The 57,671-nt window shown below is 49.6% G+C and carries 44 protein-coding genes, 1 tRNA gene and 3 pseudogenes (1 of these 48 running past the window's edge); 27 read left to right on the plus strand and 21 right to left on the minus strand.

What is annotated here, in order from left to right:
* The 8 genes from ACP3TC_RS02965 to ACP3TC_RS03000 all read left to right on the plus strand — a co-directional run.
* On the plus strand, window positions 1–3,807 hold the 3' end of the coding sequence (locus tag ACP3TC_RS02965) for an Ig-like domain-containing protein (protein ID WP_426817490.1). 15,378 nt of this gene lie to the left of the window's left edge; only the last 3,807 of its 19,185 coding nucleotides appear in the window; its start codon lies off the left edge, out of view; the stop codon is at window positions 3,805–3,807.
* 183 nt (window positions 3,808–3,990) lie between these two features.
* Window positions 3,991–4,902 (plus strand): OmpA family protein, encoded by a 912-nt coding sequence (locus ACP3TC_RS02970; protein WP_313853699.1) that lies wholly within the window; start codon window positions 3,991–3,993, stop codon window positions 4,900–4,902.
* Window positions 4,903–5,300: 398 nt separating this feature from the next.
* Window positions 5,301–7,523 carry a type I secretion system permease/ATPase gene (locus ACP3TC_RS02975; RefSeq protein ID WP_426817491.1) on the plus strand — a complete coding sequence of 741 codons (2,223 nt, stop codon included), beginning with the start codon at window positions 5,301–5,303 and terminating at the stop codon, window positions 7,521–7,523.
* Window positions 7,524–7,755: 232 nt separating this feature from the next.
* Window positions 7,756–8,940, plus strand: coding sequence for an HlyD family type I secretion periplasmic adaptor subunit (locus ACP3TC_RS02980; protein ID WP_313857800.1), 1,185 nt, complete (start codon window positions 7,756–7,758; stop codon window positions 8,938–8,940).
* 4 nt (window positions 8,941–8,944) lie between these two features.
* Complete coding sequence (locus ACP3TC_RS02985) at window positions 8,945–10,636, plus strand: TolC family protein (RefSeq protein WP_426817492.1); 1,692 nt, start codon at window positions 8,945–8,947, stop codon at window positions 10,634–10,636.
* A gap of 428 nt (window positions 10,637–11,064) precedes the next feature.
* The gene (locus tag ACP3TC_RS02990) at window positions 11,065–11,652 is read left to right on the plus strand and encodes a hypothetical protein (RefSeq protein WP_313853695.1); all 588 of its coding nucleotides are present in this window, start codon (window positions 11,065–11,067) and stop codon (window positions 11,650–11,652) included.
* 10 nt (window positions 11,653–11,662) lie between these two features.
* Window positions 11,663–11,869, plus strand: a complete 207-nt coding sequence (locus tag ACP3TC_RS02995) for a helix-turn-helix domain-containing protein (RefSeq protein ID WP_313853692.1) — start codon at window positions 11,663–11,665, stop codon at window positions 11,867–11,869.
* A gap of 116 nt (window positions 11,870–11,985) precedes the next feature.
* Window positions 11,986–12,270, plus strand: coding sequence for a hypothetical protein (locus ACP3TC_RS03000; protein WP_313853690.1), 285 nt, complete (start codon window positions 11,986–11,988; stop codon window positions 12,268–12,270).
* 202 nt (window positions 12,271–12,472) lie between these two features.
* Here the strand turns inward: ACP3TC_RS03000 and ACP3TC_RS03005 are convergent, their stop codons facing one another.
* Window positions 12,473–13,312: a DUF1460 domain-containing protein gene (locus ACP3TC_RS03005; protein WP_426817493.1), complete on the minus strand. Its 840-nt coding sequence runs from the start codon at window positions 13,310–13,312 to the stop codon at window positions 12,473–12,475.
* Between the two features lie 147 nt (window positions 13,313–13,459).
* On the minus strand, window positions 13,460–14,230 hold the full coding sequence (locus tag ACP3TC_RS03010; protein ID WP_313853687.1) for an N-acetylmuramoyl-L-alanine amidase: 771 nt from the start codon (window positions 14,228–14,230) through the stop codon (window positions 13,460–13,462).
* A 451-nt stretch (window positions 14,231–14,681) separates the two neighbouring features.
* Between ACP3TC_RS03010 and ACP3TC_RS03015 the strand changes: the two genes are divergently transcribed.
* The 6 genes and pseudogenes from ACP3TC_RS03015 (at window position 14,682) to ACP3TC_RS03040 (ending at window position 20,965) form a co-directional block, all read left to right on the plus strand.
* A complete protein-coding gene (locus ACP3TC_RS03015) occupies window positions 14,682–16,475 on the plus strand; it encodes a glycoside hydrolase family 3 N-terminal domain-containing protein (RefSeq protein ID WP_426817494.1) in 1,794 nt (597 codons plus the stop codon).
* Window positions 16,476–16,592: 117 nt separating this feature from the next.
* Window positions 16,593–17,465 (plus strand): N-acetylmuramoyl-L-alanine amidase, encoded by an 873-nt coding sequence (locus tag ACP3TC_RS03020; RefSeq protein ID WP_426818230.1) that lies wholly within the window; start codon window positions 16,593–16,595, stop codon window positions 17,463–17,465.
* The gene (locus tag ACP3TC_RS03025; RefSeq protein WP_426817495.1) at window positions 17,465–18,751 is read left to right on the plus strand and encodes a glycoside hydrolase family 10 protein; all 1,287 of its coding nucleotides are present in this window, start codon (window positions 17,465–17,467) and stop codon (window positions 18,749–18,751) included. Before ACP3TC_RS03020 ends, ACP3TC_RS03025 begins: the two co-directional genes overlap by 1 nt.
* Before the next feature lie 368 nt (window positions 18,752–19,119).
* Window positions 19,120–19,415: pseudogene (locus ACP3TC_RS03030) on the plus strand (hypothetical protein); the annotation flags it as partial.
* Window positions 19,416–19,515: 100 nt separating this feature from the next.
* Entirely contained in the window at window positions 19,516–20,130 is a 615-nt protein-coding gene (locus ACP3TC_RS03035) for a helix-turn-helix domain-containing protein (protein ID WP_426817496.1), read from the plus strand.
* A gap of 64 nt (window positions 20,131–20,194) precedes the next feature.
* Window positions 20,195–20,965 carry a queuosine precursor transporter gene (locus ACP3TC_RS03040; protein WP_426817497.1) on the plus strand — a complete coding sequence of 257 codons (771 nt, stop codon included), beginning with the start codon at window positions 20,195–20,197 and terminating at the stop codon, window positions 20,963–20,965.
* Between the two features lie 35 nt (window positions 20,966–21,000).
* Here ACP3TC_RS03040 and queC read toward each other — a convergent pair whose 3' ends face one another.
* Complete coding sequence (gene queC, locus ACP3TC_RS03045) at window positions 21,001–21,696, minus strand: 7-cyano-7-deazaguanine synthase QueC (RefSeq protein ID WP_426817498.1); 696 nt, start codon at window positions 21,694–21,696, stop codon at window positions 21,001–21,003.
* A 247-nt stretch (window positions 21,697–21,943) separates the two neighbouring features.
* On the opposite strand from queC, the gene ACP3TC_RS03050 reads away from it, so the two are divergent.
* The 3 genes and pseudogenes from ACP3TC_RS03050 to ACP3TC_RS03060 all read left to right on the plus strand — a co-directional run bounded on the left by ACP3TC_RS03050 (window position 21,944) and on the right by ACP3TC_RS03060 (window position 24,293).
* Window positions 21,944–22,180, plus strand: a complete 237-nt coding sequence (locus ACP3TC_RS03050; RefSeq protein WP_313853678.1) for a helix-turn-helix domain-containing protein — start codon at window positions 21,944–21,946, stop codon at window positions 22,178–22,180.
* A 585-nt stretch (window positions 22,181–22,765) separates the two neighbouring features.
* Window positions 22,766–23,643 (plus strand): annotated as a pseudogene (locus ACP3TC_RS03055) (IS3 family transposase); the annotation flags it as partial.
* 140 nt (window positions 23,644–23,783) lie between these two features.
* Entirely contained in the window at window positions 23,784–24,293 is a 510-nt protein-coding gene (locus ACP3TC_RS03060; RefSeq protein WP_426817499.1) for a GNAT family N-acetyltransferase, read from the plus strand.
* 525 nt (window positions 24,294–24,818) lie between these two features.
* Here the strand turns inward: ACP3TC_RS03060 and ACP3TC_RS03065 are convergent.
* Window positions 24,819–24,894 (minus strand) — tRNA-Phe (locus ACP3TC_RS03065).
* Window positions 24,895–25,588: 694 nt separating this feature from the next.
* Between ACP3TC_RS03065 and ACP3TC_RS03070 the strand changes: the two are divergent.
* Window positions 25,589–27,730, plus strand: a pseudogene (locus tag ACP3TC_RS03070) (ornithine decarboxylase).
* A 35-nt stretch (window positions 27,731–27,765) separates the two neighbouring features.
* Here the strand turns inward: ACP3TC_RS03070 and ACP3TC_RS03075 are convergent.
* Window positions 27,766–28,383 carry a TetR/AcrR family transcriptional regulator gene (locus ACP3TC_RS03075; protein WP_313853667.1) on the minus strand — a complete coding sequence of 206 codons (618 nt, stop codon included), beginning with the start codon at window positions 28,381–28,383 and terminating at the stop codon, window positions 27,766–27,768.
* A gap of 312 nt (window positions 28,384–28,695) precedes the next feature.
* Here ACP3TC_RS03075 and ACP3TC_RS03080 point away from each other — a divergent pair, with 312 nt between their 5' ends.
* Window positions 28,696–29,916 (plus strand): Tm-1-like ATP-binding domain-containing protein, encoded by a 1,221-nt coding sequence (locus tag ACP3TC_RS03080; RefSeq protein WP_426817500.1) that lies wholly within the window; start codon window positions 28,696–28,698, stop codon window positions 29,914–29,916.
* Window positions 29,917–29,918: 2 nt separating this feature from the next.
* On the plus strand, window positions 29,919–30,749 hold the full coding sequence (locus ACP3TC_RS03085; RefSeq protein WP_313853663.1) for a phosphoenolpyruvate hydrolase family protein: 831 nt from the start codon (window positions 29,919–29,921) through the stop codon (window positions 30,747–30,749).
* A 96-nt stretch (window positions 30,750–30,845) separates the two neighbouring features.
* Here ACP3TC_RS03085 and mltC read toward each other — a convergent pair whose 3' ends face one another.
* From mltC to mutY, 3 genes are read right to left on the minus strand one after another with little or no spacing between them, the layout of a single operon-like run.
* Window positions 30,846–31,922, minus strand: a complete 1,077-nt coding sequence (gene mltC, locus ACP3TC_RS03090) for a membrane-bound lytic murein transglycosylase MltC (protein ID WP_313853661.1) — start codon at window positions 31,920–31,922, stop codon at window positions 30,846–30,848.
* Between the two features lie 49 nt (window positions 31,923–31,971).
* Window positions 31,972–32,244 carry an oxidative damage protection protein gene (locus ACP3TC_RS03095; protein ID WP_313853659.1) on the minus strand — a complete coding sequence of 91 codons (273 nt, stop codon included), beginning with the start codon at window positions 32,242–32,244 and terminating at the stop codon, window positions 31,972–31,974.
* Complete coding sequence (gene mutY / locus ACP3TC_RS03100) at window positions 32,244–33,332, minus strand: A/G-specific adenine glycosylase (protein ID WP_426817501.1); 1,089 nt, start codon at window positions 33,330–33,332, stop codon at window positions 32,244–32,246. The genes ACP3TC_RS03095 and mutY overlap by 1 nt, the downstream gene beginning before the upstream one ends.
* 155 nt (window positions 33,333–33,487) lie before the next feature.
* Here mutY and trmB point away from each other — a divergent pair, with 155 nt between their 5' ends.
* The 4 genes from trmB (at window position 33,488) to ACP3TC_RS03120 (ending at window position 41,758) form a co-directional block, all read left to right on the plus strand.
* A complete protein-coding gene (trmB, locus tag ACP3TC_RS03105) occupies window positions 33,488–34,207 on the plus strand; it encodes a tRNA (guanosine(46)-N7)-methyltransferase TrmB (protein ID WP_426817502.1) in 720 nt (239 codons plus the stop codon).
* A complete protein-coding gene (locus tag ACP3TC_RS03110; protein WP_313853652.1) occupies window positions 34,207–34,533 on the plus strand; it encodes a YggL family protein in 327 nt (108 codons plus the stop codon). Before trmB ends, ACP3TC_RS03110 begins: the two co-directional genes overlap by 1 nt.
* Window positions 34,534–34,589: 56 nt before the next feature.
* Window positions 34,590–35,306: a DUF2884 domain-containing protein gene (locus tag ACP3TC_RS03115; protein WP_313853650.1), complete on the plus strand. Its 717-nt coding sequence runs from the start codon at window positions 34,590–34,592 to the stop codon at window positions 35,304–35,306.
* 752 nt (window positions 35,307–36,058) lie between these two features.
* Window positions 36,059–41,758, plus strand: a complete 5,700-nt coding sequence (locus ACP3TC_RS03120; RefSeq protein ID WP_426817503.1) for a hypothetical protein — start codon at window positions 36,059–36,061, stop codon at window positions 41,756–41,758.
* A gap of 76 nt (window positions 41,759–41,834) precedes the next feature.
* Here ACP3TC_RS03120 and hemW read toward each other — a convergent pair whose 3' ends face one another.
* From hemW to ACP3TC_RS03140, 4 genes are read right to left on the minus strand one after another with little or no spacing between them, the layout of a single operon-like run.
* Window positions 41,835–42,971, minus strand: coding sequence for a radical SAM family heme chaperone HemW (gene hemW / locus ACP3TC_RS03125; RefSeq protein WP_313853646.1), 1,137 nt, complete (start codon window positions 42,969–42,971; stop codon window positions 41,835–41,837).
* Complete coding sequence (locus tag ACP3TC_RS03130; RefSeq protein ID WP_313853643.1) at window positions 42,964–43,557, minus strand: XTP/dITP diphosphatase; 594 nt, start codon at window positions 43,555–43,557, stop codon at window positions 42,964–42,966. Before ACP3TC_RS03130 ends, hemW begins: the two co-directional genes overlap by 8 nt.
* Before the next feature lie 28 nt (window positions 43,558–43,585).
* Window positions 43,586–44,140, minus strand: a complete 555-nt coding sequence (locus tag ACP3TC_RS03135) for a YggT family protein (protein WP_313853640.1) — start codon at window positions 44,138–44,140, stop codon at window positions 43,586–43,588.
* 8 nt (window positions 44,141–44,148) lie between these two features.
* Window positions 44,149–44,862 carry a YggS family pyridoxal phosphate-dependent enzyme gene (locus tag ACP3TC_RS03140; protein WP_313853637.1) on the minus strand — a complete coding sequence of 238 codons (714 nt, stop codon included), beginning with the start codon at window positions 44,860–44,862 and terminating at the stop codon, window positions 44,149–44,151.
* Between the two features lie 15 nt (window positions 44,863–44,877).
* Between ACP3TC_RS03140 and ACP3TC_RS03145 the strand changes: the two genes are divergently transcribed.
* The gene (locus ACP3TC_RS03145; protein ID WP_426817504.1) at window positions 44,878–45,927 is read left to right on the plus strand and encodes a type IV pilus twitching motility protein PilT; all 1,050 of its coding nucleotides are present in this window, start codon (window positions 44,878–44,880) and stop codon (window positions 45,925–45,927) included.
* Here the strand turns inward: ACP3TC_RS03145 and ruvX are convergent.
* The 9 genes from ruvX to ACP3TC_RS03190 form a co-directional block, all read right to left on the minus strand.
* The gene (ruvX, locus tag ACP3TC_RS03150; protein WP_313853633.1) at window positions 45,896–46,312 is read right to left on the minus strand and encodes a Holliday junction resolvase RuvX; all 417 of its coding nucleotides are present in this window, start codon (window positions 46,310–46,312) and stop codon (window positions 45,896–45,898) included. The two genes, ACP3TC_RS03145 and ruvX, sit on opposite strands and share 32 nt — an antisense overlap.
* Entirely contained in the window at window positions 46,312–46,875 is a 564-nt protein-coding gene (locus tag ACP3TC_RS03155) for a YqgE/AlgH family protein (protein ID WP_426817505.1), read from the minus strand. The genes ruvX and ACP3TC_RS03155 overlap by 1 nt, the downstream gene beginning before the upstream one ends.
* 94 nt (window positions 46,876–46,969) lie before the next feature.
* On the minus strand, window positions 46,970–47,914 hold the full coding sequence (gene gshB, locus ACP3TC_RS03160) for a glutathione synthase (RefSeq protein WP_426817506.1): 945 nt from the start codon (window positions 47,912–47,914) through the stop codon (window positions 46,970–46,972).
* Between the two features lie 142 nt (window positions 47,915–48,056).
* Window positions 48,057–48,788, minus strand: coding sequence for a 16S rRNA (uracil(1498)-N(3))-methyltransferase (gene rsmE, locus ACP3TC_RS03165; protein ID WP_426817507.1), 732 nt, complete (start codon window positions 48,786–48,788; stop codon window positions 48,057–48,059).
* 78 nt (window positions 48,789–48,866) lie between these two features.
* A complete protein-coding gene (endA, locus tag ACP3TC_RS03170; RefSeq protein ID WP_313853625.1) occupies window positions 48,867–49,580 on the minus strand; it encodes a deoxyribonuclease I in 714 nt (237 codons plus the stop codon).
* Window positions 49,581–49,699: 119 nt separating this feature from the next.
* Entirely contained in the window at window positions 49,700–50,212 is a 513-nt protein-coding gene (locus ACP3TC_RS03175) for a SprT family zinc-dependent metalloprotease (RefSeq protein WP_313853623.1), read from the minus strand.
* 84 nt (window positions 50,213–50,296) lie between these two features.
* A complete protein-coding gene (locus ACP3TC_RS03180) occupies window positions 50,297–51,694 on the minus strand; it encodes a sugar porter family MFS transporter (protein WP_426817508.1) in 1,398 nt (465 codons plus the stop codon).
* Between the two features lie 484 nt (window positions 51,695–52,178).
* Complete coding sequence (metK, locus tag ACP3TC_RS03185; RefSeq protein WP_313853620.1) at window positions 52,179–53,330, minus strand: methionine adenosyltransferase; 1,152 nt, start codon at window positions 53,328–53,330, stop codon at window positions 52,179–52,181.
* 214 nt (window positions 53,331–53,544) lie between these two features.
* A complete protein-coding gene (locus tag ACP3TC_RS03190) occupies window positions 53,545–53,763 on the minus strand; it encodes a hypothetical protein (protein ID WP_426817509.1) in 219 nt (72 codons plus the stop codon).
* A 430-nt stretch (window positions 53,764–54,193) separates the two neighbouring features.
* Between ACP3TC_RS03190 and speA the strand changes: the two genes are divergently transcribed.
* Together speA and speB are read left to right on the plus strand one after the other, a co-directional pair.
* Window positions 54,194–56,170: a biosynthetic arginine decarboxylase gene (gene speA, locus ACP3TC_RS03195; RefSeq protein ID WP_313853618.1), complete on the plus strand. Its 1,977-nt coding sequence runs from the start codon at window positions 54,194–54,196 to the stop codon at window positions 56,168–56,170.
* A gap of 144 nt (window positions 56,171–56,314) precedes the next feature.
* Entirely contained in the window at window positions 56,315–57,238 is a 924-nt protein-coding gene (gene speB, locus ACP3TC_RS03200) for an agmatinase (RefSeq protein WP_313853616.1), read from the plus strand.
* The last annotated feature ends 433 nt before the right edge of the window (window positions 57,239–57,671 follow it).

Consider the following 57,671-nt stretch of genomic DNA (forward strand, 5'->3'; position numbering starts at 1 on the left):
CAAACCGTCACCATCAACAGTTATACTGATGATGTGGGTCTGGAAACTGGTGAATTCGGCTCTGGCACCAGCACTGACGATCGTAACCCGACGTTAAATGGGCAGGTCAATGGTAATGCGCTGGATGCTGGCGATGAGGTTCGCATTTACGATGCCGACTCTAATCAACTCCTGGGAACTGCAACGGTAGCCAATGACGGATCATGGACTTTCGTATTGCCTCCGCTGAACGATGATACTACTTACACCTTCCGTGCGGTGGTGTCCGATCAAGCGGGTAACGAAGGGACGATTTCCAATAACTTCACCATGACCATTGATCTGGCCATGATGATCAACGTGCAGAATACGCTGGATACTACGCCGATCGTTTCCGGTTATACCGGCTTTGATATTCAGCCTGGTGAATACGTTGAGGTAACAATTGACGGTAAGACATACAGCTCTCAAGACGGGCAAGTTGTGGTCGATCCGCTCAACAACACTTGGTATGTACAAATTCCAGATACCAATGCTTTGAGCATCGGGACCTATGACGTACAGGCAGTGCTCTATTCTGCGGATGGCAGCCAGATCACTACTGACGACAGTGCCAATGAACTGGTAGTTGCGCCAACGCCGGTCGTGACTGTGGGCGCAGGCGGTGGTGATGCCAACCAGAAGGCAACGGCAGTCACAATTGGTGAAGATGGCGTATGGCGTATCCATACTAACCAGACCATGCTCGATGCTACTGGGACCTCGTCTTCCTCTTTAGGTGATTTCTCGGCAACGAGTCTGGTGAGTAACTCTGGTACAGGCTATAGCGGTATCAGCTATGTGCAGAATGCCACATTTATTGACTACAACCGTGACGGTCTGATGGATCTGTTTGCAGTTGACAGCCAATTCGATGATGGCCAACAGATGTTCTATTACAATGGCTCGACGTATACAGCTTATCAGGTAGGGGCGTTTACCTACTCACCGCAAACCGGTGACTTTGCGGGTGATGCGAATACAGCGGGCAGTGCGAACACCTGGAGCTGGTATGGCGGTATCATCGCTATCGATAAAGACGGTGATGGTTATGTGGATATGGTTATCGGTGATCAGACGCCGAACGACAGTGGTATCCGGGGGGGTTATGGTTCACAAATAGTGTTGAACCACGATGGCACAGTAGTTGGTATGGACAAGGATGGTACGTTCGCAACAGATTATGCGACCGATGCCAGCCATCGACCGATCGGCCTGGATCAATCGCAGCCGGATATGGAACTGTCCGGTGTTGACCTCAACAACGATGGTATCGTTGACTTTGTAATGCACAGTCAAAACATCGTTGCCGACGGTTCGCGCATTGATGCCGACGGCGCAACCAACTCCACTGCGGCGATCAGTAATAACCAATCTCGTCTGGTGGTGGTCAATGGTACCAACAACAACGACTGGAAAGTGACGCAGGTTGTTAATAACGTCTTCCAACGCGGTACGGATGATGACCCGTCCATTGGTAACGGTGTTGCCATGACCTGGGCTGACTTCAACGGCGATGGCTACATGGACTTGTTCCTGGGTCGTGGTAGTGAAAGCACCACCACTGCCAGCGGTGCTGGTAACAATGCTGGGGAATACGCCAGCCGGATCTACTTCAACGATGGTACCGGTAAACTGGTCTTTGATGATCCGAATAATGACGGCATTGGTAATCCAACAGCAGCTGGTATGTACACCTTTACCGACAACTTGGCGGGCGGAGCGTCAATCGGCCTGGACTGGAACCACGATGGTAAGATGGACGTTATCGAGCTTCCTGGGATGTCTGCGGGGGTTGGTGGTATCAACGCTGCCAATGCCAGTGGGCCGATTAACCTGTATACCAATACTTCTTCAGCAGGGACGACAAGCTTTACTACCACCAATTTGCTCACACAGGTAGGTCAAACGACGATTGGCGGCACAGCGACAGGTAGTCAGGTAACGGGTGCGATTGCAATTGATGTTGACTGGGACGGCGATCGCGATCTGTTGGCCTTTACCAGCAATGGTGTCACGACCTACATTGAAAACCAAAACAATGTGGAATATGGCACCGCGATCCATCTGCGTATTCTGGATGAAGGTGGAATCAACTCCCTTTACGGCAACACGGTACAGTTGATTGACGAGGCAACCGGGCAGGTGGTTTCTACCCAGATGATCAACGCCCAGTCTGGTAACCAGACCAACGACAGTACCGCGATTGTGGACTTCTACGGATTGGATGCCAGCAAGACCTACAGTGCCGTGATTCTGCGTTCCAGCAATGGGGCCTTCGCGGATGTAGGTGGCGTGGCGACGGTGGGCAGTAACACCGTTGAGATTGTCAATAAGGCTTGGGCCGGGTTGAAGGCGACGGAGGCCAACAGTGCCTATGTATTGACCACCGAGTCCGAAACCAATGTTGCCAACGCCAGCGCTAACGGCGGTACCAACGCGACAGGAATTGTCGGCACCGGCTATAACGATACATTCTTCGCCACCTTGGGCAACGACTTGTATAACGGTGGTGGGGGTACTCAAACCGTCTCAGGGGTGAAATCCTGGAGCGATACTGGTGGTCTGGACATTGTTGACTATAAACTGGCTGGCAGCGCGCCATTAACCATCGATCTTAGCAATACGAGTATGCAGAGCACTGGCTTTGGCAATGCACAGTTTGTGAATATCGAAGGTCTGGCGGGGGGAAGTGGCAACGATACCTTCACTGGTAACGCGGCTAACAACTACTTCGACGGACGTGGTGGCGATGACACCTTCAATCTGATTCACGGTGGTCAGGATACGCTGATGTATCGTGCACTGGATGCGGCTTCGGCCAATGGTGGCAACGGTCACGATACGGTTAACAACTTCTTCGTGGGTACCGTAGAGGCAACGTCGGATGCTGACATTATTGATGTCAGTGAACTGCTGGTTGGCTACCGGGCGGATGCAGATGGCGCGGCACATTACATTAACGGTGTGGCAACCATCGATGCAGGGGATACCATCAGACAGTATCTCTCCATTACCTACAGCGGCAATGACAGTATATTGAGCATTGACCGAGATGGTATTGGTTCGACCTATGGTTCAACGCAACTGTTGACGTTCAGCAATACCCAAGTGAATCTGGAAACCTTGCTGGCTAACCACCAGTTGGTGATCAGTAACGGTAGCCTGACGGCTGATAGCGTCAGTACGTTGGCAGCTGATTATGTCATTAACACTGTTGATTACAGCGCTTCGAGCGAAGCGGTAACGGCTAACCTGTGGACGGGAACAACAACGGCGGGCACTGACCAGTTGGTCAATGTCGATGCATTGGTGGGATCGGCCCAGGGGGATTCGTTTACCGATAACTCGGCGAACAACCTGTTCGAAGGAGGTGGTGGCAATGACACCTTCTACCTGGTCAACGGGGGTAACGACACGTTGATGTACCATGTGCTGGCAGGTATGGAAAATGATGTGACCGGTGGTAATGGTCACGACACGGTTCATGGCTTCCATGTGGGTAATGTGGCTACAGACAGTGATGCGGACCTGATCGATCTCAGCGACATGCTGGATTACAACGGTTCCATTACCTTCTTCCAGAACGAAAATGGTCAGTCTGAACTGGATGATGCTTCCAGGGGAATCAATGATTACCTGAAAGTTGAAACCGTCGGCAATGATACTGTTATCAGTATCGACCGTGATGGTCTGGGTGGGCAATATACTTCTGGTAGCGTGCTGACGTTAGCCGATGTGCAGACCGATCTGCAGACGTTATTGCAGAATAACCAAATCTTAATTTAATCCTTAATACGACCCGCGGTTGATACCGCGGGTCCTGTTATCTCGTTGGAACTACGATTGGGTTTTGGCGAAAAGGATGAATTTAAAGGTAAGGTTATTAATGTCATTGCAATGACGTAAAAATGATCAGGCAAGTGATTGCCATTTATGGATGAATAAATCGGGTAAGCCCGGAGTAATATAATGAAATTAGTTTGTCATAGCGTTAAGAAGGTTGTCGTTAGCGTATTAGCTGTAGTACTTAGTGCATTATCGTTAAATGTGTTGGCTGAATCGGGGAGTATTAATGAGAATAATGCTTCTGCTCAGAGTCGTATTGTTCAGGGTTATCGTCCGGTTGCCAGAGTAGTGCCGGAACTGGCGCAAATTGTGTTTTTCTATCCTAAGGGTGAAATTCCGGCGACCATCTACGTTGACCGTGAGTTGCAGTCTGCATTAATGCCGGGTGAGTTTACGGTGTTCTGTGTGGCCCCTGGCCCACATGCAATAGAATCCTACTTTAACGATAAACCATTGTACGAAGGTAAAAAAAATCCGGCGCGTCAGATTAATGCCCGGGGAGGAGAGACCTATTTTCTGCATGTTAATCCTGGAACCCGTGGTTCAACAACGGCTCTGGAAGAACGTGCAACGGCTGAAGAAGCGCTGCGAACGATGCGTAAACAAACGCGTATCATTAATCGTGCATCACAGGTCAAGCCCTGCGAGTATGTTAACGGTAATGATGTGGTGTTGATTCAGGAAAGCATTTTATTCCGCTTTGCCAAAGGCAATTATGCTGGCATCGTGCCGGAATCCGTCGCTAAGCTAAATAATATTGTGCGCTTCCTCAGGCAAGGAAACGGCATCAAAGAGATCCAGCTGGTAGGCTATACCGACGCGATTGGAAATCGTGATGCTAACCTGCGCTTATCTGAAGAACGTGCGCAAACCGTGCTCGAGGCATTGGTTCGTTCAGGAGTTAGTCCTAATATTATCCGTAATATCAGTGGTATGGGTGTGGCGCAGGCAGCGGAAGGCTGTGGAGTCAGTGCCAGCCAGCAAAATTCAGGCTGTAACAGTAACAGCCGCCGGGTAGATATTATTGTCAAATAATATGGCTGGTAACGTTACAAATAAGTAACCAGATAACGGGCGGCCACAGGCAGCCCGTTATTTTTTATTGTGGGAGTGTTCTGTAAAAGTACTGGTCGTTCACCCATTTCCAGGTTTAGTACTCCTGGTATGTATTTTTACAACGTTTTTTATTTATTTTAATCTTTGACTTACTTAATCCTAACGTTATGAGAGTAAAAGGAATTTAACATTCCAACAATAAATAGTCTTAGATAATCAGGATTAATCTAAGTATTTGCCTATATTTTATCTTCTGTTTAAGTAAGTGCCTGTTATCTTTATCGGGAAGGTTAATATATTCTACGCGCTGAAAAATCTATCTATATAGCCTGAATATTGCATTGCAGGTTTAAAAAATAAAAACCCAGGAATAGGTTATGAGCGAACAATTGTCGGGAACTCCGGTGATTTCATCACAGGCGTTTGACAATATTGAGGATCATGGTGCTGATTCTCTGTTGTGGGCTGTGGAATGGTTGTGCCAGCATCACAATAAGCTTGCCAGCAGGGAAGTGTTATACGCGGGTTTACCGCGCAGCAAACAATTAGATCCTGAACTGGCTTTGCGGATGCTCGACCAGGTGGGTATCGCAGCCGGATGGATAAAACGCGATCTCTCCAGTATTTCAACCTACCTGTTCCCGCTGGCGATTGCCCGTAACGATGGAACCTACTGCATTATCACCGCCCGCAAAGGTGGACGTGGAAACTATCAATATCAGATGGTAGTACCAGAAAGCGGTGGAAGTCTGACGTTAAGTGAGGCCGAGGTCGCTAAGCATTACAGTGGTTACGCCATGGTGGCGAACGCCAAACCTCAGCTTGATAAACGCGGTGATGATGAAATCCTGCCGCAGGCAAATCGCGAAGGTCACTGGTTATTCAGCACTCTGTGGCGCTATCGCCATTACTTTTACAGCGCGGCTCTGGCGGCGCTGTTAGCCAACCTTCTGACGCTGGCTACCACCTTCTTCACCATGAACGTTTATGACCGAGTGATCCCCACCCAGGCCTACGTCACGCTATGGTCGATGGCTATTGGGGTATTAATAGCCATTGTGTTTGAGTTTATCTCAAGGCAAGTCCGTACCTATTTAATCGACGTCGCGGGTAAGAAAGCCGATTTGGTGCTGGGAGCTAAACTGTTCCGCCAGGTGATGGCGATGCGGATGGAGAGTAAACCGCAATCCACCGGCTCATTCGCTAACCAGTTACGCGATTTTGAAGCAGTGCGTGATTTTGTTACCTCGGCAACGCTTTCAACGCTGTCAGATTTGCCGTTCTGTATTCTGTTCATGTTTGTCATTTATATGATTGGCGGGCCACTGGCGGTTGTGCCGCTGGCGGCGATTCCGATTATTTTAATTGTTAGCGTGCTTATCCAGTGGCCATTAAGCCGTTATATGAGTGAAAACATTCGTGAAATCTCGCTGAAACAAGGCTTATTGATCGAGACGGTGGAAGGGCTGGAAGCGCTAAAAGCGGCCCGCGGTGAAGGCGTGATGCAAAAACGCTGGGATGATTTCAGTGCCCTGGCGGCGGCGTCATCGATGAAAACGCGCTATCTGTCGGCTCTGACTTCTAACTTTGTCACCTTTATGCAGCAGGTCACAACGGTAGTGATCGTGCTGTACGGTGTTTACTTGATCCACGCCGGAGATTTGACCATGGGATCAATGATCGGCGTAGTGATTTTATCTGGACGTTCGTTGGGGCCGTTGGCAGCCGTCGTGGCGCTTGCTCTACGCTATCAGCATGCCAAAACCGCGCTGAAATCGCTTAACCAGTTAATGGCTTTGCCAACAGAGCGTGATGCGGCAATCAACTATTTACCGACGCCAAAATTTACCGGCAATTTAAGCCTGAAGAAAGTGGGCTTCGCCTATCCGGTACCTGGAGTGATGGTTCCGCCACCGGTGCTGGATAACATTAATATCAATATTAAGGCCGGTGAACGCGTTGCCATTATCGGCAGTATTGGTAGCGGTAAATCAACGCTGCTGCGCGTGATGGGGCGTCTGTATCAGCCACGCAGCGGACAGATTTCTATTGATGGTGTTGATGCAACGCAGGTTGATCCAGCCGACTGGCGTGCAGCAATCGGCTATGTCAGTCAGGATTGCCGGTTATTTTACGGCACACTTCGTTACAACGTGACCATCGGTAATCCTGGAGCCAGTACCGAAGAGTTTCTTCGCGTCGCAAGGATGACTGGCCTCGACCATATTGCGGCTAAGCATCCGCTGGGCTTTGATATGCCGGTAGGCGAAATGGGCAGTGCTTTATCCGGTGGTCAGAAACAACTGGTAGCTCTGGCACGTTGCCTGCTATTACGGCCGAAAATCCTGCTAATGGATGAGCCGACCAGCTCAATGGATGCGCTGACCGAAAGCGCCTTTATTCGTCAATTACAAAAGGCCATCGAAGGCCAAACCCTGATTATTGTCACTCACCGGATGTCCGTGCTGAATATTTTTGATCGGTTAATCGTACTGGACGAAGGGCGGGTAAAGATTGATGGACCTAAAGAAGAAGTAATTGCGATGCTGAACGCTAACAGCCAGAAAAACAGCCAAAAAAAAGCTCAGCTTAATCAATAAAAATATCTGAATTCAGGCGGAAGAAATTCGCTGCAAGTGAAAGGAATGAATAATGCGTAAGGATGACTTGACGTCACCGCCGGCAGACGACGCGAATAAAAAAAACAGTAGCGAAATCGTCAATGATGAAAATAGCCTGAAAAGAATTGCTATCAGTCCTGCCGACCAAAGCAAAACCAAGAGAAAAGCTGGCAACGCGAATGCCAGGGAAAAGGTTGAATCTGAAGATGTGATGTTTATTAACGATCTTCAGGCGGCAATGATTTCGCAAAAAACGCCATTCAGTATGATTATGTTGTATATCATTGGCTTAATTCTGTTGGTTGCCGTGGTGTGGGCGCACTTTGCCCGCGTTGAGGAAATAACCCGTGGTGAGGGAAAAATTATTCCTGCCAGCCGCGAGCAGGTTATTCAAAGTCTGGAAGGGGGGATCCTCGAGGAGCTGTACGTCCATGAAGGGGATGTGGTGGAAAAAAACCAGGTCCTGCTCAAGATGGATCCAACGCGTGCCAGCTCAAGTTACGGCGAATCCTCTTCAAAGGTATTAGGGCTTAAGGCTTCGATTGCCCGCCTGCGCGCACAATCCTACGATACACCTTTGGTGTTTCCTGCAGAGGTACTGCGAGTTCAAAGTATCGTCAATGACCAAACCCAGGCCTATAACGCGCAATTAAGGACGCTGAATGAGAGCGTCGATGCGCTACAGAAAAGCCTGTCTCTGGCCGAAGATGAGGTGCGGCTTTCTGCACCGCTGGCTAAAAGAGGATTAGTTTCGGATGTGGAAATCTTGCGTCTGAAGCGCCAGGCAAATGAATTCCGTTTGCAGATTGCAGAACGAACTAACCGCTTTCGTTCAGATGCCAACAGCGAACTGAATAAGCAGGAGTCAGAGCTGGCACAGGCTGAGGAAATTCTGCGCGGGCGCGAGGATATTATGACCCGAACCACTATTCTTGCGCCAGTTAGAGGAACGGTAAATAACATTCGCACCACCACCCGCGGTGGCGTAATTCAGCAGGGCGCGGAGATTATGACCATTATTCCACTGGAAGATAACTTGTTGGTTGAGGCTAAAATAAAGCCTGCAGACGTGGCATTTATTCACCCAGGCCTACCCGCGACGGTAAAAATTACCGCCTATGACTACTCCATTTATGGTGGATTAAGTGGTGTGGTCGAACATCTGAGTTCTGACACCTTAGTTGATGAAGAGAAAGCCCGTGCGGGACGTGAAGACTCCAGCTATTACCGGGTCTATATTCGCACTAATCAGGCGGCGCTCCACGTTCAGGATAAAACGTTTCCTATTATTCCTGGCATGGTGGCTGATGTGGAAATCAGAACAGGTGAGAAAACTATCCTGTCTTATCTGTTAAAGCCGGTTTTAAAAGCACGAGAAGCTTTCAGGGAGCGATAAGCCAGTGGTCAATAATAAACAACGTTTAAAATTAGCAATGGCAATGGCGGTGACTTTACCCTGTACTTCCCTGTCTGCACAGGCTGAAGCTGCGGCTTCGACAGGGCTGACTCAACAGGATATAGCCTCTTTACCCCCGATGGTGATGCAAAAAGATTATGCCAGCCAGCATGCTCAGCAGGCCGCAGATATTGCGCCGGTTCAGCAGAGTCAGGCAGTGGTGAAGGCTGACGTAAAACCTGAAATTAAGCCTGAAGTTAAGGCTGAAATTAAACCTGCCAGTAAAGTAGATGCTGAGGTTGCCAGCCAGCAGGTATTTGCTGACAGTGCGTACGATCTCTTCCCACCGGTGAGGAAATATTATCAACCCGATCCGGCATACAAGAATGTGCGCTGGGATGGCGAGATACAAGGTGAGAGCGACAAGCGGACGCCTGATAACTCTTCTTCCACGACGGAATCCGGCAATCGTAATAGCACGTCGCGTGCTTTCCTGCGCAAGATGGTGGCGATGGCTTTGGCGCACAGTCCGGAAATTCGCTCTTCGCAGGCCGATGTGCTGGCTGCCGGTTATGCTATCGATCAGACCAAAGGGCAACGCTGGCCGCAGGTACAGGTAGGATTGTCAACGCCACTGGCAAATCAGGGCAGCGAAGCCACTACCCGAAATAATACTAAAATCAGCGATAGCAGTGCTTCAGTGGCGGTAACGACGCCGATTTTTGACTGGGGAAAAATCAGTAATCAGGTAGGCAGCGCCGAGGAAAGTATGAATGCGGCAATCAAAACGCAGGATTACACCAAAGAGCAGTTGGCCTACAGTACGGTTTCAGAGTTAATCAACCTGGCACGCTATCAGCAGAATCGCCTGGTGGCTCTGGCCTATGTCAAACGTATGAAGCAACTGGCGGATATGCTTGAACAGATTACTGCGGCCGATAAAGGCCGTGCCAGTGAATATGTGCAGGCTAAAGCCAAACTGCTGTCAGCGCGCGCCAGCCTCGATGACATTCAGCATCAGCTCAGTACCAGTCGTATAAAACTGGTTCGCCTGCTGGGTGTTGAACCGAATTTACCGGAAGGCATTTCATGGCAGGATGCTGAGCTGCCACCCTCCAAAGCTCTGGCGGCACTGAATAAAAACCCCAGTCTGTTAAGTTTACAGGCCCAGGTGAAAGCCGCTGAATATGAAGCAGAAAGTATTCAGTCAGCCAGCTTGCCGCAGATTAACTGGACGGTATCAAAGGATACGGCGAAAGATGTAAATGGCGATGAAAACGGCTGGTACACCGGGGTAAACGTTCAGTGGAATGTTTTCAGCGGTGGTTCACAAAAGGCGGCGCAAATGGCGGCACGAGCCAAAGCCAATGGTGCACAGCAGCAATATGAAGTGGCTTATCGTGATCTGGAATATCAGATTAACAATATGGTCCAGACCCGTGATTCATCGTTTATTCGTGCTGATGACTTTGACCGCTTATCAGTGGAAACCGCGCGAGTAAGCCAAATGTTTTACGATCAGTGGTATAACCTCGGTCAGCGAACGTTACTGGATGTTCTGACGGCAGAGAACGACCATTACAATAACCAGCTATCTGCCATTAATAATCGTTACGATGGCTATATGTCTAATATGAGTATTATGGCGAGTGCGGCGATGCTGTTGAACTGGCTGGATGTTAAGGAAAACAACTAGTGTAATATTCAGTGGTTTTAAGGCGCTCTCCAACACAATATATTCCCTTTTTGATCCCCTTGGCCTTCGTCGCGAAGGCCTTTTTTTATCTGAATAATTGGTTTAATCCGGTTATTCAACTCTTCTTGAACACAATAACTTAATAAAAAAGAGCTAAGTCCTGGAGGATTTCCGAACTAACTGATGGATTTCTGTTCTCATGTCAGTCAGCCGGGTGTAACTCGAAAAAGGTTAAAGCGACGAAAATCTCTGAGATAGCATCGATATTTTCAGGAAAATAGCAGTCCAGTGACAGTTTATTTCTCTAAATATCAATGATATGAGTCTTTTTTTTACCGTGAAGTCTCTCCTCCCAGAAAACAAAAAAACATCTTGATCTAATAAAAAATTATCGTAATATGATAATCTCTTGAATCGGAGAGATGAAAATGAAAGGGAACCCACTACACAATCTGAGCCCGGCTAAGGCCAGATTAGTTTTTTTTGCCTTGTTTACCGTGGTGCTCACTTGGGGAATGGCAGCAGGTCATGTGGTGCTGGAGTCGTATGCCTGGCTGTCACCGCAGAGCCAATACCTCAATAATATATTAGCTAATTTCGCAGCGTATCAGCCTTTGCTGCTGGATCAGGGGTTTACGCTAAGCAATTTGAGCTACACACTTATCGTAATTCTGTCTTGCTTACCGGTACTGCTGTCGGCATTAGAGCTATTTATGATAGGGCTATTCTTTTTGCGGTTATCCAAAGGCGAAATCTGGAGCAACAGAAATACTGACGTATTATTGATTGCCGGTATTTTAAGCGCGATTTCTCCGATGGCCTATTCTGTCGTTGAAACATTACAAAGCTTAGCAATATCAGTCAGTTTACCTAAAGGAGAAAGAATCTTTGTCTATTATGTTGGCATGTCTTTTGATGCCGCTTACGATATCATAAAAGGTGTGATTCTTATCTCACTTTCACTGATCATCAAAGAATCAAAAAATATTAAGGATGAACAGGATCTTTATATTTAAGGTAATATAAATGCCTATTATTATAAATCTGGATGTCGCGATGGCGAAGAAAAAGATAAAATCAAAAGAGCTGGCTGCAATGATGGGAATGACTGAAGCAAATCTTTCGATGCTTAAAAATGGAAAGATAAAAGGGGTTAAACTGGCAACCATAGAAAAGCTGTGTGACATTCTTGACTGTCAGCCTGGTGATCTCTTTGAATACCAGCGAAGTTAATCGAGATATTAATCAATGCCTTACCTTATAACGGGTAAGGTGTTGACTATAAATGCTATTATTTCATCGATTAACGACGGTCGAGTACACTAATCATAATCTAATCAGGATGTAAAATGCGCCTAAAATTTATTTTGTCTACCCTGCTGATAACGGTGTGCAGTAATTTTTCTGCACAAGCAATTAGCAAAGAAATGCCGTTGCAGTGGTCATTAGATAAAAATACTGACAGACACTTTTGTATTAAAGGTGTCTGTATGATGCCCGGGCATCAATCGCCTGGTATGTTTGATAAACTGAGCAAATCTGAACGGCAACAAAAAAGTAGCAATTATTTGCCTTATGATCGCGATAGTTATAACTCTGAAAGAATGACCGTACATCTCTCATTCGGTGATTAAATTAACAATAAATACTTCATTTCCATTGTCGGAAGACAACCAGGGGAGCCTGACGTTAAATTTTTCAGTGCCGAATTTTCAGTTGGCTTAGCATATTGTTTGAGAAAATTTTTGGATCATTACTGTGGAAAATGAGAGTTACCGGTTTCGATATGAATTTCATTCAATCCATAAGGTAACTCTCTTTTTCATTTTGCTATAGCTAACTGAGAGGCCTTAAAACGATAATTCCCGGTTTCTCCTTCACATAATCGATAAAAGGCGAATCGACTACTTTCTCATTCTCTTTGCGTGAGGAGGCATTTCGCAGTACCGGGCCATTGTCGGTCATAATGAAGAAACCGACATGGGTCACATCGAGTCCAGCAAGGTGGGTATAGATGCCAATCAAATCGCCGGTCCGTAAACGATTGACTACATTTTCATTGATAAATTTAGCCGGAATATAGGTGATATTGCGTTCTACAATGGCTAAGCCTGGCAGGTAGTTCCCGCCATCAGCCTTTTTATTAAGATATTTTACACTGGTCACAGCATTGGGGCTTATCTGGGCGGTGATATCGTCAGCGAGCTTATGTTCTCTGTAAGCCCAGTCGGTGAAAAAATGTTTTCGATCGAAAAAGCTGATATGACCGTCAATATAGCGGGTCTGGATAAGATTATTAACGAACTCAGCTGCAGAAGTTGATTTGCGTAATGCTTCCACGTAGTCGAGGTAAGTGAAGCAATCCAGACCTCTGAAGTCGATCACCAGCTCTTCGGGACTATTTGCTGAACCCTTTAGCATGTTTCCCCGATACGGTGTACCGAGAAAGTCCGCCGAGATTGCGTCTGTCATCCTGCCTGTTGCATCATGGGCAATCTTTGGACGTTGCTTTAAAATAGCGTTTAGCTTATCGGAAGTGTAGGGATCAAGATTTACTCTGGTCGACGCTTGAGTGTGTGTCCTGTTTTCTGACGTCTCTTTTTTAATGCTATCCGCCTGAAAGCTACATCCGCTTGATATCAGCGAGATTAAAATTAATTGGGATATCCTTAGCATTCCACTCTCCATGATTCATTAGTGGTTAATCGACTAATTATCACGATAGTTACTTTCTTCCGTGATGTTTTCAAAAAGCTGGATATTTTTAACTGTCCAGCTCGGAAACCGCCTATAGGTGGCGGCTTCCCGGTTAAATGCATTGAGCTATTTTGATGGGAAATATTTTTCTACCAGGGCATAGAGTATCGCAGCAGTTTCGGCATCCAGAATTCCACTGTAATTTTGTTGACGAAAATGTAGCTGAAGTGCACGGATCACATTTTTGTATCCGCTGTCAGTAACAGTGGTTGAGGTGTCATAACCGTATCGACTTAATTTAGCAATAACGTCTTGTCTGGCGGGCAGGGTTTTACAAAACTGAGCCTCGTAGTGTTGTTTTACTTTATCGTCATACCATGCACCTACGCCAACATCATAAAGCGCTTTCCAGGGAAAAGCTGCGCCGGGATCGCTTTTTCGTCCTGGCGCAATATCACTGTGTCCGACAACGTTGGTCGGCGTAATATCCGGATAGCGTTGCAGGATATTTACTGCAAGTTGTTTAATCGCATCAATTTGCGTGGGGTTATAGGGAGGAAAGGTAAATATGCCATTTTTATCGCTGGCTAAATTGACAGTTTCAATCCCGATGGCGGTGTCATTCAGATTGCTGCGTCCGGCCCATGAGCTGACTCCGGCATGCCATGCACGTTCATTTTCATCAACCAAATTAAAAATGCGCATGTCTTTAAAACCCGCATCGATATAGGTTGAATCAGAAGGGTCAGGAACAAGGTAGTGAGCGCTGACTGATTGACCGGTCAGTGCGGTGATCGATGCTTTAAAATCAATGGCGGTGTAATGCATTACCAGAAAACGAACCCGGCGATTGAAACCTTTTACAGAGCGATAGCTATTGTAATCAATGCTGTACATATGAATCTCCTTCCTTTGGGTTGAACTCACTTGTATCATCAGGTTTTACAACCAATCGTATACGAAATCGTAACGGAGATATTATTTACTTTAATTTGCGAAGCAGTTCAATATTACTCTTTTAGGATTTTTCGACCTCACAAATTATGATGCTATTACCCGGGTTTGATATGAGCCCAGGTATTGTCTTAGGCTAATTTGTAAGGAAATATCTGAATTATCATTGTCAGCAATAATCCGAAAAACAGCAGTAATCTTAACGATATGGCAGGCTGAAAGCATTTTTATTGAGCATAATAAATGTGATGTTATTTTTTCATTTATGATTTGTTTAATAAATTATCCATCGATTTTTGCCTGATAGCTGTTATAAAAATAGCCGATGCTATCGAATTTGATGATAGTCTGCCTGTGGCTATTAAAGTCTGTATTTCAGAAAGGGAGAATTCCTGTGAATATAGTAGAGAAAATAGATGCGATGACGCTGGAGGAGAAGATCGGGCAAAAAATCATGCTTGATTTTCGTTACTGGGGTACTGACGGACAAAATAGTCAAGATATGATTGCTCCCGATGAGACGGTTGGCAGGCTGATTAAGGATAATCATATCGGTGGAGTGATACTTTTTGCCAACAATCTGAAAGATAGAATTCAAATTAAGACGCTGACGGCCTGGTATGCCGCGATGAAAACGGGTGGTATGCGATTATTTATCGGCACGGACAATGAAGGCGGCAATGTTTTCCGATTACCCCGCGGTGATTACGCTTCATTTCCCGGCAATATGGCATTGTCGGCAGCGATTGAGGGGGGCGCTGATGCTTCACTTGCCAGAAATCAGGGAAGCGTTATGGCACAGGATATGCTCTCGCTATACATCAATACTAACTTTGCGCCGGTCGTTGATGTTAATACCAATCCTTTCAATCCGGTAATTAACGTACGTGCATTTGGCGACGACGTGAACACAGTTTCCCGCCTTGCGAAAAAAATGACGGCCGGGATGAAACTGCAGGGGCTGATCACCGCATATAAACATTTTCCAGGTCATGGCAGTACATCCACTGATTCGCATACCGGTCTGCCGCGTGTTGATCGCTCGCGGAAAGATGCGTTCGCCATAGATATCGCACCTTATAAACAGGCCATCGACAATCAAACCGCCCCGGATATGATTATGACTGCCCATATTCAGTATCCTGCGCTGGATGACAGTCAGCTTATTACCCGCAATGGTGAGAAAATTACGGTGCCTGCGACGATGTCTCGTGAAATACAGAGTTGTATCCTGCGTGATGAACTGGGGTACAGCGGCGTGACGATCTCGGATGCGCTGGATATGGGCGCCATCGCTGACCATTTCGAACAGGGTGATGCCGCAGTGAAAGTATTTGCCGCTGGAGTGGATATTGCACTGATGCCCGTCAGTATTTCAGCCCCTTCACAGGCCAGACGGTTACCAAAATTGATCCAGTATATTGTCGAGGAAGTTAAAAAAGGCAGTATTAACGAAGTCGATATTAACGCCTCGGTTGAGCGCATTTTAAAGCTCAAAGAACGCTACAACCTGCTGGGGCAGGAATCCGGCAGGGTAACGAGGCATTCAGCTTCGGCCAGTCGCGGGCTGGAAAAACAAATTGCCGATCGTTCCATCACCGTGGTGATTAATCAGCAATCATTGCTGCCGTTAAGGGACAAGGGTTTGCGTTATTTTATACTGACGCCATGGGGCGAGCAGGCCAAAGGCATGGCGAAGGTGATGACACAGGATGGATATCTGAGGGTGGTTGCCGCGAAGGAAACAGATCTGACGGATAGCCAGATAAAGGAACATATCGCCAGTTGTGACGTTTTTCTACTCGGGACACTGTCAACCCGTTTTACGCCGGTTGAACGCGATGGCCTTGCCGCCGCAGAAGCACAAGCGCGTGCCGACGCGACTCCTTATTCTGGCTGGCTGCGCTATGCCGCCGGGCTGGGAAAAAAACGTGTTCATCTTTCATTGCGTGCGCCGTATGACATCGTCAGCTATGCCGAAGACGTCGAAGCGGCGGTAGCCACTTACTCTTATTACGGTTTTGACAACGGTATCTGGCGTGGTCACTCGATGACATCGCTGGCTGAGGTGCTGACCGGAAAGCGTGCGCCAACAGGGAAGCTACCGGTTAACACCTGGTATGACTACGACGAGAAGACCAATACCGGAACTTTGGCGTTTCCCAAAGGGACCGGACTGAGCTGGTAGTTAAACCGGGAGAAGTGACCCGCAGTAGCGGCTTCTTTGACTGGTAATTGGCCCTCAGGTTTTTACAGGGAGTTAAATTTTATGCAGCAGTTTGCTTTTATATCTCATGCATCAGCGCTGAAAAAAATGATGGCGACAGCCATTCTGGCAGTGATGGTGTCAGGTTGCGCGACGTCGCCAACAGAGACTGAAGAACGTGACGGCTATTTTGCCAGTCATACCTTTACAGCTGTCGGGCAAAATGAAAGGGTGCGATATCTTGTTATGCACTATACGGCTCTGGACGATGCTCAGTCGTTAGACACGCTGACCAAAGAGCAGGTCAGCGCCCATTATCTGATTCCGCACCTGCCGGAGTCCAGACGTGGAAAACCGGTGGTATTACAGCTGGTTGATGAAAACAAACGGGCCTGGCATGCCGGTGTCAGCAACTGGAATGGCAGGAGCAATCTTAATGATACCTCCATCGGAATTGAAATCGTCAATCCGGGCTTTACCGACGATATGCTGGGGCATCGTACCTGGTATCCCTACAATGAAAAACAGATTGTGGCCATTGCTGCACTGGCAAAAGATATCATTCATCGCTATCAGATCATGCCTGATAACGTGCTCGGGCACAGCGATATCGCCCCTCTTCGGAAGCAGGACCCAGGAAAACTGTTTCCATGGGAACGGCTGGCGGCCATGGGCATTGGTACCTGGCCTGACAGGGCACAGGTCAGCAAATATCTTGCCAACCGTTCGCCTTACGAGCCTGCAGACATAAGAAGCCTTCAGGCATTACTGAAGCATTATGGTTATGGTGAAATGCCTCAGAATGGCATTCTGGATGATAAAACACGGAAAATTATCGCTGCATTCCAGATGCATTTCAGACCGAATGATATTGGCGGCAACGCCGATGCTGAAACTGAAGCCATTGCCCGTGCGCTGATCGAAAAATATCGTGAACCCATGACGCCGGTCCCGATTGAAAGGAGTCTCTGATGCTGTCAGAAATAAAATTATTATGTTGGGGGTTAATCATGATTAGCTTAATGACAATGGTCAGCTGCTCGCAAAAAGCCGGGCCGGAAAAACGCCAGGAACCGGCATTAACGACAGAACCGATGCGGGGTATTTGGCTTGCCACGGTCGCGGGGCTTGACTGGCCGCCAGCGGAATCACTTAAAGTGACAACGGATGCCGACAGGATCCGACTGCAAAAGAGGGCGCTCACCGACGCGCTGGATCAAATGGTAAAAACTGGAATTAATACGGTTTTTTTCCAGGTTAAGCCGGACGGCACGGCTCTCTGGCATTCGGATATATTGCCGTGGTCAGATGTGATGACGGGCAGTGTGGGCAAGGAGCCCGGTTATGATCCACTGGCCTTCATGTTGAAAGAGGCCCACAGCAGAGGAATTAAGCTTCATGCCTGGCTTAACCCTTACCGTGTATCGATGAATACCCGGCCAGAAACCGTTGCTGCACTTAACGATACGCTGCAGTCATCGCCTTCAAGCGTCTATGCACTTCACCCTGAATGGATACGCACGGCCAGTGGACGTTTTGTTCTCGATCCGGGGCTGCCTGAGGTGCGCAACTGGATTACCGGCGTAGTCGCGGAACTGGTGAAAAAATATGATGTTGACGGTATCCAGTTTGACGATTACTTCTATTATGAAACGCCTCAGTCTCCCCTGGAGGATGAAACCACTTACCGCGAATATGGAAAAGATTTTCCTGACAAGGCCAGCTGGAGAAGAAACAACACTTTGCTGTTGATCAAAGAGGTCTCTTCGACCATCAGAGCGCTGAAACCGGATATTGAATTTGGCGTCAGCCCGGCTGGCGTCTGGCGAAACAAAGCTGATGATCCGCTGGGATCGGACACTCAGGCGGGCGCCCCGTCGTATGATACGGCTTATGCAGACACCCGCCAGTGGGTAAAACTGGGATTACTGGACTACATTGCGCCACAACTGTACTGGCCTGTTGGTCGTAAAATTGTCAGATACGATGTGCTGGCCGGGTGGTGGTCTGATGTCGTCAGAGGTACTGATACCCGTTTATATATCGGAATGGCGTTATATAAAATTGGCACCTCTTCCGCTATCGAGCCAGATTGGACGATCGAAGGGGGAGTACCTGAACTGAAAAGGCAGCTGGATGTGAACGATGCCCTGCCGGAAGTGGATGGCGCGATACTTTTCAGGCAGGCTTTTCTGAACCAGCCCCAGACTGATAAGGCTTTGAAATATCTGCAAAATCGGTGGTATAAAGCGCAGTGATGTTATAAACGAACTGTCACGGCTGTAGTTATTTTTAGCCGTGACAGCTCTGCGCGCCGTGTGTTTATTGTTCATTTTTGTGATGGGGTTAATAAAGTATTAATGCTCTTTATTCAATGAAGTTTGGTCACTTTATTATCCATCTTATTTGAATGTTTTGATAAAAATAGTTATATCTATCCTTTACTTTAGAATGAAACTGCATGAGCTCGTGTTCTGCTCCCCGATGTTAATAACGTATTCATAAGCTATATAAGGGCTGTAGTGGTTTACTGAATTCGGCCACCTGAATGCAGGTGATTTGCTCACTTCAGAACAACACCGGTGCTCCATTGAAAAGAAGAAATTTTAGTCATGAATTCAAATGCGAACCCGCCTGCGGTGCTGGTTGCAGGGTGCTGGCCGTCGCGGACGCCCTCAACCGGGCGGGCTATGCATCACATCGTCATCTATGATTTTCAGCGACTGACGTCGATCCGCGTGCTGCGGAATGGCCTACATACAACTGTCACTGTGCGGTGTGGCAGGTGAAGTGATGATTAGCAACTCGCTTTGCTACGAAAGCCGGCGAATACTTTATACACCCACTCATTATCCTGGAAACTGGTCGTATAGTCTCATGGGGTGTTATCAGAAAAAAATGGCATTGTCGCCAGATTTTTGACACGATGCACTCTTTCCGGGGTGCCATCTTCTTTGATTTACAGTAATACTAAAAGGTAAAAGTTGGGTCGTATTTCTTCAGACAGGAAAAGGAATTGCGGATGCACCGTAAGCAAAAGATGGAATTTATACGTAAAAATCTACAGTATTTACTTTCTTCCAGGGGCGAAACCAGAGTGTCCCTTTGTGACAGAACCGGTCTTAATCGGACGACAATTTATAATATTCTTGATGGTCGTGTCTGTAATATCCATAAAACTACTGTGCAAAAGGTTTCTGATTTTTTCGGTATTTCATATGACGAAATTGAAAGCTCTGATATTGCTGAAAAGGAACATACTGACAAAATTGTCTCCTTTGAGGGAAACATGAATCCTTGCGCAGTTCCCATTCTGTCGGAATCAGATTGTATGTCCCTGGATTTTTATAATGAGAAAATAGGGGCGTTGGTTTTTGCGAAGTCGCTAACTTTCTACTATGGAAACGGGCCTAATGTCGTGGCCGTCTTGCTTGAACACGACATTGAAGGAAAATATAATTCCGGAGACTTGCTTATCTTTCGACGAGGTTCAAACATAAAAGGACATCAAAAATTATGCTATAACAAAAGTGAACGGATTTTTTGCATAAGGGATCTTCACGATAACCGTGATGATGAAATTGTAATTATTGGCGATATTATGGAAGAGCGCTACAATTATGGGATGCAAATATAAATTACTGGGGTTCAATAGTCCTGATAAATCAGCTAACATTCTCATCATGACAACAGGGAAGGTTATGAAGATAGATGTTAAGGAACTGGAAAAAAGTGAGCTTATTGATGACTTTAGCGTTCATGAGATAAAATCCATTTACAGGAAGATATATTCAACTGAAAAAAATCAAACAACAGCTTATGATTTTAAAGACAGACATGAAAACTCATGGCTTATTTACTCCTTCCTGATTTTACTACTAAGCGTTTTTTATATATTTAGCAATTTGGCTGCCGCAAAGCCAGTTTATATTGAATCACTGGACCTCATCGTTACTCCGGGTACGTTTATTTACCCTTTGTCCTTTCTTGCCATTGATTTGCTCAGCGAGTTTTACGGTTTCAGGCTGGCCAGAAGAGCAATATACATGTCTCTCATCGCTAATCTGGTTATAGTCTTTCTCTTGAGTGTCTCAACTGTCCTGCCTGCTATTCCATCCTGGGGATTGAATGAGCATTATAATTCATTGATTGCACATGTTCTTTCCGCAGTAATAGCTTCTTCGTTATCTTTTTTTCTTTCTGAGTATGTGAATTCATGGGTTCTTTGTAAGATTAAAAAGATAACAAACTCGCGATTTCTCTTCGTTCGGATATTTTTCAGCACACTCATTGCGGCAATTATCGATAGCTTTGTTTTCTGCTTTATAGCATTTTATGGAAAAATGAGTATCAATACCATCATAACAATGGCATTGATACAAATAGTTATAAAGATTTTCTTCGCATTTTTTAATATACTACCTGCTTACATATCTCGTTATTTTTTTTCGCGCTATGTGATAAGAAATTAGAAAGTTATCTGGGGGCATTTGTCCCCAGATAGGTTTTACAGGAATTTGGCTTTCTCCCTGAACGATTTCATAACGAGACATTTCTCATTATTGTATTCGTCCAGTCCTCTTTTGCGTAAAAAGCAGGATGGGCAATTACCACAGCCTGCCCCCTTGATGCCATTGTAGCAGGTAAGTGTTTGGTCTTTAATTAACTCAAATGAATTATAATGATCTGCCATTGCCCAGGTTTCAGCTTTATTCAGATTCATAAGTGGGGTTTCAATATCAATAGTTCTACCCAGACCGAGACTTAAGGCATTATTCAGCGCAAGCACAAATTCATTTCGGCAATCCGGATATCCAGAAAAATCGGTCTCACATACACCCGTTATGATGGTTCTGGCATCTATTTGATAAGCATAGATTGATGCGAGGGTTAGAAACAGGATGTTTCTTCCCGGCACAAAAGTATTAGGAACATCACTATCCTCATCACTAATTTGCTCCGGAACAGGGATGTCACTACGAGTTAAACTACTTACTGTAAGTTCATTCAGTAGTCCCACATCCATGACTTTATGAATGACACCTAACTTTAACGTCAGCTCGCGTGCAATGGCAATTTCTTCACGGTGACGTTGCCCGTAATCAAAAGTTATGCAATGGACTTGTTTGTATTTACGCAATGCATAAATAAGACAAGTTGTTGAATCCTGCCCACCACTAAAAACAACAACGGCCTTGTTCATTATCGATCCCTCATTGCTATTAAAATCATATAGTTAAATTTTTTTTGCCGTTTTTTTGGTCAAAAAAAGGCATTTTATCATGCTTGATAGGTAAAATAATCATCATTTTTAAACGTGGATGTTGATTATTTTATTAGGCGAGGGTATTAATACTGCAGCTTTGTTAAAGAGTAATGGCCAAGTGTTACTGAGCTTCCACATCAGGAAGGTTGCCATTTTAGATGATTCTCATATTGGAGATTTATGAATGGAATCGAATCAGCTTTCATCAGACTGGCACAGGGAAGATATCCTTGCCGCAGTAAGAAAAAAGAAGAAATCACTCTCTGCTCTGTCAAGAGAGAATGGTCTTTCGTCAGGAACGCTGGGTAATGCACTTACGAGGCCCTGGCCACGTGGAGAAGAGATTATTGCCAGTGCTATCGGCCTGCCACCTGAAGAAATATGGCCGAGTCGATATCAGTCAAAAAATCAACGTCCGTAAACGAAAAAAAACCAATTCAGGCCTGCACGCGGTTTAAGGTCTGATACGTCATCAACAACAGTGAAAACTGCACGCAATATGGCAACACCAGGGAATTACCAAAATAATAAAGTTATAATTTTATATAATGAGACTCTGCTATTTTTTGTTTATGACACACTGACTAATAATTAGAGATACATCTGATTTCATAGTTTCATGATGGTGCCAGTTCAATGTTGAATGTAAGGCCTCTCACCAGCTGGCCTGGCCCAATTCTGGTCGCCATTACCATCGTCGGCAGACGTTTAACCCGCGGATCAGCGACGTTGCACGCCAACTCAATACCCCTACTGGCCATTGGCATGCGTGGCCATTACCACGCTCAGTGCTTTTCTCTGCAGCGCAGACAGTGAACTGGGACATCAGCACCTGCTGGCTGACGATGATCGCAGTGGTCTGGCAGCAGAGAGGATCCTGGCGGCCACGCAGTAGCTGTAGCATGAGTCGGCCCGGCAGGGTGGGGCTGTAAACATCCCGCATAATCGTGCCATTCACATTTAGAGATCTTCCTGCATACTCAATCTGCCAACGAAGGAGATCGCTATGCGTAAAGCCCGTTTTACTGAGCATCAGATCATCGCCGTGATTAAGTCGGTTGAAGCCGGACGAACTGTTAAGGATATCTGCCGGGAGGCCGGTATCTCTGAAGCCACCTACTACAACTGGAAGTCCAGATATGGCGGCATGGAGGCTTCTGATATTAAAAAGATCAAGGATCTTGAGGACGAGAACCGACGTCTCAAACAGATGTTTGCCGACCTGGGCCTTGAGAACCGGGCGCTTAAAGATGTTATCGAAAAAAAGCTTTAAAACCAGCCTTTAAGCGTGAGCTGGTCACTCATCTGATAACGACGTTCGGACTCAGTATCCGTCAGGCCTGCCGGAGTCTGAACCTGAGCAGAACGGTTTATCATTACCGCCCGGATACCACGCGTGACGAACCCGTCATTGTCGCGTTGCAGGCAGTGGCAGAGCGATACCCACAATACGGTTTTCCGAAACTCTTCCAGGTTCTGCGGCGGCAGGGATACACGTGGAATCACAAAAGGATCCACCGTATTTACTGTCTGCTGAAGCTGAACTTTCGCCGTAAGGGCAAACAACGGTTGCCGGTACGTAATCCCTCGCCACTGGCCACGCCTGAAGCGCTGAACCAGAGCTGGTCTGTCGATTTTATGCATGATGCCCTGGTCTGTGGCCGTCGTTTTCGCACGTTCAATGTTGTTGATGACTTTAACCGTGAGGCATTGTCGATTGAAATCGATCTGAATCTGCCAGCTCTGCGAGTGGTCCGTGTGCTCGACATGATCGCGGCAAATCGCGGCTATCCGGTCATGCTGCGCATGGATAATGGTCCGGAGTTTATCTCTCTGGCCCTGGCTGAATGGGCAGAGAAACATGCCGTAAAGCTGGAGTTGTTAGCTTGTCCGCTTAGTGCCAGAAGCGGACGTAGCATGCATCATGTTATGATTCATTCAGTGAGAAGGGTTCACTCCTGTTTCAAGCTCATAGACAACTAAAGACCCTAAAAATTATGACATCATTCATGGAGAACCAAGTCATGGATTTCACTATAAGTCCCACTCATCCTGAGCACTTTGACAAGCTTCGCGCTATTGAACTGGCTGCTTTTGAAACATTGCGTAATGCAGGTGCGGTTACAGGCGAGGCGGGCGCATGTAGCCTTGAGGAATTGAGCAATTTCAGTCGTAACGGTCTGTTGCTAACGGCCTATACGCCTGATTCAGTTCCTGTGGGATTTGTAGCAGGAAAAGTTGAAGACACATGGCTGCACATTGCTGAAATTGATGTGCATCCGGAATGGCAGCGCCACGGGATCGGCAGACTGCTTATGCAGAGAATTCTCCATATTGGGCAACACCGCGGCCTGGCTGGTGCCACGCTGACAACAGACAAGATGGTCGCTTTTAATGCCAGATTTTACGGTATATTAGGATTTAATATTGTGGAAGGCCACGCACGACCTCCGCATCTGGTAAGCCTAATCGCCGAAGAGATCTCTAAAGGTTTCATTCCGGCGCGACGTGTTGCAATGTGGGTTACCTTTTAGCACTCAGGTCCGCTCCTCGCTCACAGCGGACACTCAGGTTTAACAGTCCAGTACGTTTAGCTTACGGATAAATCATTTTATGATGGCGTGGAGAACGGGGGGATTCTGAAAACGGTAAGAAGTGAAAGGGCAAGAAGAGCTTGTTGCAGGTGGACGAACTGGTGAAGATCCCCATGTGGAGGGTGTATGCTGCCAGGTTTCCCAGCTTGCTATTGGGGATTTCCCCACCTTATTCCCCGCGACAAAATCACGTTAATACCAGCGGATTAAGGCGAAATGATAATTCCCCCGTTTTCCCCGTATTTTCTACTTCATTATGAATGATCTGAGAGAAAGGAACCGTAGAGGACCGTAGCAGTAACGTTAGGAAAAGGTACATCAGAGGATGTTGAGGTGTCTAAACGTAACGAACATCTGCGAAAATGGCAAGAAATCCAGCAAACAAATAACGTGTTGCAACGACCAGAAATCTACCGTAGCCAGAAAAGGAAAAAGCCCCGCTTTGCAGCGAGGCCTTATGAATAGTGGTGCCCGAACTCGGAATCGAACCAAGGACACGGGGATTTTCAATCCCCTGCTCTACCGACTGAGCTATTCGGGCAACGGGGCGCATTAAACCGTAAAGGGAGAAATGCGTCAAATGCTTTTGTTGTGAATGCTGACTGATTGCACTCTTTTCCATCAGTTTGTGGTGAAAAAAGCCAGTTGTCGGGTAATAATTGGTCGGCTGGGGCTGGTTTTGCCCTCGGCCTTTGTTCGGGAAAAAATGGCACTCAATATGATGTCGGCAAAACTTACAATATTGCATAAATCCGCATAACTATCGGATAATAAAACAGTTTTTAATTATTCGCGCTACGATATTTCTATAGTTATCAATATGTTATAAATGACACTTCAGTTGCAATTAATTCAGTATGTGGGTTGTAGCGAAAATTAAAAAATGCGATTATTGCGCAAATTTTGATGCCCCATCATTTCACTTAACTGAGGTCGCCGCTATGAACGGTTCAATGCTGAATCAGAGCACTTGTTCCCGCCATCTTTTGATGTCGCAGCATGCGCGAACGATCCTCTGTCAGACCCCATCGATACACGCTCTCATCATGCGGTGAGGCTTTCTGATGCTTGCTTTCAGGCATGAGTAAAAAACAGACGCGATCTGGTTTTACTGATGTCTGGCGGTTAAAGCTGAATCCAATGCTTTTTCGATTTAAGACACTTACGCCGGGAAGCCATTTCCCATTGCCGTGCCTTTGGCACCCACTCATCCTGTTTAATCTGGGATTTGTGCTATGACAACACTAAAAATTGCTGCCAGCGCCTGCGCTGCGCCAAACCTCCATACCCAGCGTGATATTGTGACGCTGGACAGTACTGATTTTACCGATGTGGCGGCGGTGGTCGTCTCTGTTGCTGATTCGCGCAGTGGCGTGCTGGCGTTATTACGTCATACCGGTTTTAATCTGCCGGTGTTTATCGCACTGGAAGGCGCTGAACCGGCGCAGCCACTACCTGAAGTGACCGGATTGCTGAACGGCGATGCCGAGTCGGATCGCCAGCTGGAAGAGGCGGCTGCGCAGTATGAAGCGACTCTGCTGCCGCCATTTTTTGACACTCTGACCAAATATGTGGCGATGGGCAACAGCACCTTTGCCTGTCCTGGGCATCAGGGCGGAGCTTTCTTTAAAAAGCATCCGGCCGGCCGTCAGTTCTTTGATTTCTTCGGCGAAAATGTATTTCGTGCCGATATGTGCAATGCCGACGTTAAGCTCGGTGATTTGCTGATCCACGAAGGTTCGGCGAAGGATGCGCAAAAGTTTGCGGCAAAAGTGTTTAATGCGGATAAAACCTACTTTGTGCTGAATGGCACTTCCAGCGCCAATAAAGTGGTGACCAACGCGCTGCTGACGCGCGGAGACCTGGTGCTGTTTGACCGCAACAACCATAAATCCAATCATCACGGCGCACTGATTCAGGCGGGTGCCACCCCGGTTTATCTGGAAACTGCGCGCAATCCGTTTGGCTTTATTGGCGGCATTGATGCTCACTGTTTCGACGAGCGCTATTTACGTAAGCAGATTAAACAGGTTGCACCGGAACGCGCCAGCGAAGCGCGTCCGTTTCGTCTGGCGGTGATCCAGCTCGGTACCTATGACGGCACGGTGTATAACGCGCGTCAGGTGGTTGACCGAATCGGTCATCTCTGCGATTACATTCTGTTTGATTCCGCCTGGGTTGGTTACGAGCAGTTTATTCCGGTGATGGAGGCCTGTTCTCCGCTGTTACTCGATCTCAATGAGAACGATCCGGGTATTTTTGTCACCCAGTCGGTGCATAAACAGCAGGCTGGCTTCTCGCAGACTTCGCAGATCCACAAGAAAGATAACCATATTCGCGGCCAGCATCGCTTTTGTAGCCATAAACGGCTTAATAATGCTTTTATGCTGCATGCTTCAACCAGCCCGTTTTATCCGCTGTTTGCCGCGCTGGACGTTAACGCCAAAATGCATCAGGGCGCAGCAGGGCGTCGCCTGTGGCATGAGTGCGTGACGCTGGGGATTGATGCGCGTAAGGCAATTCTGGCGAAGTGCGAGATGATTAAGCCATTCCTGCCGGACAGCGTTGACGGTAAACCGTGACAGGATGCGCCAACCGAAAGTATCGCTGCTGATGCGCGCTATTTCAGCTTTGCGCCGGGTGCGCAGTGGCACGGCTTCGACGGTTATGCACGCGATCAGTACATTATCGATCCTTGCAAGCTGCTGCTGACCACGCCGGGTATTGATGCCGCCACTGGGGAGTATGCTGCATTCGGTATTCCGGCGACCATTCTGGCAAACTATCTGCGTGAAAATGGCGTGGTGCCGGAGAAATGCGACCTTAACTCGATCCTGTTCCTGCTGACGCCAGCGGAGAGCGCGGAGAAGATGGCGCATCTGGTGGCAATGCTGGCGCAGTTTGAGCAGCATGTAAAACAGGATGCGCTGCTGTGTGAGGTATTGCCGACGGTTTATCGGAAGAATGCCGCGCGTTATCAGGGCTATACCCTGCGCCGTCTGTGTCAGGAGATGCACGATCTGTATGTCAGCTATGGCGTGAAAGATCTGCAGAAGGCGATGTTCCGTCAGCAGAGCCTGCCGAAAGTGGCGATGAACCCACAGGATGCCAATATTGAATTTATTCGCGGCAATGTGGAGTTGGTGCCGATCGCACAGGCGGAGGGACGTATCGCTGCCGAAGGCGCATTGCCGTATCCACCAGGCGTGCTGTGCGTGGTGCCGGGCGAAGTGTGGGGTGGCGCGGTGCAGCGCTATTTCCTCGCGCTGGAGGAGGGCATTAATTTGCTGCCGGGCTTCTCACCGGAATTGCAGGGGGTGTATGCAGAAGCCGACGCCAGCGGCGTTAAGCGGCTGTGTGGTTATGTGATGATGTAATGTGTGGGGCGGCATTCAATGCCGCCCCGTTTGTTTTATGCTGAAGCCGCTTTCGACTGCGCATCTTCCCGAGCCTGGCGTACTATGGCTTTCGCCATCCACTTCGCCACGTCCTGTAGTTCCTGATTATCACAGCCCCAGATATCCTTCATTACCAGAAAAATCTCTGAACCGTAAACCAGTGACAGTGAGTGCAGCACGCGTTGCATCAGTTCGGGTGGCAGCTCGGCAGACAGCGGCTCGACCACTTTCTGCAATAACAGCTTACGATTTCCGCGCACCAGCCGCTCTTTGATTGGTACCGCATCCTGAGATTGCGACTGCGCCCACTGCGTCAGTGACAGGTGCAGTGCAGCCCGCAGCGTGCCTTCATGTTGCAGCATACGCGGAAAGGCAAATGTCAGCAGCTCATCAATGCGGGCAGTGGCTTCCTGCTGAGTGGGTTGCCAGCTGTTTATTGGACTCAGGGTTTCACTGACGATAGCTGCCACCAGCGCGCTTTGCGTCGGAAAATAGCGATAAGCGGTGGCGCGCGACAATTGTGCCGCCTGCGCCACCTCGCTTATCGATGGAAATGCTCCACCATCAAACATTTGCATGGCAGTATCGATTAGCAGGCGGCGCGTTCGTGCGCGAGTTGATGTCAATGACATACCTTCTTGGTTTTCCTTTTGAACCACAATAACCTCTGTATCAGTATAAATCTGCCTGAAGATGAGCGGGTAAGCGAGCAAAAAACAGCATGATAAGCACACATTTTCCCGCTATTGCGTAAGCATTCAGGCGTCATTCCAGGCTAATTATCGATAATGAGATATCAGTTTCATTCTATTGATTTATCAATTTAATGGATGATACTGTTATCTCAGCGTAAAGTGACAGTTCCTATCACAAAGGATATTGTGGTTTTTATTTCAGGTTTATCAACTCTTTATTCAGACAAATAACAGGATTGAGCCAAAGAAATGAAGAAGAAAGATGGTTTTATCTATGCCGTAGCTACGGAAGATACTAAAGGAATGGAACTGTATTTCGTCCGTGATTTGATTGCCAATTGTGGAGCGAAAGTCGTCACAGTTGATCTGTCCACTCAGACACTTAGCCGCGCTTCTGTGGCTGATTTCAGTGCCGAAAGCGTCGCCGCTTTTCACCCCCAGGGTGCGTCCGCGGTATTCTGCGGCGACCGTGGCCGGGCGATTGATGAGATGGCGACTGCATTTGAGATTTTCCTTAGTCAGCGTGACGATATTGCCGGGGTAATTGGCCTTGGCGGATCGGGTGGCACCGCGCTGATTACCCCGGCGATGCAAGCTTTGCCGGTGGGTATTCCCAAACTGATGGTCTCAACCATGGCTTCCGGCGATGTTTCCGGTTATGTCGGTGCCAGTGATATTAATATGCTCTATTCGGTGACCGATGTGGCCGGACTGAATCGTATTTCCCGTCAGGTACTTGGCAATGCTGCTCATCAAATCGCCGGCGCAGTGCTGTTTCAGGTTGCCGCAGACGCGTCCGATAAGCCTGCGCTTGGCCTGACGATGTTTGGTGTTACTACTCCTTGTATTCAGGCAGTGAGTCAGGCGCTGGCAGCGGAATATGATTGTCTGGTATTTCATGCCACCGGCAGCGGCGGTAAAGCGATGGAGAAGCTGGCCGACAGCGGTATGTTGTCTGGCGTGCTCGATCTGACTACTACGGAAGTGTGCGATTTACTGGCCGGTGGCGTGCTGGCTTGCGGTGAGGATCGCTTCGATGCTATTGCCCTCTCTCAGGTGCCGTATGTGGTCTCCTGTGGCGCACTGGATATGGTCAATTTTGGTCATCCGTCGACGATACCGGCGAAGTATGCCGATCGTCTGTTTTACCATCACAATGCGCAGGTAACGCTGATGCGTACCACGCCGGAAGAGAACGTGGCGCTGGCAAAATGGATTGCTGCCAAACTGAATCGCTGTGCAGGTGAAGTCAGATTTCTTATTCCTGAAGGTGGATTTTCCGCACTGGATGCCGTCGGGCAACCTTTCTGGTCACCCGAGGCAAATCAGGCGTTTATTACTACGCTGGAAGCTGAACTGTTACAAACCGCGCAGCGAAAAATTCAGCGATTGCCTTATAACATCAATCATCCACTGTTTGCAGAGGCGGCGGTGGCAGCATTTCGCAGCCTGACAGCGAAGGAGAAGTAGCCATGCCGGGGTTTAACCGACAGGAATTATTAGCCAAATTCAGAGCGATGGTTGCCCGCCGCGAACCGATTATCGGTGGCGGGGCAGGGACTGGGCTTTCGGCAAAGTGTGAGGAAGCAGGCGGTATCGATCTGATTGTTATCTATAACTCGGGCCGCTATCGCATGGCCGGTCGCGGTTCGCTGGCCGGGCTGCTGGCCTACGGCAATGCCAATGAGATTGTCGTCGATATGGCAAAAGAGGTGTTGCCGGTCGTGAAAAATACGCCGGTACTGGCCGGTGTTAACGGCACTGATCCGTTTTGCCAGTTCGATAAGTTTCTCGACGATCTGAAAGCGCTGGGCTTCTCCGGTGTGCAGAACTTCCCGACCGTCGGGCTGATTGACGGCAACTTCCGCGCCAATCTGGAAGAGACCGGCATGGGCTACGGGCTGGAAGTTGAGATGATTCGGCTGGCGCATCAGAAGGATTTGCTGACGACTCCCTATGTGTTTAATCAGCAGGATGCGATAGCGATGACGCAGGCCGGTGCGGATATCATTGTGCCGCATATGGGGCTGACTACCGGCGGTAATATCGGGGCGGAAACCGCGCTGCGCCTGAAAGATTGTGTACCGCTGATCACTCAGTGGGCGCAGGCCGCTAAGGCGGTGCGTGAGGATGTAATTGTGCTCTGCCACGGCGGGCCGATTTCGTCGCCGCAGGATGCACAATATATTCTTGATAACTGCCCGCTGTGCGATGGTTTCTACGGCGCCAGCTCAATGGAACGCCTGCCGACAGAAGTAGCGCTGACCGAGACCACCCGGCAGTTTAAAAAGTTAAACCGCTAAAAAATTTCATGCACCATTTTGATGCCAACACCAGGGGATTTACCCCGTAACTAAAACGGCGAGCTTAGCTCGCCGTTTTTATTTGCCAAAACCCACTCAGTAAAAGCGATAGCCTCTCTGCGCTTTACTCACTTTTACCAGGTAATTACGTGATTCTGCCGCCGGATGCTTCGTCGCCAGAGTCTGATAAAATTCGCTGGAAGATAACGCGTTAATTTTACCAAAAGCGGTATTTTTATCACTGGAGAAGATGCGTAATACGCTACCTGCACCGCCGTTGTAGGCAGTGATGACGGCGTAACGCCGGGACGTTGGATCGGAAATTCCCGACAGATAACTTTTTTGCAGAATCGCCAGATAAGCGGTACCGGCATCAATATTGTTCTCTGGATCGAACAGGTAGCTGCGGCTGGGTTTACCCGATTTACCTTTCAGGCGGAAGACATCTACTCCGGCGGTATGCTGCACAACCTGCATCAGGCCCAGTGCATCAGCATGGCTGACGGCATACGGGTTGAAGCTCGATTCGATCTGCATAATCGCCAGAATCAGCGACTGATCGACACCGTACTTCTCGGCTGATTTACGCACCATCGGCAGATATTTATGCGCGCGCTTATCCAGATGGTTTGGCACCATCGGAATAGTTACCGACCAGATAACATGCATGCCGGAAGTGCGGCGCTGAAGCTTGTTCTGGATCAGATAGTCAGCAAAGTTGCCCGCGCGTCCCTGCCAGCGAATCGGCTGGCCGGTATTATCCAGCACCTGACCATACAGCAAAGGCTCTTTACTGATCTGAATATCGTTAGCATCGGAATAGAGATCGACATTGCCCGGATCGTCACCGATCAGCAAGGTGGTGATAATCGCCTGACGCAGGCTGGCCGTCGGGTTAGTTCCGGCAATGGTTTCAATGGTGATGCTACCGGCGTCAAAATTGATATGGCTACGGGTGAAGTATTGATCGCTGTACTTTACATAGTCCTTCGGACCGGCGATCAGCACTTCGTTGATGCCCCAAATATTCTCGATGTTGTGGGCAAATTGGCCCATTAAAATGTCAAAACCGTTGGTGTCCTTGACCCACTCTTCGTGTGAAGTCGTTTTTTTATTACCGGAGCAGGAGATCAACAGCGGTGCTATGACGAGCAAGGCGATAATTTTCTTCATTTTCTCAATGCTTAACCCAAAAAATGGGGCCTCAGGGAGGCCCAAAGCGTTATTCTTCTGGCGGGGTGTAGCCTTCGATATGGACATCCTTGCCTTCAAACAGGAATTTCACCATTTCCTGCTCCAGTTGCTTACGGTCTTCCGGATTCATCATGCTGAGTTTTTTCTCATTGATCAGCATAGTCTGTTTTGACATCCACTGTGACCAGGCCTCTTTCGAAATTTCGTTATAGATGCGTTTACCCAGATCGCCCGGATAGAGCTGGAAGTCTTGTCCCTCGGCATCACGTTGCAGGAACGTACAGAAAATTGTGCGGCTCATTACTCTTCCTCTTGTATCGCGCGTGTGTTCAGCATCATTTGCTGTGGTTGCCGTAACTCATGTAGCAGGCGCTCAACCGGAGCGGCCAGTCCCACAGACGGCGGCTGCGCTAAGTTATACCAGAGACCCGCGCCATCATCCATGGCGCTACTCGCAGAAGGCAGTTCCAGCCACATTGGTACAATATCCAGATGAAAATGGCTGAAAGTATGACGGAAGGCGATCATCTGCTTAGGCTTGCTGCCAGTGATGCCGCGTGCTTTCAGCCACTGTTGCAGCTCGGCCTCGCTGCTGAATTGCGGAAAGCAGAACAGCCCGCCCCACAGACCAACGGGCGGGCGCTGTTCCAGCCAGACGCCATCGCCCCGCTGCATCATCAATAACCAGCCGGTGCGCTCTGGCAGCGTCTGTTTTGGCTTTTTACCCGGATATTTTGCCCAGCTACCGTTGGCATAAGCGACACAGTTGAGATTGACCGGGCAGATCTCGCATTTAGGCTTTGAGCGGGTACAGACTATCGCCCCCAGATCCATCATCGCCTGATTAAACTGGCTGACGCCAACCGCAGGTGTAACCTGCTCGCTGATATTCCAGAGTTTTTTCTCGACATCTTTTTTGCCCGGCCAGCCATCAATGGCATAACAACGTGCCAGCACGCGCTTAACGTTGCCATCGAGGATCGGGTAATGCTGCCCGAGCGACAGCGAAAGAATCGCCCCAGCCGTGGAGCGACCCACGCCGGGTAGATCAGCCACTGCTTCAAAGGTCTCGGGGAACTTACCGTCGTGACGCTCGACGACCTGTTGCGCCGCTTTGTGCAGATTGCGCGCGCGCGCGTAATAGCCGAGCCCGGTCCACAGATGCAGTACCTCATCCAGCGGCGCGGCGGCGAGATCGGTTACGCTGGGGAAGCGTGCCATAAAGCGTTCGAAGTAGGGAATGACGGTCGCAACCTGGGTTTGCTGCAGCATCACTTCCGAGAGCCAGACTTTATAAGGCGTTTTTTCCTGCTGCCACGGCAGGGTTTTGCGTCCGAAGCGCTGATACCAGTCCAGCACTTGTTGCGCGAACTGTTGCGCTTGCGTCATTGGGAGGAAATTTTCCGTTATTACTCTACAATCAGGCAGGAATTCCAGCACAGACACTGGATGCTGTAAACCGGAACTTTGCGGGACTTGCTTCTCAGCAGTAACTTTGCATAATGCCCGCATATTCCTGAATATGCAGATCAACAGGCAGCCACATGATAAATGACGTCATCTCACCAGAATATGATGAAAACGGTCGCGCGATGCGCCGTATCCGCAGTTTTGTCCGCCGTCAGGGCCGGTTAACCAAGGGCCAGCAGCACGCACTGGATAATTACTGGCCGGTGATGGGCGTTGAGTATCAGGCTCAGCCAATTGACCTGGTTGATCTTTTTGGCCGCGAGGGGCCAGTGGTGCTGGAAATTGGTTTCGGCATGGGGGCCTCGCTGGTCACCATGGCGGGAAATAATCCGCAACAAAATTTCCTCGGTATTGAAGTACATTCTCCGGGCGTTGGTGCCTGCCTTGGCTCAGCTCATGAAGCCGGCGTCGATAATTTGCGCGTGATGTGTCATGACGCGGTGGAAGTACTGGAGAATATGATCCCGGATAACTCGCTGCGCATGGTCCAGCTGTTCTTCCCTGACCCGTGGCATAAAGCGCGCCATAATAAACGCCGCATTGTGCAGGTGCCGTTTGCCGAGCTGGTAATGCGTAAGCTAAAGCTGGGTGGCACTTTCCATATGGCTACCGACTGGGAATCTTATGCCGAGCATATGCTGGAAGTGATGAGCAGCATCGAAGGCTATAAGAATCAGTCAGAAGACAATAGCTATGTGCCGCGTCCGGAATCACGTCCGTTAACGAAATTCGAGCAGCGTGGCCAGCGTTTAGGCCACGGTGTATGGGATCTGATGTTTGAGAGGGTTAAATAATGGCTACACAACGCAGTCGTCGTCTTCGTAAGAAAATGCACCTTGACGAGTTCCAGGAACTTGGTTTTTCGGTCAACTTTACCTTTGCGGAAGGCACCAGCGAAGCAGAGATCGACAGCACCGTTGATGCGCTGATTAATGAGGTTATCGAGCCGAATGGTCTGGCATTTGATGGTAGCGGCTATCTGCAGTGGGAAGGGCTGATCTGTCTGGAGAAGATTGGCAAGTGCACCGAAGAGCATCAGGAGCAGGTACGCAAATGGTTGAACGAGCGTCAGCTGAAAGATGTGCGAGTTTCTGAACTGTTTGATGTTTGGTGGGACTAATTACTATCGGGGCGGCTTAATGTCGCCCGAATAATTTTTATTACTCAGGAGATTTCATGATTCGTAAAGCGCTGGTTGTCGCATTACTGTTGGCCGCAGGCCAGGCTCAGGCCGCTTATGAGTGCAGTGTTAAGCCACAGGACGATGTGGTGATTAAACCGCAAAGCGTGCAGGTGGTTGGCGCTAACGGCAATCTGGTGATCTCTCCTGATGGCAACGTGCAGTTTAACGGCAAGCAGGTCGATGTGGACGCGGCGACGCGCCAGAAAGCGATCGATTACCAGAACGCACTGCGTCGTGATCTGCCATGGATTGACCAGGGTGCAACGCAACGGCTGGAAAAAGGCCGCGTGGCGCTGGATAAGGTGATTGTCGATAAGCTCGGCAGTGACAGCAATGTGCGCTCGCGTCTGACCTCACTGGACAGCCAGCTGAAGCAGCAGATGAATCGTATTATCGAGCATCGCAGCGACGGGTTAACCTTCCATCATCAGGCGATTGACCAGGTGCGTCAGGATGGTGAACGTCTGGTGCAGAATGCGATGGGCGGTGTGGTTCAGGACAGCCTGAACGAGATGGGCAAGAAACCATCGGCCGGCAGCGATAATCCGCTCCAGGCGATTATGGGTAATCTGGGTGGTTTGCAACAGGCGATTCAGGCCGAGTGGCGCAACCAGGAGCAGGATTTCCAGAACTTCGGTCATGAAGTCTGTAATCGTGTTATCACGCTTGAAACGCAGCGCAAAGGCGTGCTGGCGGCGGTGAAGCCTTAACATAATCATTATGGCACCGCGGATACTCACCGTGGTGCCAGCCATATCCCCGCCAGGCCTGTCAGGCTCCTCAGAAATAAAATTTCCTCATAGTTAAGCAAATAAGAAAGATATCAGACCGCTAATAACCCTCGCAGTGAGTAATCCAGAAGTATTTGCCTGGAACCAAAAGAAGGGTTTCCTGGTTATCGGTAACTTTTATTTATTTATAAATAAGAGATTGACCGATGAACTTCCAGCAAGCCGCACTGCAAAATTCCGCGAAGGCTTATTACGCCGACAATCAGCCACAGCCTAATCTGCAGGATGCGCCTTTTCTGGAAAAATTATCCCGGCTGGCGCAGGTGATGAATGAGGCCGGGATTGACTGGATAACAAATGACACATTCTGTCAGTTACTTTCTGAGGCGGTTCAGAATCAGGGGCTCAGGGAGATGCTTGAGTCAGAAACCGGCCTTAAATTTCGCCCGCAGCCAGCCAGTTCCTCTTCCCCCCTGACACTGGAAGATGTGCTGACAAAGGAGTGTCAGCATCCCGGTGGGCATCAGCTTGAATGCCTTCACCTGCTAATCATGAACAAAGCAGGAGCGCCTGAATCCGGCAGCCAGCTGAAATATCACCAGGCCGTGAGCAAGCTGGCGCAGGCCATTGAACAGCAGCAGCCTGCATGGAAGGAGTATGGTCAACTGGGCTATAACCAGGATCGGCTAAATCAGGACCGGTTAATCCTGCTGCAGGATACCGTGCAGTCGATGCAGCAGGAGCTGCAACAGGGAGTGCAACAGAGGTTACCGCAGAGTATGCAGCAGCAGGCGGTTTGCACGGTGTCCGGTGCACTCCATGCCGCGACGCAGACGTTACTGGCGGCTCTGACAGGAGAGTGGGGAAAGCAGCAGGCGATGCTGACAACACCGGAAGCGCAGCTGGTGCGGCGGGATATGAACGCACTGGTCGATGCGTTAATCGCTACCGCGACAGGGTTGAAGGATGCCGGAAGCGCGCTCAGTGACGGACACTGGGATGGCATCGCGGAAATGGCGCTGGAAAAGCTGGAAAATATGACGGTTCAGATGCTGCAAGGCAACAGCAGTGGCGATGCAGCGGAGCAGCCACAGCTTCGGATGCTGGTAAAACAGGAGCTACAGAACCTGCCGCTGGAGCTGGATATTGTGGTTAGCCAACTCGGCGAGGCGGTGACCAGTGATACCAGAAGGGCAATGACGGAAAAACTTGGGCAGGCGTGCGCCGTGGCGGAAAAGGCCGCGACACAGGCAGACGTATTGTCGAATGACATTGAATATCCGACAAAGTATCGTCCGGATGCCGCTAGCGGCCAGGCGTTGGCTGGCGAGATTGTCGGCGCAGTGCGCGAGGCTGCCGCAGCGCTCAGTAATGCGGCAGACGTTCTGAAACAATCGGGTAAGGAGGTTGATCCGGACTCCTTTATTGATACGGCAAAAGTGGCCGCTGACTGGGCAAAATTTATCGGCAGTGAGCTAAAGGCGTCGGTTTCAGAGGTACTCCACGAGAATCCCTACACCAATCTGCAAAATGGAGTTGGCTCTCTGCAGAATGCCGCCAGGCATATTGGCCAGGGGCTGTACGATCTGGCCGCAGGCAGCGTAAGAAGTTCGAAAATTCAATATAACAAGGCTGAACACGCCATCATGCGGCAGTTCGACAGCGCGCCAGCTGATACTGCGGAAATCAATGTGGCGTTAAGGCTGGCCCTGCTACCGCTGCAGCGGGCGGCGCAAAAAATGAAGATTGCGGCAAGCGCACTTCTCGCGCCCGCCGCGAACCTGAAAATGGCTGGTAAAGACGCTAATACGGCTGAAGGCAGCGCCGCGCCGCGGGTGGAGCGCAGCAAAGACGCCGGTGTACAAATACAGACGATGCTGAAAGCCGTGGCCGACACGATACTGGAGCAGACGAAAGTCAGCGGAAAAGTATCCGCCATGCAGGTTTCCGGCAAAATTAAATCACAGGACAAACTCAATGAGGCAGCACTGAAGGCGCGGCGCGCCGTCAGTGAAGTGCTGCAACAGATTGAGAGTAAAACGCTCAGAAGAGAGATAAAGGCCATACTGGCGCAGCTTCCTGCCCATCTGCAGGACAAAGCAAAGGGGCGTTTTCAACTGCTGCTGGCGCCATTATTGCAGACGGCAGCAGAGCTGGAGAAAGTCGCTGGAAAGCTCAGTGTTGCTGCGGAAGCTGCCGTGAAGCAGCCGCAGCAGGTTAAACAGCTGGCAGAACTGGCACTGAAAGCGCAGCGCAGAGCCACAGCGGTTAAACGGGAAATTAAACTGACGGAAGCCCGGCTGACCGGAGAGGTCACTCATAATACCGCCCGTAACCCGATGCTGGCGAAAGGCATGGCTGAAAAGCTGCATGAAATCAAAAATGAGTTTGTGCAAAACAACCCGGATGTTAACGCACAGGCTATCGACCGTGCCATGGCCGGGATACTGAAAGGGTTTATGCAAAAGGACTTTTCTGCGGAAAATGATCCTAACGGTGACGTGATGCTTAAAATGGTGGCACTGGAAATCAGCGATGCGCTAAACGGTGTGACCTTGTGGCCTGATACCCCTGACGAATTTATGGCGAAGCAAACCAGTTTTAGCCGTTATGCAGCGGAACAGGGCATCGACAAACTGACCTTCGGGCTGGTTTCCGAGTTCACGTTGTATGGTGAAAATGCCGTGCGGCATTTAATCGATATTGACCCGCTGCAAAATCTGATCGCCGAACGCCTGCCGGTTATCAAGGCGGTAATGACGCTGTACAGTACCATGCTGGGTAGGGCGACGATACTAAAGGGCGTGCGGCCTGGTCAGCCGCTGCCGCAGGCGCAGCTGGATGAATTCACCAAGGGGCAGCTTAAACGGCTGGCGTTCCAGATAGTAAAAGTATTTACGCCAGCGGTCGCCCATTATGCTGCGGCACCTTTTTTAATCGGCAATGGTCTTTACCATAATAACGACCTGCGTCAGGGGCTAGGTGTCCGAATACTGAATAAATTGCCGCCCGGCTTTGCCTGGACCGGATATATGGCCGGACAAAATCAAGCGCTGGGGGCGGCGGCTAAACTTCTGGTCGGCGGGCTTACGGTACAACAGCCTCAGTCTGCGGACGCCGCCAGCATTGCCGGGATAGACGCACTATTACAGGAAGGTCGATCGTCGCTGGAGGCGGAAATGCGCGCTGATCCAGAACAGGATGTTCAGGAAGAAAAGGTAGAAAGAAGGGCCGGTCGAAATAAACGTTCTTTTGATTATCGATTATCTTTGCATCGCGGGGATTTTAGTGAATATGTCGGTTTAGAAAAACTGCGTCTTCTTCAGGAAGACAAAAACCTGACTCCTGTTCAGATAGAGGCGTATGTAGAAGACTATAAGTTAGCTATCAATAATTATCGCGATCTGGTAAAAAGTGGCGCCCCCGATTATAAGCTTAATTCTGCTAAGTTAAATTTATTTAAAGCGACAAATACGCTGGAAATTGTCAGGAATAACCTTGAGCAAAGAGAGATAAGTCGTAGCAGTCTTTCTGAAGAAGCAATCAATAAAAAAGGTGAGGATTATTTAAAATCGGTAAGGTCGGGTTATAATATTAGAGTGGGTCATGAGCTTAATCCAAGGCAGAAAGCTTTTAATTATCTGATGGATATTATTGGGCGCTATGATAAAAGCGAACGAGGAGTGATTGATTCTCCCGACAGCAAAATAACATTACTTAACAGAGCCAGTGCGAAGGAAGAGACTTTTACACTTTTTGATATTGCCACGGGGCAGGTTGATCCTGACAGTTATCTGCTGCCTGACAGTTTTATTAAGCACCCGCCCCACGAAAATCCCCCCTATAGCAAGGCTTTTCTTGAAGAACTAAAACTTATCACTGATGTAAATGTGAAAGGACGTGTCAAAGATTACCGCACGGATGCATTAGGCGGAAAAAGTATCAGTGCCATATATTATGGATATCAGTTTGAAAGTTCCGGCGATCAGATGTTGAAGAGCTTTGAGAATGATCTTGACGAATTGATGGACGACACGTCAAAAGTCAATGATATGGATAACTTCTATGAGGCCAATTTCAAAGTCACCGCGTCGACCCTGGCAAAAAATGCTGGGCTGAAAGCTTTCAGAGCAGATCTTGAAGCTTTTCAATATGGCAAGAGAGAGGCTGAGCATCTGGATTTTCGCGGCAGCAGGCTAACTGATGTTGTGTGTTTTTCCGTTAAGGATAAAATACTGGCGATAGATGTTCAGGGTAAATTTATCGTTATTGAAAACACGCCGGAAGGGCTTAAGAATGTTGAAAATCAGAAATGGATTGTTTCTCATCTGAGTGCAAATAAACAGTTCAAATATAAAATCACTAACGGGGAGGGCGGGTATTTTAAATTTATTGAACACAGTACGGCCCCGCTGGAGCGATTAGGCACATCGCCGACCATAGTAAAAAAATACGCCACTCGTCAATATTCACCATTAAGTACATTTCAGCTAAAAAACACCGGAAAAGAAACGTTTGAGGTGGCATGTCAGCGCGCACGCGATGATATGAACTCGATGATTAAAACGTCGACAGAACGTAATTATGATATCGTTATTGACTACGCTGCAATTGCTGTGGGTTTAGCCGCCGGGATGGGAGTCGGGGCGGCAGGGTTATCACCGGCGATACTCTTTATGATGCAAATGGGCGTATCAGCCGGCATGACAGCCGCTAAAGAACTGCTTAAGGCTGCGCTTAAAGATAATCAGGCAGAGGCCGAAGATGTATTGAAGGCTTTGCCAGTCAACATACTGGCGGGCATGATGACAGACAGTGGAGTCACAGTAGGGACTAAACTTGCTGGCAAATTGACCAAGGCCGCAAATATTAAAGCGATTTTTCAAACTCCTGCTCAACAGATGGGCAAAGATATAGCGTTAAATTATGTTGCCTATGAAACAAGCAACAGAGTCGCCAGTTTGCTGTCATCGAACGCAGATAGCGGCAACGAGGACGTGAATACGTCTCCGCGCCAGGGCATCACGTCATTGCCAGAAATGCAGACAACAGATGTGCTGGATACCACGCCAAAGGGAATCGTTGTCGGTGAGTTATATTGTGTTATAAAAGATGCAGACTTATTTGATATCTGCCGTGATTTAGATATTCCGATCACTGACTTCCAACATATGCACCTCAAAAATGAGGCGCTTATTAGCGATGTGATGAATATCAAGGTCGGCACATTTCTGCGCATACCAGAATCAGTAATGGAGAAGACCCGGTTCAGCACCCCGAAAGGGGAAGATATAGCACCCGGTGAGATAAGTGGAAATGAATATGTGGTGTATACCAATACTAACGTAAACGCTATCTGCAGAAACCTGGGTATTGGCCCGCAATACTTTAATGCTATCTATCTGGCGAATAAAGATAATATTGACGATCCTAATAATATTCCCCGAAATACACGATTGAAAATACCGGAAGATATGCAAAAACAGTATAATCTGTACGCCAAGGAAATGGTTGGTCAGATGTATGGTAAAAAATTTAATGTTAGTAAATCAGCTGATAAAGTTGATATCTATAAAGATCTTAAGCTCACAATAGAGCCTGGCATTAGTCTTGGCGAGCAGATAAAAAGACAAAACTTGGTTAAGCAGTTGCTTGATGCCAATCCCTGGCTCAGGAAGCAGGATTTAATCAAAGCAGGTACTCAATTGACCCTTCCGCCTGATGTTTTGGTGCATTATCAACAGCTAAGTGGTCAACGTTCTGTCGATAACTCAGAGACTGCGCCGCAGAATAATAGAGAGCCTCAGTCACTGCAGTTAAACGCCAGGTTTGGTCAGGTCAAAGGCAATGAATTTATCACGCTGAAAGCGGCTAAGGCAGATGATATTTATAGCGAGCTGAATCTTTCACTTGCAGATAAAAATCTGCCTCTTGCAAAAAAAATGGCCCGGAGCCGTTTGTCGAAGCAGCTGGATGTGGCCAACCCATCGCTGCAGGCGAAAGGCGTTATTGAAGCCGGCACCAAACTGATCTTGCCCCCTGCGCTTGTGCTGCATTATCAACAACAGAGTGCTGAAAATTCTGCCAGTAACGCTGAGGCTGCACCTCAGCAGAGTGTCTCGCCATTAGTGGTTGAAAATCAGAACAATCCGCCAAAACCCCAGCCACCGTTAATCATAACCGCTTATGAGAATAAGATAGAGGGTAATAAATATACAGCCGTGGACGGCATTATGGCAGATGATATCCGTTACGAGTTATATCTTTCACATGATAAAGATTTCCCACCTTCTGAGTTCAAGGAGAGAGACCGCCTTTATCAGCTGCTGCTTAAGGCCAATCCGTCGTTCGATCCGCAATTTGCTGTGTGGAGTCTGACCCTTCCGCCGGAAGTTCTGCAGCATTATCTGCAGCAATCAGACGAATCCTGATAAATGCCGCGACGGGTAGTGCAAATGTCGACGGCATCGGGCATCAGAAACGACAGAGTGGCTGATTGGCGGTCAGTCACTCAGCCAGAAACAGCTCCAGCAACGAATTCAGAAACAGCTTCCCTTTCTCGGTAATCTGCCAGTTGTCCGGTGTCTCTGTCAGATATCCCTTCGCCAGCGCTTCCTCGATTTGCGGTCGGATCACTGACTCATTCAGACCGGTATAACGGCTGAACTCCTCACGTGGCGCGGCTTCCAGCAGGCGAAAACGGTTCATAAAGAACTCAAACGGCTTCTCGCTATCGACGACCTCATGCTGACGATCAAGATAGTTACCCGCCATAAAACCACGCGGATGGCGGGTTTTGGTGGTGCGAATAATACGCCCGTCGGCCTGCGTCAGCTTACCATGTGCACCACAGCCAATGCCGAGGTAATCGCCAAAGCGCCAGTAGTTGAGATTATGCTCGCAGCGATAGCCCGGTTTGGCATAGGCGGAGGTTTCATACTGCTGATAACCGGCGGCGGTCAGCAGCTTGTCACCCTGCTCGAAGATATCCCACAGCGCATCATCATCCGGTAATACTGGCGGACGTGAGCTGAACAAGGTATTGGGTTCAATGGTCAGCTGATACCAGGAGAGATGCGGTGGGTTAAGTGCAATCGCCTGACGCAAATCATCCAGCGCTTCTTCCAGCGACTGATCGGGTAAACCGTGCATCAAATCAAGGTTAAAGCTGCGCAGGCCAAGGTCGGCGGCGAGATGTGCAGCACGCTTTGCCTCTTCTGGCCCGTGAATACGCCCCAGACGCTGTAACTTCTGCGGGCTGAAACTCTGCACGCCAATAGAAATACGGTTAATCCCGGCGCGTTGATAGCCGCTGAAGCGATCGGCTTCCACCGTACCCGGGTTCGCTTCCATGGTGATTTCAGCGGTTGGCGACAGTGGCAGACGCGCGCGTACGCCGTCCATCAGCAGCATCATCGCTTCACTGCTCAGCAGGCTCGGTGTGCCGCCACCAATAAAAATGGTGCCAACTTCACGACCGCCGGTTAACGGCAGATCGTTATCGAGATCGGCCAGCAGGTGACGCACATACTCTTCGTGCGGCACCTCGCCTTTTAACGCATGCGAGTTAAAATCGCAGTAAGGGCATTTTTGCACGCACCACGGGATATGGATGTACAGACTCAGTGGCGGACGATTAGCCATTACGCATGGCTTCCAGCAACAGCGTCAATGCTTTACCACGATGAGACAGCGCACGCTTCTCATCTTTAGTCAGCTCAGCGGCGGTTTTACCCTGTGCTGGCAGATAGAAAATCGGGTCATAGCCAAAGCCGCCTTCGCCAGCAGCAGCACGGGTAATGATCCCTTGCCAGCTGCCGTGAAACACCAGCGGCGTCGGATCTTCAGCGTGGCGCAGATAGACCAGCACGCAGTGAAACTGTGCCTGACGCTGATCGTCCGGCACATCCTGTAACGCCGTCAGTAGCTTTTCCAGGTTCTGCCGATCGCTGGCGTCTTCCCCGGCGTAGCGTGCCGAGTAGATGCCCGGTGCGCCGCCCAGCGCGTCAACCGCCAGACCAGAGTCATCGGCAATCGCCGGTAAGCCGGTGATTTGCGCCGCATGGCGTGCTTTAAGAATGGCGTTTTCGATAAAGGTTAAACCGGTCTCTTCAGCAGACTCCACGCCGAGATCGGTTTGCGCCACGATATCAAGACCAAAGGCCGACAGCAGGTCGGCCAGTTCGCTGACTTTGCCCGGATTACCGGTCGCGAGAACAACTTTTTGCATAGCAGATCCAGAATTCATAATTGATGCGTTACAGCAGATACCACAGGCCAGGGAACAGATCCATGCCGAGGTAATTGAGCATATAGAGAATCAAAATCACCACCATCGCGGAGAAATCGATGCCGCCCATCGCGGGCAGAATACGGCGAATGGGTGCCATCAGTGGTTCAGTTAACTGAATCAGCACATAATCAATCGCGCCACGACCCTGACTGATCCAGCTCATCAGTGAACGAATAATGATCACCCAGAACACCAGGTTTCCGGCGGACTTCACCAGCGAAAGCAGACCAACCAGCAGGTTCATCGGATCGACCGAGAACGCCCCGACCTGAATCAGCAGTAAAATCGGGTATTTCAGCGTGGTCAGCACAAACGCCAGCAGCAGCGAGGCGGTATCAACCGGCCCGATAGCAGGAATAATCCGGCGTAAAGGCTTCACTATTGGCTGGGTGATTTTGACTACAAACTGCGCCAGCGGATTGTAGAAATCACAGCGTGACCACTGCATCCAGATGCGCAGCAGCAGCACCATCACGTAGAGATCAATCAGGGTCTTGACCAGAAAAGTCAACGTCAGCATGAGGTTCCTCAGTTATTGTTGTGAGTAGCGTTAGCGTAATCACGCGCGCCAAATATAGCGGTGCCAATCCGCACCATGGTGCTGCCTGCCGCAATGGCGGCGTCCATATCGTCGCTCATTCCCAGAGAAAGGGTATCGACGGATGGGTAATGCTGTTTTAATTGCTCCAGTGCATCAGCCATCTGCTGGCAGACTGCCAGCTGGCGTGAGTAATCACTTTCCGGAGCAGGAATCGCCATTAATCCCCGCAGCTGCAAACGCGGCAGCTGTGCTATCTGCCGCGCCAGTTCCGGCAAAGCATCCAGCATGATGCCAGATTTACTCTGTTCGTCACTGATGTTTATTTGGATCAGCACATTTAGTGGCGCGAGGTGGGCCGGGCGCTGTTCGTTAAGGCGCGTAGCGATGCGCAAGCGATCAACGGTATGACACCAGGCAAAGTTCTCTGCCACCAGTCGGCTCTTGTTGGATTGCAGCGGACCGATAAAGTGCCAGATCAACTGCGGATAAGCCGCCAGCGCCTGAATTTTATCTACCCCTTCCTGCACGTAATTCTCACCAAATGCTGTCTGTCCGGCGGCAACCGCTTCTTCGACCGCGCTCGCAGGTTTGGTTTTACTCACTGCAAGCAGCGTAACTTCTGCTGGATCGCGGCCGCAACGTTCTGCCGCCGCTGTGATTCGCTGGCGAACTTCCTGTAGGTTTTGCTGGATTGAGATCATAGTCAGGAGAACTTTATGGATATGGAAGAAATTGTGGCCCTTAGTGTAAAGCATAACGCCGCCGATCTGCACCTGTGCAGTGGTCATTCGCCGCAGTGGCGTTGTCAGGGGCGGCTGGGGGCGGTGCCGGGTCAGAAAAAAATTTCTGCCGCCGCGCTGGAATCGCTGGTGATGAGCTGGCTCGACGCCAGCCAGCGCGCGTTTCTTGAATCTACCGGCCATGTCGATTTTGCGCTGACCTTAGCCAGCGGCACGCGGCTGCGCGCCAATTTATTTCAGCAACGTCACGGGCTATCACTGGCTTTACGTTTGATAGCCAGCCACTGCCCGCCGCTGGAGACGCTGGGCCTGCCCGATATTATCCCGACGTTGTTACAGCAGCAGGACGGTCTGATACTGATTACCGGCGCCACCGGCAGCGGCAAATCCACCACGCTGGCGGCAATGATCGATGCGCTAAATCGTCAGCGCGATCTGCATATTTTGACTCTTGAAGATCCGATTGAGTTTATTCATAACAGCCAGAAATCGCTAATCCAGCAGCGCGAAATCGGTCAGCATTGCAGCTCATTTTATGAAGGCTTACGCGCTGCGCTGCGTGAAGATCCGGATGTCATCCTGCTCGGCGAGCTGCGTGACAGCGAAACGATTCGTCTGGCGTTGACTGCGGCAGAAACCGGCCATCTGGTGCTGGCAACATTGCACACCCGCAGCGCCACTCAGGCAGTCGATCGGCTGGTGGATGTCTTCCCGGCAGAGGAGAAAAATCTGGTGCGTAGCCAGCTGGCAGGCAGCCTGAAAGCGGTGATTGCCCAACGGCTGGTGGCGGCAAGCAACACCGGGCGCGTGGCTCTGTTTGAGCTACTGGTCAGCACGCCAGCGGTGGCGAATATGATTCGCGAAGGTAAAACCCATCAGCTGCCCGGATTGCTGCAAACCGGTATGCAATCCGGGATGTGCACTTTTGCGCAGAGTCTGCGCCAGCGTATTGCCGCAGGCATCGTTGCCGCTACGGATAAAGAGCCGGTGTTGGTTAATGATTCTCGAACCAGCTTTCCAGGATAATCACCGCTGACAGAGAATCGACGCTGCCTTTATTAAGCGCACGGAATCCGCCACGAGCAAACAGATCGGCACGTGCTTCGACGGTGCTGAGACGCTCATCATGCAGCTCAACCTGAATGCCGAAACGCCCATGCAGGCGGTTGGCAAACTTACGTGCGCGCGCCGTCAGCGGCTGTTCAGTGCCGTCCATATTTAGCGGCAGGCCGACCACTAACCGATCCGGTTGCCACTCTTTTAACAACCGCTCAATCAGGTTCCAGTCGGGAATGCCATCCTGAGCCTTAATCGCCGTTAACGGACGGGCGGTGCCGGTAAGTTGCTGACCTACCGCGACGCCAATACTTTTGGTGCCGAAATCAAACGACAGCAGGGTCATTGCCGACATCAGGCGTGACCTGCTTCACTGGTAATATTATGAATATCGATACCAATGCTTTTCGCCGCTTCGCGCCAACGTTCGGCTATCGGAGTATGGAACAGGATATTGCTGTTGGCCGGCGTTGTCAGCCAGGTATTTTCCAGCAGTTCGCCTTCTAGCTGATCTTTTTCCCATGCACAGTAACCCAGCGCCACCAGTACGTGCTCCGGCTGTTCAGGGGTGCCAAGTGCTTCGAGCACATCACGTGAAGTGGTGATGATGGTGTTATCTGAAACCCGAATGCTGGAGGTAAAGGTGCGCTGCGCCGAGTGCAGAATAAACCCGCGATCTTCCGCCAGTGGGCCGCCAGCAAATACTGGTTTATCCAGCCTTACTGCGGGATCGCGCGGCGTTGGCGATATTTTAAGTTTTGTCAGAATGCCGTCAACCGTCAGGTTTTCCATCGGCTTATTAACGATCAAACCCATGGCGCCTTCATCATTATGCTCGCAGATATACACTACCGAGCGCTTGAATAAAGGGTCCTGTAATGCTGGCATGGCGATCAAAAAATGATGCTGTAAATTCATTGTCACTCGTTCTGTGTTCTGGTTAAGAGCTAATCGGTTATACCCTGGTAGCTGTTAACGGGTTTGCAACGGGGCTTACGCCCCGTGTAAATAATCAGGCCAGACGTTTTTCAATCGCATCCATCAGCATGCCGGTAATCGAGATCGGGAACGCCGCTTCGATTTCACGGATACACGTTGGGCTGGTGACGTTAATCTCAGTCAGTTTATCACCAATAATATCCAGACCGACGAAGATCAGACCTTTGGCTTTCAGCGTGGGTGCCACGCGGCGCGCAATTTCCCAGTCGCTTTCAGACAGTGGGCGTGCTTCACCACGACCACCTGCCGCCAGATTGCCACGCGTCTCACCGGATTTCGGGATACGTGCCAGGCAGTAAGGAACCGGCTCGCCGTCTACCACCAGCACGCGTTTATCACCTTCTTTAATCGCCGGCAGATAGTTTTGCGCCATGCAGTAGAAATTACCGTGCTCGGTCAGCGTTTCAATAATCACCGACAGGTTAGGATCTTCCTGCTTAACGCGGAAAATTGACGCGCCGCCCATGCCATCCAGCGGTTTCAGAATAATATCGCCGTGCTGCTGCCAGAATTCGCGGATCTGATGGGCATTACGCGTCACCAGGGTATCCGGCGTCAGCTCGGCAAACCATGCGGTAAACAGCTTCTCGTTACAGTCGCGCAGGCTTTGTGGTTTGTTAACAATCAGCGTGCCTTGCTCTTCCGCTCGCTCAAGAATGTAAGTGGCATAGATAAATTCAGTATCAAATGGCGGATCTTTACGCATCAGGATCACGTTAAGATCAGACAGTGCAATATCCTGCTCGCTGCCAAACTCAAACCATTTGTCGTAGTTCTGCTCAACGCTCAGGGTGCGGGTACGCGCCCGGCCTTCGCCCGCACGCAGATAGAGATCGTTCATCTCCATATAATGAATTTCGTAACCACGGCGCTGTGCTTCCAGCAGCATTGCGAAGCTGCTGTCTTTTTTGATGTTGATGGAGGTAATCGGGTCCATCACAATACCAAGCTTAATCATGTGTTCTCCTGAATTCACAGCTGCGTGACTCGCGTGTGTAGTGGCGGCAGTCAATGCTGCGCTTGCCAAAGATTTAGCGGGAGCAGAAAGCGGCTCCGCTACAGTGTTTCAGATAGCCCGGATGAATATTTTACCCATGGTGCTAGCCGAGATCGCCAAAGCGTACCTGCAAAGCGGTCATCGCCGTCAGTGCAGTGGTTTCAGTGCGTAAAACACGTGGTCCTAACAGAATATCGGTAAAGCCCTGTTCTGCGGTCATGGCGATTTCACTGGCCGACAGTCCGCCTTCCGGACCAATCAGCAGGCGTACTCGCTCTACCGGCTGCGGCAGCGTGTTGATGCTGTGCTGCGCTCGCGGATGAAGGTTGAGTTTCAAACCGCTATCGGCTTCTGCACACCAGGCTTCCAGCGTCATCGCTTCGCGCACTTCCGGCACCGTATTACGCCCGCACTGTTCGCAGGCTGCAATGGCAATCTTTTGCCACTGCTGAATTTTCTTGGCTAAACGCTCTGCATCCAGCTTTACGCCACAGCGCTCAGAAAACAAGGGGGTAATCACATTTACTCCCAGTTCGATTGACTTCTGGATGGTAAATACCATCTTCTCACCGCGCGACATCACCTGACCTAAATGCAGATGAAGCGGGGATTCACGACTGTCGGCCTGGCTTGAGAGGATTTTCACCCGGACGTTTTTTTTATCCGCCTGAGTAATTTCGGCGGAAAACGTCAGATTACTGCCGTCGAATAGTTCCAGCGCCTGACCACTGTTCATGCGCAATACGCGTCCAACATGATTAGCAGCATCTTCGAACAGAGCAATTTCGCTACCGACCTGCAAGGCGTCGGGATGGTAAATGCGGGGTATGCGCATGGGATTCCTGATAATAATATGCCGCGCGAAATCGTCGGGCGGCGTAAAACATGAAAGACTTAGTTTAGGGTAGTGATTTTACCGCTGGCAAGCTTGCTGTACATAGGGATTATGATTGCCCTGAACCCGTGCGATGCGTTTGTCGCGTTCACACTCCCAGCTCGTCACCGGATACTGCTTGTTCCAGGCGGTCATCAGCTGGGTTTGCTGCCTCGACAACTGTAGTTGATACTGGTCGCGCATATAGAAATAAGTCCGCGCAATTGCACCACGGGCGCGTGCCGGCGGCTCGGCCAGTTTGTTTTTAAAATCGATCTTCATTTCACAGCGGCCATACTGCTGCTCACCGCCATTCCACTGGCTGTACATCAGGTTGCCACGGTCGCCGTTGACCTCGCCAATTGCCGGTTGCAGGTTATGCAGGTCGGTCTCTATGCGGCGATAAACCGGATCTTTACTGCAATTTTTGCGACCACCATTTTGCCAGCACTGGCGCTGATGGCCAAATTGCCAGGCGGGGACCACATGCTCCCATTCGATGCGCTGGGCGCGGTTGGCATTTTTACGTACCTGATAGCCGCAGGAGGCAAGGTCCGGAATGCCTTTTTTTCCTTGCCAGTTAATTTTACAACCACAGTAAAACGAACCCGGCGCATCGGCGTTAATCTGCACGGCGTAAGTTTTTGCCTGCTGAAAATTATTCTGATGATAGTTATCCAGATTCAGGCTTTGGGCGGTAAAAGGTGAGAGCAGTAGCGTGAGTGCGAGGGTGCTAATAATTTTGCGCGACATAATCCATTTTTTTGCTAATCAGAAACAGCGCGCAGGTTAACAGAAGCCGCAAAGATAACGAATTACGTTGAAGGTAATCAGTGAGTTAATGGTTGTTTTTTAACCGCATAACGGTTTTTTTAAGAACTGATGAAATCATCCGCTCTGAGAATATCGCCACATTTCAGGCAACGATACTCACTCTCACCCCGCACCACCCGGTTATGACGACGCACCGTCAGCTGATGCTGCTGGCATCCACAACGATAAGCAAAAGCACGGCTGCGTACCGAGCTGACGGCAAACTGATGGGTGCGACGCGCAGGCACGTCGAGGATCTGCTCCATCATCCACTTCCACTCTTTACCGTGGGGTGGCACCCGGCCAAAGTGTTTCCATACCAGCAGATGCGCCAGCTCATGCGGAACCACTTCATCGATAAATGCTTGCTGATTCTCCATCAACAGCACCGGATTAAGGCGTATCTCCCAGTTTTGCAGCCAGGCGGTACCGGCAGCAGTGCCGCGCTGCTGATAGAGCAAATTGGGTTCCGGATAGTCGCGTTCAAGACGCTGATTAGCCTGCTGCAGTTTACTGCGCAATGCGCGCATCACGGACTGCTGCAAAGCAATGGGGAGTCGGGGAGATTTCATAGCAGGAAGAATAATTCTGCGGAGCAGGGGATGCAAGAGTTGACGTTCGGGCGACGTTGCCGCCGCCCGTTAAAAAAAGCAGAGTTAATTACGTGAACCGATATCGCGCAATTTCTTGCCTGACAGCAGGTTACGTTCAATATGCTCCAGTGAAATACCTTTGGTTTCAGGAATCAACCACAGGGTCAGCACGATAAAGAACAGATTCAGCCCTGCATACACCCAGAAGGTGTTGGCATTGCCCAGCGTATTCAGCATGGTCAGGAAGGTTGCGCCAACGATCATATTGGCAATCCAGTTAGTTGTAGTGGAGACGGTGATACCAAAATCACGCCCTTTCAACGGCTGAATCTCAGAGCACAGTACCCAAATCAGCGGGCCGGCGCTCATAGCAAAACCAATGATAAACATCAGCAGCATGGCAACCGCGAAGTATTGCGCAGCTTCGCTGTGAATGCCGATGTGCAGCATAGTGCCGAGAATGCCCATCCCTGCCGCCATCACCATAAAGCCCAGCGTCAGCGTCGGCTTACGACCCCAGCGATCGACCAGCCCGATAGCGATAAAGGTCGCCAGTACGTTGATCAGACCAACAATAACCGTGCCCCACATCTGTTGAGTGGTATTGGCGAAGCCGGCAATTTCAAAGATTTTTGGCGCATAATACATGATGACGTTCATACCGGTGAACTGCTGCATCACCTGCAGCAATACGCCAAGGAACACCGCGCGACGGAAGTTGCTGTTGCCTTTAAACAGACTCCAGCCGGACTGCTTGATTTTCAGGCTTTCGCGAATTTCATCCAGTTCACGTTTTGCTTGTTCGCTGGTATCACGCAGGCGATCCAGCACCCTTTGTGCGTCGCGGAAGTTGCCTTTCGCCGCCAGCCAGCGTGGGCTGTTAGGCAGGAAGAACACGCCAATCAGCAGCAGCAATGCCGGAATGGTGATGACGCCCAGCATCCAGCGCCAGTTGCCGGTATAGCTGAAAGCGGTATCGGACAGGTAAGCGCCGAGAATACCGATGGTAATCATCAGCTGATACAGTGAAATCATACTGCCACGAATTTTTTCCGGCGCGATTTCAGACAGATAGAGTGGAGCGGTATAAGAGGCGATGCCGACTGCCAGACCCAGCAGCACGCGTGCAACAATCAGCATTTCCGGGTTAGGGGCAAAGGCTGACCACAGCGAACCGATAACAAACAGGATGGCACCGGCCATCAGGCTTTTTTTACGACCAAGGCTGGAAGACATCCAGCCGCTGGCGATGGCACCGACCGCGGCACCAAACATCATTGAGCTGACGATCCACTCTTGCTGATGACTGGTGACATTAAAATCTTTTGCGATGAATGGCAGTGCACCGGCAATAACGCCGATATCCAGACCAAACAGTAACCCTGCAAGTGCTGCAAGAAAGCAGACAAATAAGGTCATGGCCTTATTCGAGGTTCTGCTTTTGTGTGTATTGCCAGGCATATTGCCTCCACGTAGTAACTATGTTGTTTTTTTATCAATGTTAGAAAACATGCCGCGGGTAAAAAGTGAGGCTGATCACACTAGTGTAATCGGTTACACACGCTGATTCCCTGTAAACCAGCATTTTTCACCTGTTTAAGACCTGATAACCAGACGGTATTGGTCATTTATAAGTTTCTGACATTATTCCAATTATTGCCCATCAGACGACGCTGAAAATAGCGCATTTTTTTACTTATGACTACGCCGCGCAACATCTAAATAACAGATAATTAAAGCGTTTCAAAATGTAATCGTTATCAGAGAAAGGTTTCAGACGGAAAAAAAGTCCAGGCGAGACTAACTATTGCAGCGATGTTTGATGGCTGGGATGGGGGATGGTCGGTATCAAGGGAGATAGTGTTCGGCGTAAAAAAAGGACGGGAGCTGTTTTCGGCTCCCGTCCTGATGATATGCAGGGTATGACCCCCGCGACAAAAATTTATTACAGGCCAGCAGCTTCGCGCAGCTGTGCGGCTTTATCCGTTTTCTCCCACGGGAAGTGCTCACGGCCAAAGTGACCGTAGGCCGCAGTCTCGCGGTAGATTGGGTGCAGCAGATCCAGCATCTGAATCAGGCCGTATGGGCGCAGATCGAAGAATTCACGCACCAGCAGGGTCAGCTGTTCGGTAGGGATTTTTTCGGTACCGAAAGTTTCAACCATGATGGAAGTCGGTTCTGCAACGCCGATAGCGTAAGAGACCTGAATTTCACAACGGTCAGCCAGACCGGCAGCAACGATATTCTTCGCCACGTAACGTGCAGCATAAGCTGCTGAGCGGTCAACTTTAGACGGATCTTTACCGGAGAATGCACCGCCGCCGTGACGCGCCATGCCGCCGTAGGTATCAACGATGATTTTGCGACCGGTCAGACCACAGTCACCCATTGGGCCACCGATAACAAAACGGCCAGTCGGGTTGATAAAGAATTTGGTGCTTTCATTCAGCCATTCAGCTGGCAGAACCGGCTTGATGATCTCTTCCATCACCGCTTCTTGCAGATCTTTCAGGCCAATCTCTTCAGCATGCTGAGTCGACAATACGACGGCATCGATACCGACAATTTTGCCGCTATCGTACTGGAAGGTGACCTGGCTTTTTGCATCCGGGCGTAACCACGGCAGGGTGCCATTTTTACGCACTTCAGACTGGCGCTGCACCAGACGGTGAGCGTAAGTTACCGGTGCCGGCATCAGCACATCGGTTTCATTGGTGGCGTAGCCAAACATCAGGCCCTGGTCGCCGGCACCTTGCTCCAGCGGATCGGCGCGGTCAACACCCTGGTTAATATCCGGAGACTGTTTACCAATGGCATTTAACACCGCACAAGAGTTGGCATCAAAGCCCATATCAGAATGGACATAGCCGATTTCACGCACCGTATTACGGGTGATCTCTTCGATATCAACCCATGCAGTGGTGGTGATTTCGCCGCCAACCAGCACCATACCGGTTTTCACATAGGTTTCGCAGGCAACGCGCGCTTTCGGATCCTGTTCCAGGATGGCATCAAGGACGGCATCTGAAATTTGGTCAGCGATTTTATCAGGATGTCCTTCTGATACAGACTCGGACGTAAAAAGGTGTTTAGCCATTTTATTCTTTACCTTACTAAAACGGGTTAAATAACAACTGCATAGCGAAGAGAAAGGTTAGCCTGACTCCACGCCCCCTCAGGCAAAGCCGTGAGCAGTTCATTTGGTGCAGGCCTTCATGTCAGACTCAGACTGACGATGCTAAAGCGGCACAAGCAGTCCAGAAGTTAGCCAGTATAGACGGATTAACATCTGGATGGCTATTTTAGGTTACTCAGTAATCCAAATGCCAGTGATTTTTGGAATTACGCATTTTTGGTTTATTTTGCGTTGGCAATTTTTCCTGACAATCATCGCACTCAGCACATTTTGGTTTTGCATTTTTGTGCTGGCGGCTGTATAAAACGCCGCTGCCTTTTGGGCGGTAAATAAGGGAGCTACGCCGCCGTTGCGTCAGGTCCGCCAGATAGCCAGAGCCTGCTCTGGTTTTCATCCTCTGTCCTGTTTTTCCACGTGCTTATTGGGTATGTGTGGAGGTGATACGAGTAATGAACCACGTTTGCGTTTTTTTCGGTTCGCTACGCCACTCTGGCGTGCTTCAATCCCTTTCTGTTTCGGTATCCGATCTTCTCTCTCGCCGAAGTTATATTCGTTTCGGTAATCATCACGACACCTGCGCCGGTTAACCTTTTGCTACAGTTTGGCAGGGGACTTTCAGTTTACTGAGAGCTGACTTACGCTTTTTCTGACCCGTTTCACGGAGTTCGGCGACGTGTTTCATTCTGAAAACTTACTTCAGCCCGCTTTTTGGCTAAATCAGTCATTAATGCTGGGTTTATCGACAGATTATGGGTTGTTCTGGCAGGATCGACCTGCGATAGTAGCTAACTGTTTCGCATCATTACTAAAAATTGAGGTTCGCGATGTCTGACGACATGAAGACTATTAAGGGTTCGTCAGCAGGCGAACAGGGTGTACTCCGCTCTATGCAGGAGGTGGCCATGAGCGATCAAGATGCCAGCAAAATGCTGCGCACCTACAATATTGCCTGGTGGGGTAATAACTACTATGACGTCAACGAGCTGGGCCATATCAGCGTCTGCCCCGATCCTGATGTGCCGGAAGCCCGGGTTGATTTAGCGAAGCTGGTGAAAGAGCGCGAGGCCGATGGTCAGCGTTTACCGGCTCTGTTCTGCTTCCCCCAGATCCTTCAGCATCGCCTGCGTTCTATCAACGCAGCGTTTAAACGTGCGCGCGAATCCTACGGCTATAAAGGGGATTACTTCCTCGTTTATCCGATCAAAGTGAACCAGCACAAGCGTGTGATTGAGTCGCTGATCAACTCCGGCGAGCCGCTGGGTCTGGAAGCGGGTTCTAAAGCCGAGCTGATGGCGGTGCTGGCCCATGCTGGCATGACGCGTTCAGTGATTGTCTGTAATGGCTATAAAGACCGCGAATATATTCGTCTGGCGCTGATTGGCGAAAAACTGGGTCACAAAGTGTACCTGGTGCTGGAAAAAATGACCGAAGTGAAGCTGGTGCTGGAAGAGGCTGAGCGTCTGAACGTGGTGCCGCGTCTTGGCATCCGTGCGCGCCTGGCGTCTCAAGGCTCTGGCAAATGGCAGTCCAGCGGCGGCGAGAAATCGAAATTTGGCCTGTCCGCAACGCAGGTACTGCAACTGGTCGAGATTATGCGTGAAGCGGGTCGTATCGACAGCCTGCAGCTGCTGCACTTCCACCTCGGTTCGCAGATGGCTAACATCCGCGATATCGCCACCGGCGTGCGCGAATCTGCCCGGTTCTATGTCGAGCTGGCGAAGCTCGGCGTTAATATTGAGTGCTTCGACGTTGGCGGCGGCCTGGGCGTGGATTACGAGGGTACGCGTTCGCAGTCTGACTGCTCGGTTAACTATGGTCTGAACGAATACGCCAACAATGTCATTTGGGCGATTGGCGATGCCTGTGAAGAGCATAACCTGCCGCACCCGACGGTCATCACCGAGTCTGGTCGCGCGGTAACTGCGCACCACACCGTACTGGTTTCCAATATTATCGGCGTAGAGCGTAATGAATTCAGCGTGCCACAGGCGCCGAATGCTGATTCACCGCGCCCGATTGTCAGCATGTGGGATACCTGGCAGGAGATGCACGAGCCGAACAATCGCCGCTCGCTGCGTGAATGGCTGCACGACAGCCAGATGGATCTGTTTGATATCCATAGCGGCTACTCGCAGGGGACTTACGATCTGATTCAGCGTTCATGGGCTGAGCAGCTGTATCTGAGCATTTGCCACTATATTCAGCAGCATTTGGACCCAAGCAACCGTGCGCACCGTCCGATTATTGATGAGCTACAGGAGCGCATGGCGGATAAGATTTACGTCAACTTCTCGCTGTTCCAGTCAATGCCGGATGCGTGGGGAATCGATCAGCTGTTCCCGGTACTGCCGCTGGAAGGTCTGGACAAATCGCCAGAGCGCCGTGCGGTGCTGCTCGATATCACCTGTGACTCTGACGGGACTATCGATCACTATATTGATGGTGACGGTATCGCGACGACCATGCCAATGCCTCAGTACGATGTGGATAATCCACCGATGCTCGGCTTCTTTATGGTTGGGGCCTATCAGGAAATTCTCGGCAATATGCACAACCTGTTCGGTGATACCGAAGCGGTGGATGTCTTTGCTTTCCCTGATGGCAGCGTTGAAGTGCAGCTTTCCGATGAGGGCGATACCGTTGCGGATATGCTGGAGTACGTGCAGCTCGATCCAAAAGAGCTGCTGACTCACTTCCGCAATCAGGTGAAACAAACCGATCTAGATGAAGAGCTGCGCGCGCAGTTCCTCGAAGAGTTTGAGAACGGCCTGTATGGTTACACCTACCTCGAAGACGAGTAACAAATCCGGCGGCGCGTGCGTCGCCGGTATTAACTGATGTGTACGAATACTCAATCCCTTCCTCGTCGGGTTAACGACGCGGAGGGGATTTTTTTCATCTAAACCTAAACGATGCCTGATGAAGGATTGCAAGAGGACAATATTATGAATAACACCCTGGGCCATGAGTACGATAACTCTCTGGTTTCTAACGCCTTCGGTTTTATGCGTTTTCCGGTTAACTTCCAGCCTTATGATGCTGATGCCGAGTGGGTGATCACCGGTATTCCATTTGATGCCGCAACGTCAGGCCGTCCCGGCAGCCGTCTGGGGCCAAACGCAATTCGTCAGATCTCGACTAACCTCGCGTGGGAAGAGTGTCGCTATCCGTGGAACTTCGATCTGCGTAAGCGTCTGAAAGTGATCGACTGCGGCGATCTGGTATACGCCTTTGGTGATTCGCAGGATCTGACTGATAAACTGCAGGCGCATGCCGAAAAGCTGCTGGCTAACGGTAAGCGTATGCTGACCTTTGGTGGTGATCACTACATTACCCTGCCACTGTTACGCGCCCATGCGAAATACTTTGGCAAAATGGCGCTGGTTCACTTCGATGCGCACACCGACACCTATTCCAACGGCGCGAAGTTCGATCACGGCACCATGTTCCACCATGCGCCAGCCGAAGGTCTGATCGATCCGGATCATTCGGTGCAGATCGGTATTCGCACCGAATTCGACAAGGATCTTGGTTATCACGTGCTGGACGCGGCTCAGGTTAACGATCGCAGCGTTGACGACATTCTGGCGCAGGTGAAGCAGATTGTGGGTGATATGCCGGTTTATCTGACCTTTGATATCGACTGTCTGGACCCGGCACACGCGCCTGGCACCGGCACGCCGGTAATTGGCGGTCTGACTTCCGATAAGGCGTTAAAACTGGTTCGTGGCCTGCAAGGGTTGAATATCGTCGGCATGGACTTAGTGGAAGTGGCTCCAGGCTATGACCAGTCCGATCTGACCGCGCTGGCTGCTGCCACGCTGGCGCTGGATATGCTGCACGTGCAGGCAGTTAATAAAGGCGAATAATTCGCGCTTTATTGTGCAGGGGAGCCGAAATGGCTCCCCTGACGCCCTCCATTAATCCCACTCTTTTAGTGTTAAACGATTGGAATTAGCCGTTTTCGTCGATGCTGGCAGATTAAAACCGTTCAGAGGCAACAGCCGTTGCGCAATAAACTATGATTTTTTGAATTGCGACAGAAAATTATTTCCTTCCTGTTTCACAGATGAAACGATTTAAATTATTACAACCGTACGGGGATTATTTATTGAGGAAATTACTTTGTGGTTTCACTGGTGAAACTATATGATTTTCAGTTAGTTGTTTATTTCCTTTTGCTGAATGGTTTCACTAATGAAACCAACGCGCCAGTGATAAGAAGCTATTTTTTCAGATGTAATGGATGTACCTGAAAAAATTCAGTGGATGATATTTAAGAAATATCCTGTCACAAAGATA

It is taken from the genome of Winslowiella sp. 2C04, from assembly GCF_050037805.1.
GTDB lineage: Bacteria > Pseudomonadota > Gammaproteobacteria > Enterobacterales > Enterobacteriaceae > Erwinia > Erwinia toletana_A.

Bases quoted from the DNA above. Each gene is read 5' to 3' on its own strand.
- ACP3TC_RS02970 (WP_313853699.1), top strand. From the start codon at position 3,991: ATGAAATTAGTTTGTCATAGCGTTAAGAAGGTTGTCGTTAGCGTATTA.
- ACP3TC_RS02975 (WP_426817491.1), top strand. From the start codon at position 5,301: ATGAGCGAACAATTGTCGGGAACTCCGGTGATTTCATCACAGGCGTTT.
- ACP3TC_RS02980 (WP_313857800.1), top strand. From the start codon at position 7,756: ATGTTTATTAACGATCTTCAGGCGGCAATGATTTCGCAAAAAACGCCA.
- ACP3TC_RS02990 (WP_313853695.1), top strand. From the start codon at position 11,065: ATGAAAGGGAACCCACTACACAATCTGAGCCCGGCTAAGGCCAGATTA.
- ACP3TC_RS02995 (WP_313853692.1), top strand. From the start codon at position 11,663: ATGCCTATTATTATAAATCTGGATGTCGCGATGGCGAAGAAAAAGATA.
- ACP3TC_RS03000 (WP_313853690.1), top strand. From the start codon at position 11,986: ATGCGCCTAAAATTTATTTTGTCTACCCTGCTGATAACGGTGTGCAGT.
- ACP3TC_RS03005 (WP_426817493.1), bottom strand. From the start codon at position 13,312: ATGCTAAGGATATCCCAATTAATTTTAATCTCGCTGATATCAAGCGGA.
- ACP3TC_RS03010 (WP_313853687.1), bottom strand. From the start codon at position 14,230: ATGTACAGCATTGATTACAATAGCTATCGCTCTGTAAAAGGTTTCAAT.
- ACP3TC_RS03025 (WP_426817495.1), top strand. From the start codon at position 17,465: ATGCTGTCAGAAATAAAATTATTATGTTGGGGGTTAATCATGATTAGC.
- ACP3TC_RS03035 (WP_426817496.1), top strand. From the start codon at position 19,516: ATGCACCGTAAGCAAAAGATGGAATTTATACGTAAAAATCTACAGTAT.
- ACP3TC_RS03040 (WP_426817497.1), top strand. From the start codon at position 20,195: ATGAAGATAGATGTTAAGGAACTGGAAAAAAGTGAGCTTATTGATGAC.
- queC (WP_426817498.1), bottom strand. From the start codon at position 21,696: ATGAACAAGGCCGTTGTTGTTTTTAGTGGTGGGCAGGATTCAACAACT.
- ACP3TC_RS03050 (WP_313853678.1), top strand. From the start codon at position 21,944: ATGGAATCGAATCAGCTTTCATCAGACTGGCACAGGGAAGATATCCTT.
- ACP3TC_RS03060 (WP_426817499.1), top strand. From the start codon at position 23,784: ATGGATTTCACTATAAGTCCCACTCATCCTGAGCACTTTGACAAGCTT.
- ACP3TC_RS03075 (WP_313853667.1), bottom strand. From the start codon at position 28,383: ATGTCATTGACATCAACTCGCGCACGAACGCGCCGCCTGCTAATCGAT.
- ACP3TC_RS03080 (WP_426817500.1), top strand. From the start codon at position 28,696: ATGAAGAAGAAAGATGGTTTTATCTATGCCGTAGCTACGGAAGATACT.
- ACP3TC_RS03085 (WP_313853663.1), top strand. From the start codon at position 29,919: ATGCCGGGGTTTAACCGACAGGAATTATTAGCCAAATTCAGAGCGATG.
- mltC (WP_313853661.1), bottom strand. From the start codon at position 31,922: ATGAAGAAAATTATCGCCTTGCTCGTCATAGCACCGCTGTTGATCTCC.
- ACP3TC_RS03095 (WP_313853659.1), bottom strand. From the start codon at position 32,244: ATGAGCCGCACAATTTTCTGTACGTTCCTGCAACGTGATGCCGAGGGA.
- mutY (WP_426817501.1), bottom strand. From the start codon at position 33,332: ATGACGCAAGCGCAACAGTTCGCGCAACAAGTGCTGGACTGGTATCAG.
- trmB (WP_426817502.1), top strand. From the start codon at position 33,488: ATGATAAATGACGTCATCTCACCAGAATATGATGAAAACGGTCGCGCG.
- ACP3TC_RS03110 (WP_313853652.1), top strand. From the start codon at position 34,207: ATGGCTACACAACGCAGTCGTCGTCTTCGTAAGAAAATGCACCTTGAC.
- ACP3TC_RS03115 (WP_313853650.1), top strand. From the start codon at position 34,590: ATGATTCGTAAAGCGCTGGTTGTCGCATTACTGTTGGCCGCAGGCCAG.
- ACP3TC_RS03120 (WP_426817503.1), top strand. From the start codon at position 36,059: ATGCAGCAGGAGCTGCAACAGGGAGTGCAACAGAGGTTACCGCAGAGT.
- hemW (WP_313853646.1), bottom strand. From the start codon at position 42,971: ATGGCTAATCGTCCGCCACTGAGTCTGTACATCCATATCCCGTGGTGC.
- ACP3TC_RS03130 (WP_313853643.1), bottom strand. From the start codon at position 43,557: ATGCAAAAAGTTGTTCTCGCGACCGGTAATCCGGGCAAAGTCAGCGAA.
- ACP3TC_RS03135 (WP_313853640.1), bottom strand. From the start codon at position 44,140: ATGCTGACGTTGACTTTTCTGGTCAAGACCCTGATTGATCTCTACGTG.
- ACP3TC_RS03140 (WP_313853637.1), bottom strand. From the start codon at position 44,862: ATGATCTCAATCCAGCAAAACCTACAGGAAGTTCGCCAGCGAATCACA.
- ACP3TC_RS03145 (WP_426817504.1), top strand. From the start codon at position 44,878: ATGGATATGGAAGAAATTGTGGCCCTTAGTGTAAAGCATAACGCCGCC.
- ruvX (WP_313853633.1), bottom strand. From the start codon at position 46,312: ATGTCGGCAATGACCCTGCTGTCGTTTGATTTCGGCACCAAAAGTATT.
- ACP3TC_RS03155 (WP_426817505.1), bottom strand. From the start codon at position 46,875: ATGAATTTACAGCATCATTTTTTGATCGCCATGCCAGCATTACAGGAC.
- gshB (WP_426817506.1), bottom strand. From the start codon at position 47,914: ATGATTAAGCTTGGTATTGTGATGGACCCGATTACCTCCATCAACATC.
- rsmE (WP_426817507.1), bottom strand. From the start codon at position 48,788: ATGCGCATACCCCGCATTTACCATCCCGACGCCTTGCAGGTCGGTAGC.
- endA (WP_313853625.1), bottom strand. From the start codon at position 49,580: ATGTCGCGCAAAATTATTAGCACCCTCGCACTCACGCTACTGCTCTCA.
- ACP3TC_RS03175 (WP_313853623.1), bottom strand. From the start codon at position 50,212: ATGAAATCTCCCCGACTCCCCATTGCTTTGCAGCAGTCCGTGATGCGC.
- ACP3TC_RS03180 (WP_426817508.1), bottom strand. From the start codon at position 51,694: ATGCCTGGCAATACACACAAAAGCAGAACCTCGAATAAGGCCATGACC.
- metK (WP_313853620.1), bottom strand. From the start codon at position 53,330: ATGGCTAAACACCTTTTTACGTCCGAGTCTGTATCAGAAGGACATCCT.
- ACP3TC_RS03190 (WP_426817509.1), bottom strand. From the start codon at position 53,763: ATGAAAACCAGAGCAGGCTCTGGCTATCTGGCGGACCTGACGCAACGG.
- speA (WP_313853618.1), top strand. From the start codon at position 54,194: ATGTCTGACGACATGAAGACTATTAAGGGTTCGTCAGCAGGCGAACAG.
- speB (WP_313853616.1), top strand. From the start codon at position 56,315: ATGAATAACACCCTGGGCCATGAGTACGATAACTCTCTGGTTTCTAAC.